The 57,223-nt window shown below is 62.0% G+C and carries 49 protein-coding genes (2 of these 49 cut by a window edge); 18 read left to right on the top strand and 31 right to left on the bottom strand.

Annotated elements, in window-relative coordinates; all coding sequences use genetic code 11:
• The 13 genes from urtA to cbiE form a co-directional block, all read right to left on the bottom strand.
• Positions 1–1,219, bottom strand: the 5' portion of a protein-coding gene (gene urtA, locus MKZ87_RS24455; protein WP_085703434.1) for an urea ABC transporter substrate-binding protein. 47 nt of this gene lie to the left of the window's left edge; 1,219 of the gene's 1,266 nt are visible here — the first part of the coding sequence; the start codon lies at positions 1,217–1,219; its stop codon lies beyond the left edge, outside the window.
• Positions 1,220–1,424: 205 nt separating this feature from the next.
• Positions 1,425–2,435 carry a FecCD family ABC transporter permease gene (locus MKZ87_RS24450; RefSeq protein ID WP_266202081.1) on the bottom strand — a complete coding sequence of 337 codons (1,011 nt, stop codon included), beginning with the start codon at positions 2,433–2,435 and terminating at the stop codon, positions 1,425–1,427.
• Positions 2,432–3,379, bottom strand: a complete 948-nt coding sequence (locus MKZ87_RS24445; protein ID WP_266202080.1) for an ABC transporter substrate-binding protein — start codon at positions 3,377–3,379, stop codon at positions 2,432–2,434. Before MKZ87_RS24445 ends, MKZ87_RS24450 begins: the two co-directional genes overlap by 4 nt.
• Positions 3,376–4,164 (bottom strand): ABC transporter ATP-binding protein, encoded by a 789-nt coding sequence (locus tag MKZ87_RS24440; protein WP_266202079.1) that lies wholly within the window; start codon positions 4,162–4,164, stop codon positions 3,376–3,378. Before MKZ87_RS24440 ends, MKZ87_RS24445 begins: the two co-directional genes overlap by 4 nt.
• 191 nt (positions 4,165–4,355) lie before the next feature.
• Positions 4,356–5,735 carry a PepSY-associated TM helix domain-containing protein gene (locus MKZ87_RS24435; RefSeq protein WP_266202078.1) on the bottom strand — a complete coding sequence of 460 codons (1,380 nt, stop codon included), beginning with the start codon at positions 5,733–5,735 and terminating at the stop codon, positions 4,356–4,358.
• A 147-nt stretch (positions 5,736–5,882) separates the two neighbouring features.
• A complete protein-coding gene (locus MKZ87_RS24430; protein WP_266202077.1) occupies positions 5,883–8,003 on the bottom strand; it encodes a TonB-dependent copper receptor in 2,121 nt (706 codons plus the stop codon).
• Between the two features lie 84 nt (positions 8,004–8,087).
• Entirely contained in the window at positions 8,088–8,534 is a 447-nt protein-coding gene (locus tag MKZ87_RS24425) for a DUF2946 domain-containing protein (RefSeq protein WP_085703439.1), read from the bottom strand.
• 21 nt (positions 8,535–8,555) lie between these two features.
• On the bottom strand, positions 8,556–9,035 hold the full coding sequence (locus tag MKZ87_RS24420) for a copper chaperone PCu(A)C (protein WP_085703440.1): 480 nt from the start codon (positions 9,033–9,035) through the stop codon (positions 8,556–8,558).
• Between the two features lie 48 nt (positions 9,036–9,083).
• Positions 9,084–9,485 (bottom strand): DUF2946 domain-containing protein, encoded by a 402-nt coding sequence (locus tag MKZ87_RS24415; protein ID WP_085701000.1) that lies wholly within the window; start codon positions 9,483–9,485, stop codon positions 9,084–9,086.
• 97 nt (positions 9,486–9,582) lie between these two features.
• The gene (locus MKZ87_RS24410; RefSeq protein WP_085700999.1) at positions 9,583–9,873 is read right to left on the bottom strand and encodes an addiction module antidote protein; all 291 of its coding nucleotides are present in this window, start codon (positions 9,871–9,873) and stop codon (positions 9,583–9,585) included.
• A gap of 257 nt (positions 9,874–10,130) precedes the next feature.
• Positions 10,131–10,859, bottom strand: coding sequence for a cobalt-precorrin-6A reductase (locus MKZ87_RS24405; RefSeq protein ID WP_085703441.1), 729 nt, complete (start codon positions 10,857–10,859; stop codon positions 10,131–10,133).
• Entirely contained in the window at positions 10,856–11,953 is a 1,098-nt protein-coding gene (locus MKZ87_RS24400) for a cobalt-precorrin-5B (C(1))-methyltransferase (protein ID WP_085703442.1), read from the bottom strand. The genes MKZ87_RS24405 and MKZ87_RS24400 overlap by 4 nt, the downstream gene beginning before the upstream one ends.
• Positions 11,946–13,157, bottom strand: coding sequence for a precorrin-6y C5,15-methyltransferase (decarboxylating) subunit CbiE (gene cbiE / locus MKZ87_RS24395; protein WP_085703443.1), 1,212 nt, complete (start codon positions 13,155–13,157; stop codon positions 11,946–11,948). The genes MKZ87_RS24400 and cbiE overlap by 8 nt, the downstream gene beginning before the upstream one ends.
• A gap of 144 nt (positions 13,158–13,301) precedes the next feature.
• Between cbiE and cobG the strand changes: the two genes are divergently transcribed.
• From cobG to cobJ, 4 genes are read left to right on the top strand one after another with little or no spacing between them, the layout of a single operon-like run.
• Positions 13,302–14,600: a precorrin-3B synthase gene (gene cobG, locus MKZ87_RS24390; RefSeq protein WP_085703444.1), complete on the top strand. Its 1,299-nt coding sequence runs from the start codon at positions 13,302–13,304 to the stop codon at positions 14,598–14,600.
• Positions 14,593–15,219, top strand: a complete 627-nt coding sequence (locus MKZ87_RS24385; RefSeq protein ID WP_085703445.1) for a precorrin-8X methylmutase — start codon at positions 14,593–14,595, stop codon at positions 15,217–15,219. The genes cobG and MKZ87_RS24385 overlap by 8 nt, the downstream gene beginning before the upstream one ends.
• Entirely contained in the window at positions 15,216–15,950 is a 735-nt protein-coding gene (locus MKZ87_RS24380; protein ID WP_139834853.1) for a precorrin-2 C(20)-methyltransferase, read from the top strand. The genes MKZ87_RS24385 and MKZ87_RS24380 overlap by 4 nt, the downstream gene beginning before the upstream one ends.
• Positions 15,950–17,653, top strand: coding sequence for a precorrin-3B C(17)-methyltransferase (gene cobJ / locus MKZ87_RS24375; RefSeq protein WP_085703447.1), 1,704 nt, complete (start codon positions 15,950–15,952; stop codon positions 17,651–17,653). The genes MKZ87_RS24380 and cobJ overlap by 1 nt, the downstream gene beginning before the upstream one ends.
• Before the next feature lie 87 nt (positions 17,654–17,740).
• Here the strand turns inward: cobJ and MKZ87_RS24370 are convergent, their stop codons facing one another.
• Complete coding sequence (locus tag MKZ87_RS24370; protein WP_085700992.1) at positions 17,741–18,391, bottom strand: hypothetical protein; 651 nt, start codon at positions 18,389–18,391, stop codon at positions 17,741–17,743.
• Positions 18,392–18,623: 232 nt separating this feature from the next.
• Here MKZ87_RS24370 and MKZ87_RS24365 point away from each other — a divergent pair, with 232 nt between their 5' ends.
• Complete coding sequence (locus MKZ87_RS24365; protein WP_085703448.1) at positions 18,624–19,442, top strand: hypothetical protein; 819 nt, start codon at positions 18,624–18,626, stop codon at positions 19,440–19,442.
• A gap of 57 nt (positions 19,443–19,499) precedes the next feature.
• Entirely contained in the window at positions 19,500–20,162 is a 663-nt protein-coding gene (locus MKZ87_RS24360; protein WP_085703449.1) for a hypothetical protein, read from the top strand.
• 100 nt (positions 20,163–20,262) lie between these two features.
• Here the strand turns inward: MKZ87_RS24360 and MKZ87_RS24355 are convergent, their stop codons facing one another.
• From MKZ87_RS24355 to prmA, 8 genes are all read right to left on the bottom strand, one after another.
• Positions 20,263–20,859 carry a MarC family protein gene (locus tag MKZ87_RS24355; protein WP_085700989.1) on the bottom strand — a complete coding sequence of 199 codons (597 nt, stop codon included), beginning with the start codon at positions 20,857–20,859 and terminating at the stop codon, positions 20,263–20,265.
• Positions 20,860–20,921: 62 nt separating this feature from the next.
• The gene (locus MKZ87_RS24350; protein ID WP_266202076.1) at positions 20,922–23,699 is read right to left on the bottom strand and encodes a hybrid sensor histidine kinase/response regulator; all 2,778 of its coding nucleotides are present in this window, start codon (positions 23,697–23,699) and stop codon (positions 20,922–20,924) included.
• 102 nt (positions 23,700–23,801) lie between these two features.
• Entirely contained in the window at positions 23,802–25,094 is a 1,293-nt protein-coding gene (purD, locus tag MKZ87_RS24345; protein ID WP_085700987.1) for a phosphoribosylamine--glycine ligase, read from the bottom strand.
• Between the two features lie 155 nt (positions 25,095–25,249).
• Entirely contained in the window at positions 25,250–26,857 is a 1,608-nt protein-coding gene (gene purH / locus MKZ87_RS24340; RefSeq protein WP_085703452.1) for a bifunctional phosphoribosylaminoimidazolecarboxamide formyltransferase/IMP cyclohydrolase, read from the bottom strand.
• Between the two features lie 82 nt (positions 26,858–26,939).
• Positions 26,940–27,260, bottom strand: a complete 321-nt coding sequence (gene fis / locus MKZ87_RS24335) for a DNA-binding transcriptional regulator Fis (RefSeq protein WP_002555375.1) — start codon at positions 27,258–27,260, stop codon at positions 26,940–26,942.
• Entirely contained in the window at positions 27,257–28,267 is a 1,011-nt protein-coding gene (dusB, locus tag MKZ87_RS24330) for a tRNA dihydrouridine synthase DusB (protein ID WP_085700985.1), read from the bottom strand. Before dusB ends, fis begins: the two co-directional genes overlap by 4 nt.
• Before the next feature lie 185 nt (positions 28,268–28,452).
• Positions 28,453–29,703, bottom strand: coding sequence for a DUF3426 domain-containing protein (locus MKZ87_RS24325; protein WP_085703453.1), 1,251 nt, complete (start codon positions 29,701–29,703; stop codon positions 28,453–28,455).
• Between the two features lie 30 nt (positions 29,704–29,733).
• Positions 29,734–30,612, bottom strand: a complete 879-nt coding sequence (prmA, locus tag MKZ87_RS24320; RefSeq protein WP_085700983.1) for a 50S ribosomal protein L11 methyltransferase — start codon at positions 30,610–30,612, stop codon at positions 29,734–29,736.
• A gap of 194 nt (positions 30,613–30,806) precedes the next feature.
• Between prmA and MKZ87_RS24315 the strand changes: the two genes are divergently transcribed.
• Positions 30,807–34,757, top strand: coding sequence for a type III effector 1 (locus MKZ87_RS24315; RefSeq protein ID WP_266202075.1), 3,951 nt, complete (start codon positions 30,807–30,809; stop codon positions 34,755–34,757).
• Between the two features lie 65 nt (positions 34,758–34,822).
• On the opposite strand, the gene accC is transcribed toward MKZ87_RS24315, so the two are convergent.
• From accC to gcbA, 6 genes are all read right to left on the bottom strand, one after another.
• A complete protein-coding gene (accC, locus tag MKZ87_RS24310) occupies positions 34,823–36,178 on the bottom strand; it encodes an acetyl-CoA carboxylase biotin carboxylase subunit (protein WP_085700981.1) in 1,356 nt (451 codons plus the stop codon).
• A 17-nt stretch (positions 36,179–36,195) separates the two neighbouring features.
• Entirely contained in the window at positions 36,196–36,666 is a 471-nt protein-coding gene (accB, locus tag MKZ87_RS24305; protein ID WP_085700980.1) for an acetyl-CoA carboxylase biotin carboxyl carrier protein, read from the bottom strand.
• A 24-nt stretch (positions 36,667–36,690) separates the two neighbouring features.
• Positions 36,691–37,146, bottom strand: a complete 456-nt coding sequence (aroQ, locus tag MKZ87_RS24300) for a type II 3-dehydroquinate dehydratase (RefSeq protein WP_007951022.1) — start codon at positions 37,144–37,146, stop codon at positions 36,691–36,693.
• Positions 37,147–37,278: 132 nt separating this feature from the next.
• Entirely contained in the window at positions 37,279–39,036 is a 1,758-nt protein-coding gene (locus MKZ87_RS24295; RefSeq protein ID WP_085703456.1) for a protein-disulfide reductase DsbD, read from the bottom strand.
• 58 nt (positions 39,037–39,094) lie between these two features.
• Complete coding sequence (locus MKZ87_RS29160; protein ID WP_416383556.1) at positions 39,095–40,138, bottom strand: methyl-accepting chemotaxis protein; 1,044 nt, start codon at positions 40,136–40,138, stop codon at positions 39,095–39,097.
• A 953-nt stretch (positions 40,139–41,091) separates the two neighbouring features.
• Positions 41,092–42,762: a diguanylate cyclase GcbA gene (gene gcbA, locus MKZ87_RS24285; protein ID WP_085700977.1), complete on the bottom strand. Its 1,671-nt coding sequence runs from the start codon at positions 42,760–42,762 to the stop codon at positions 41,092–41,094.
• Between the two features lie 495 nt (positions 42,763–43,257).
• Between gcbA and MKZ87_RS24280 the strand changes: the two genes are divergently transcribed.
• The 6 genes from MKZ87_RS24280 (at position 43,258) to MKZ87_RS24255 (ending at position 49,949) form a co-directional block, all read left to right on the top strand.
• Positions 43,258–44,325: a DUF2333 family protein gene (locus tag MKZ87_RS24280; RefSeq protein ID WP_085684934.1), complete on the top strand. Its 1,068-nt coding sequence runs from the start codon at positions 43,258–43,260 to the stop codon at positions 44,323–44,325.
• Positions 44,326–44,328: 3 nt separating this feature from the next.
• On the top strand, positions 44,329–44,886 hold the full coding sequence (locus tag MKZ87_RS24275) for an NUDIX hydrolase (protein ID WP_085700976.1): 558 nt from the start codon (positions 44,329–44,331) through the stop codon (positions 44,884–44,886).
• 186 nt (positions 44,887–45,072) lie between these two features.
• Positions 45,073–45,444: a translation initiation factor Sui1 gene (locus MKZ87_RS24270; RefSeq protein ID WP_064379228.1), complete on the top strand. Its 372-nt coding sequence runs from the start codon at positions 45,073–45,075 to the stop codon at positions 45,442–45,444.
• Between the two features lie 218 nt (positions 45,445–45,662).
• Positions 45,663–47,576, top strand: a complete 1,914-nt coding sequence (gene speA / locus MKZ87_RS24265) for an arginine decarboxylase (RefSeq protein WP_085700975.1) — start codon at positions 45,663–45,665, stop codon at positions 47,574–47,576.
• Between the two features lie 232 nt (positions 47,577–47,808).
• Positions 47,809–49,158 (top strand): type VI secretion system Vgr family protein, encoded by a 1,350-nt coding sequence (locus MKZ87_RS24260; RefSeq protein ID WP_266202073.1) that lies wholly within the window; start codon positions 47,809–47,811, stop codon positions 49,156–49,158.
• The gene (locus MKZ87_RS24255) at positions 49,155–49,949 is read left to right on the top strand and encodes a DUF4123 domain-containing protein (protein ID WP_085700973.1); all 795 of its coding nucleotides are present in this window, start codon (positions 49,155–49,157) and stop codon (positions 49,947–49,949) included. Before MKZ87_RS24260 ends, MKZ87_RS24255 begins: the two co-directional genes overlap by 4 nt.
• Before the next feature lie 9 nt (positions 49,950–49,958).
• Here MKZ87_RS24255 and MKZ87_RS24250 read toward each other — a convergent pair whose 3' ends face one another.
• Positions 49,959–51,308, bottom strand: coding sequence for an MATE family efflux transporter (locus tag MKZ87_RS24250; protein ID WP_266202072.1), 1,350 nt, complete (start codon positions 51,306–51,308; stop codon positions 49,959–49,961).
• 37 nt (positions 51,309–51,345) lie between these two features.
• The gene (locus MKZ87_RS24245) at positions 51,346–51,639 is read right to left on the bottom strand and encodes a hypothetical protein (protein WP_064379237.1); all 294 of its coding nucleotides are present in this window, start codon (positions 51,637–51,639) and stop codon (positions 51,346–51,348) included.
• Between the two features lie 143 nt (positions 51,640–51,782).
• Between MKZ87_RS24245 and MKZ87_RS24240 the strand changes: the two genes are divergently transcribed.
• The 5 genes from MKZ87_RS24240 to MKZ87_RS24220 all read left to right on the top strand — a co-directional run bounded on the left by MKZ87_RS24240 (position 51,783) and on the right by MKZ87_RS24220 (position 56,195).
• Positions 51,783–52,085, top strand: coding sequence for a MazG-like family protein (locus tag MKZ87_RS24240; RefSeq protein ID WP_007951009.1), 303 nt, complete (start codon positions 51,783–51,785; stop codon positions 52,083–52,085).
• Positions 52,085–52,834: a methyltransferase gene (locus MKZ87_RS24235; protein ID WP_266202071.1), complete on the top strand. Its 750-nt coding sequence runs from the start codon at positions 52,085–52,087 to the stop codon at positions 52,832–52,834. Before MKZ87_RS24240 ends, MKZ87_RS24235 begins: the two co-directional genes overlap by 1 nt.
• A 12-nt stretch (positions 52,835–52,846) precedes the next feature.
• Complete coding sequence (locus tag MKZ87_RS24230) at positions 52,847–53,458, top strand: DUF4136 domain-containing protein (protein WP_085700970.1); 612 nt, start codon at positions 52,847–52,849, stop codon at positions 53,456–53,458.
• A 50-nt stretch (positions 53,459–53,508) separates the two neighbouring features.
• The gene (locus tag MKZ87_RS24225; RefSeq protein ID WP_085700969.1) at positions 53,509–54,066 is read left to right on the top strand and encodes a DUF4136 domain-containing protein; all 558 of its coding nucleotides are present in this window, start codon (positions 53,509–53,511) and stop codon (positions 54,064–54,066) included.
• A gap of 149 nt (positions 54,067–54,215) precedes the next feature.
• Complete coding sequence (locus MKZ87_RS24220) at positions 54,216–56,195, top strand: TadG family pilus assembly protein (protein ID WP_266202070.1); 1,980 nt, start codon at positions 54,216–54,218, stop codon at positions 56,193–56,195.
• On the opposite strand, the gene MKZ87_RS24215 is transcribed toward MKZ87_RS24220, so the two are convergent.
• Positions 56,165–57,223, bottom strand: partial view of an ATP-binding protein gene (locus MKZ87_RS24215; protein WP_266202069.1) — the 3' end only. Its footprint extends 1,701 nt past the window's final position; only the last 1,059 of its 2,760 coding nucleotides appear in the window; its start codon lies beyond the right edge, outside the window — the gene reads right to left on this strand; it ends in the stop codon at positions 56,165–56,167. The genes MKZ87_RS24220 and MKZ87_RS24215 overlap by 31 nt on opposite strands.

Raw genomic sequence — 57,223 nt, 5'->3', positions numbered from 1 at the left:
TGAACGGGCTCCACGGCTGCGCACGAATCGGCCCTTCGGTCTGCCACACGACGTTGAACTGACCGTCGCTCTGGATCTCGCCGATCATCACCGGTTTGTGCAAATGGTGATTGGTCTTGTCCATGGTCAGGGTGTAGCCGGACGGTGCGGCGAAGGTCTGGCCGCCGAGGGCTTCGCGGACCTTGTCGACGTCAGTGGATTTGGCTTTCTCGGCCGCCTGCGCCCACATGTGGATGCCGACGTAAGTGGCTTCCATCGGGTCGTTGGTCACCGCTTTGTCGGCGCCCGGCAGGTTGTGTTTCTTCGCGTAGGCTTTCCAGTCATCGACGAACTTCTTGTTCACCGGGTTCTCCACCGACTCGAAGTAGTTCCACGCCGCGAGGTTGCCCACCAGCGGCTTGGTGTCGATGCCGCGCAGTTCTTCTTCGCCCACCGAGAACGCCACCACCGGTACGTCGGTGGCTTTCAGGCCCTGGTTGGCCAGCTCTTTGTAGAACGGCACGTTGGAGTCGCCGTTGACGGTGGAGATCACAGCGGTCTTGCCGCCGGCCGAGAATTTTTTGATGTTGGCGACGATGGTTTGATAGTCGCTGTGGCCGAACGGGGTGTAGACCTCTTCGATGTCCTTATCAGCGACGCCTTTGGAGTGCAGGAACGAACGCAGGATCTTGTTGGTGGTGCGCGGGTACACATAGTCGGTGCCGAGCAGGAAGAAACGCTTGGCGCTGCCGCCTTCTTCGCTCATCAGGTATTCAACCGCCGGGATCGCTTGCTGGTTTGGCGCGGCGCCGGTGTAGAACACGTTCGGCGACATCTCTTCACCTTCGTATTGCACCGGATAGAACAGCAGGCCGTTGAGTTCTTCGAACACCGGCAGCACCGATTTGCGCGACACCGAAGTCCAGCAACCGAACACCACCGCGACCTTGTCCTGGGTCAGTAACTGCCGACCCTTTTCCGCGAACAGCGGCCAGTTCGACGCCGGGTCGACCACCACCGGCTCCAGCATCTTGCCGTTCACCCCGCCCTTGGCGTTGATCTCGTCGATGGTCATCAACGCCATGTCCTTGAGCGACGTTTCGGAGATCGCCATGGTGCCGGACAACGAATGCAGAATTCCGACCTTGATGGTCTCGGCGGCCTGTACGGTCCAGGTCATGCCCATCGCGGCAATGGATGCCGTGAGTGTGAAAGCCTTGATCAAACTGCGACGCTTCATTGTGCGATCTCCATGAACGTTAAAGTTTTTTATGGTTGGCAGATGCGAACGACTGAAGGGGGTTTTGCAAGGGCTGTGCCCGGTCGGGTTTGGGCAGGGAAATGTCGGTTTAGAGCGGTCGCGCGCGAAGGCGGCGCACCATGAGGGGACGTGTTGCATGCAAAGGTGCAACGAGGTGCGCCAGATTGGGGCGCACCCGGAGGATTCAGCGGCGGCGCATCAGGCCGATGAAAAACAGGCCGCCGAGGGCTGCGGTGGCAACGCCGATGGGCAGGTCTTCCGGGGCAATCAGTGTGCGTGCGGCGACGTCCACCCAGACGAGGAAAACGCTGCCGAGCAACACGCACACCGGCAGCAGACGCCGATGCTCGGCACCGATCAGGCGCCGGGCAATGTGCGGCACCATCAGCCCGACAAAACCGATGGAGCCGCTGATCGATACCAGCACCCCGGTCATCAGCGAAGCGATCACGAACACCCTCAGACGCACCGCCCGGGCATTCAGGCCGAGGGTGACGGCGGTCTGTTCGCCGGCCATCAAGGCGTTCAGCGGACGGGCCATGCCGATCAGCAGAATCAGGCCGAGCAACACGCTCAGCGCCGGCACGGCCAACAATTCCCAGCGTGCCAGACCGAGGCCGCCGAGCATCCAGAACATCACTGCCGAACTGGCCCGGTGATCGCCCATGAACAGCAACAGATTGGCGATCGCCATCATCACGAACGACACCGCCACGCCGCACAGCAGCAGACGATCACTGTCCAGCCGACCCTGCCGGCTGGCGATGCCCAGCACCAGAAACATGCTCAACAATGCGCCAATGAACGCGGCGATCGGCAAAGTCAGCAGGCCGACGATTTCACCGACGTGCAGCACCACGATCACTGCACCGAGCGTGGCACCGGAAGTGACGCCGAGCAGATGAGGATCGGCCAGCGGATTGCGCGTCACCGCTTGCAGCACCGCGCCGATCAACGCCAGTCCGGCGCCGACCAATGCGCCGAGCAACATGCGTGGCACGCGGATCAGCCAGACGATGTGTTCCTGGCCAGCGCTCCAGTCCGGCGCGCCGAGGCCGAACAGCTTGTGCAGCAGAATCCGCCACACCACCTCCACCGGCACCCGCGCCGGGCCGAAGCCCAGCGACACCACGCACGACACCAGCAGCACCGCGCCGAGGGCAATCAGCAGCCAGCCGTAACCACGATTGATCATTCGCCGTGGAACCCTTTGGCCAGGGTTTCAACCGCCAGCACGTTGTCGATCCCCGGCGTGGCCTGCACGTAAGGGATGACGATGAAGCGCTGGTTCTTGATCGCGTCCACCGATTGCAGCGCCTTGTTCTTGAGCAGGAATTCAATCTTCTGCTCGGCGGTGATTTCGCTGTAGTCGACGATCACGATCACCTGCGGATTGCGCTCGACCACGGTTTCCCAGTTGACCCGGGTCCAGCTCGCTTCGACGTCATCGAGAACGTTGCGCCCGCCAGCGGCGTCGATCAGTGCTTGCGGCATGCCGAGGCGGCCGGAGGTCATGGCGCGGTCTTCGCCGCTGTCGTACAGGAACACCCGCGGTTTCTCGGCGGGCAGGTCTTTGCGGATGTCCGCAACCTGACTTTGCATGTCAGCGATCAGCGCGTTGGCGCGATCCTGCACGTCGAAGATTTTGCCGAGGTTGCGCAGGTCGTTGTAGGTGTCGTCCAGCGTGGCGGCCGGTCGCTTCATCACGAAGGCGCAGGATTCGGTCAGCTCATAGACGTTGATGCCCAGCGGTTGCAAGGTCTGCGGCGTGAGATCGCCACCCACGCGCATGCCGTAATCCCAGCCGGCGAAGAAAAAATCGACGTTGGCGTTGAGCAGGGTTTCCACCGACGGGTACTTGGCTGCCAGTTCCGGCAGACCGTCGAGCAGCGACTGCATTTGCGGTGTCACCGACTTCCAGCCACTCACGCCGCTGTAGCCGGCCATTTTCGACTTGAGGCCGAGGGCGAGCATCATCTGGGTCATGTTGATGTCGTGGCTGACCGCGTGTCTGGGCGCTTCCTTGAAGGTCACTTCGCGGTTGCAGCTGTGGATCGTCAACGGGTACCGGGTGGCCTCGGCGAAGGCGTGGGTGGTGCCCAGCAACAGAGCGAGGCAAAGCAGGGAGCGCACAGTCATGGTCGGGTTATCCAGGTGATTCGCGGGTAGCCGTGGAGGGGGTGAGGATCGATCAATGCTTCAACGCCGAACACGTCGCGCAGCAGGTCGACGGTCAGGACTTGTTGCGGGGTGCCGCTGGCGACGATTTGTCCGTGGTTGATCACATACAACCGGTCGCAGAATGCGGCGGCCAGGTTCAGGTCGTGAATGCTCGCCAACGTGCCGATCTGCAAACGCTTGACCAGTTGCAGAAGCTCCAGCTGATAGCGCGGGTCGAGGTGGTTGGTCGGCTCGTCGAGGATCAGCAGTTGCGGTTGCTGGGTCAGGGCGCGGGCCAGGATCACCCGTTGTTTTTCGCCGCCGGACAGCGTGGCGAAGGCGTGATCTTCGAAGCCATCGAGGCCCACCGATTTGAGGGCCTGGGTGGCGACCTGGCGGTCTTCCAGCGTGTCGCTGTCGAACAGGCCTTTGTGCGGCGTGCGACCCATGGCAACCACTTCTTCGACGGTCAGGCCGAAGGCATCCGGGAATTCCTGCAGAACCACGGCGATGCGCTGCGCACACCAGCGTGAAGGTTGCTTCCAGATGTTGTGGTGATCGAGTCTGACCTCACCGCGTTCCGGCTGACTGAAGCGATAGGCGCAGCGCAACAGGCTGGTCTTGCCGCTGCCATTGGGCCCGATCAGCCCGACAAACTCACCGGCGGCCACGTGCAACGAGGCGTCATGCAGCTGGAACTGGTGATGGCAGTGATCGTGGCCCAAGGGTGACCAGGCGAGATCGGTGAGGGACAGTGAGGTCATGTGTTGTTCAGCTTGAAGTCCATGAAGTGAATCCGGCCGTTCCATCGCCCGCAGTCGGTCAGCGCAAAAGAAAGCCCGCAGCGTGGACGGCGGGCAATGAGCTGAAATTTGGTTATACAGTAACACTTAAATCGGCCGAATATCAGGTCCGGCAGTTTAAGGACTTGTCTGAAACCTGCATCTCGCCAGTCTCATGATGAAGTTGAGGCAGATTCAGCTTGTCGGCCCAGACGCGACAGCAGCAGTCGATCCAGCACCCACACCACCACCAGCGAAGCGCCCACCAGCGGAAACACCACCGCCAGCACCAGCATGATCGCCACCCCGGTTTTCCACTTCGGCAGATCGTGGCGCAGCGGCGGCACGCCGAACTTGCCCTGTGGCCGGCGCTTCCACCAGATCACCACGCCGCTGACGGCACTGAGCAGGATCATCAGGCAGATCAGCAGCACGATGAGCTGGTTGAAGGTGCCAAACATCTTGCCTTCATGGAGCATCACGCCGATCTCGGTAGCGCGGGCAACAGCGCCGTATTGCTCGAAACGCACGTCGGCGAGGACCTTGCCGGTGTACTGATCGATGTGCAGGGTCGCGTCGTTGCGTGGGTCGTCGGCGAACACTGCGATGGTGAATACGCCGGTGGCAGTGGTCGGCAGGGTGATGCTGTAGCCCGGCTCGACCTGGCGCTCAACGGCGATGTTCTGCACGTCCTGCAGGCGGATGGTCGGCGCGGCCGGCCCGTGTTGCATGCCGCCGTGGGCCATGTGTTCGGCGTGGTCGCCCGACATCGGCATCGGAGTGTTTTCCATCGCCCAGGGCACAGTCTGGCGGGCGGCGTTGTTGAGGCTGCCGGCCTCGACGTCGGAGGTCGGCACGTTGTCCCACATCGCCGCCGGGAACACGTTCCACACCTGGGCGTACTGCTTGCCCCAGAAACCGGTCCAGGTCATGCCGCTGAGCAGCATCACCAGCAGCAATGCCGCGCCCCAGAAACCGGTGACCGCGTGCAGGTCACGCCACAGCACGCGGCCGCGACTGCTCAGGCGCGGCCACAGAATCCCCGCGGCCTGACCGCGCGGCCACCACAGGAAAACCCCGGATACCACCAGCACCACGCCCCAGCCAGCGGCCATTTCGATCAGTCGGTCACCGACGGTGCCGATCATCAGTTCGCCATGGATCGCCCGTGCGATGGCTTGCAGGTTCTGCCTGGCATCCTGCTCGCCGAGGATGTCGCCGTGGTACGGATCGACGAACACGTTCAGCTCATGGCCGGCATTCTTCACCACGAATTGCGCGCTGCGTTCGGCGTTCGCGGGTGGCAGGTACTGGGTGACCTGGCCTTGTGGATAAGCGCTTTTGACCTTTTGCAGCAAGTCATCGGCCGGCACGGTGTGATGACCGGCCGGGACGTTCAGCAGGCTGCTGTACATCAGCGAATCGAGCTGCGGCTTGAACAGGTAAATGATGCCGGTCAGGGCCAGCATCACCATGAATGGCGCGACGAACAATCCGGCATAAAAATGCCAACGCCAGGCCAGGTTGTAGAAATTCGGTTTGGGCTGTTTCATCACGAGTGCTCCGCTTGGCTTGGATCTTCTAGTTGTTCTGCAACCCTTGTGGGAGCGAGCTTGCTCGCGAAGGGGGCGGCACATCCAACATAAATGCCGCCTGTTACACCGCCTTCGCGAGCAAGCTCGCTCCCACAGGGGGAAGGGTTAGAAACTCATGTCCACCTTGGTCCAGAGCGTGCGCCCCGGTTCATTGATGGCTTGCGGGTCGTTGGCCGGGTAGCCGAACCCGGCGTTGCCCGCCAGGTTCAGGTGTTCGGCGTAAGCCTTGCCGAACAGGTTGTCGACGCCGGTACTGACCTTCCAGTTCTTGTTGATCCGGTAGGCACCGTTGAGCGAGAACACGCCGAAGCCCGAACTCTTGTCGTAATCCTTGCCGACCACGTTGCCCTTGTTCCGGTCGATCCGGTTTTGCGCGGCAACCACCCTCCACAGTGCGCCGGCGCTCCAGTTATCTTCGCTGTAGGTCAGGCCGAAACGGGCATCCAGCGGCGGCATCTGCGGCAGGGCCTTGCCGTCGCTGCTGTTCTTGCCCCAGGCGTAGGCCAGGGTCGCATCGGCTTTCCAGTTGTCGGTGAGCTTGTAAGCGGCACCGAGTTCACCGCCCATGATCCGCGCGTCGATGTTCTCGGCGCGGGAAGTGCTCATGCCCATCATCCCCGGGGTGTAGTCGAACAGGATGTAGTCGCGCACCTGGCCGATGTAGCCCGAGGCCCAGGCTTCGAGTTCGGCACTCTTGTAGTTCACGCCGAAGTCGAGCTGAGTGGTCTTTTCCGGCTTGATCGAATCGAACGCATTGACCGAACCCGCCGGGCCGGACTTGGGCGAAAACAGCTCCCAGTAATCCGGAAACCGTTGCGCGTGGCCGAGACCGGCGTAGAGCGTGGTCGGGCTGTCGGCGAGGTCATGCTCGTAACGGATGAAGCCGCTCGGCAAGGTGTCGGCACGGGTATCGCCGGCGGTCGGGTTCGGCCGGGACATCATTCCTGAGCCGGTGGTCTGCCGGAAATCCCTGGCCGAGGCGCGGTCGACCCGGGCGCCGGTGATCAGCCGGTCGCGGTCGGCGGCGTACCAGGTCATTTCGCTGAACACGCCGTAGTTGTGGAAGTCGGCGTCCTTGGTGAACGGCTGATCCTTGTAGGTATCGATACCCATGCCGCTGCGCTGACGGTGTTCGTTAGTCTGCGCGTCGAGGCCGGTAATCAGCTGGATATCGGCCCAGCGCCAGGTGGCCTTGATCCGCGCGCCGAGGGTGCGGCGGTCGACGTTGGACGCCATGGGCCCTGCCATCATCCCGGTGCCGGACGGCGTGCGCAGGGTGTAGTTGTCCATCACGTGGTCGGCGTAGTTGTAATAGACCTGAGCTTCGAGCTTCTCCAGCACGTCGGTGATGTTGGATTTCTCGACGCGCAGACCGAGGCTTTCACGCAGGAATTGCGAGCCGTCCATGCCGCGTCCGGCGTAGCGTGCTTCACCGTCGCCCTTGCCGGCGGTCAGTTCGATCAGGGTGTCGGCGTCCGGGGTCCAGCCCACCGCTACATCGCCGTTCCACTTGTCATAGCGCGAGGCAACGATGTCGTTGTTGCCGTCCCGGTAATCGTCGGAGTGCGCGGTGTTGCCGATCACCCGCACGTAGCCCAGCGAGCCGCCGGCTGCCGCATCGACGACTTTGTCGAAGCGTCCGTGAGAGCCGGCCAGTACGCTGGCGTTCACGCGGGTGCCGAGTTCGCCGAAGCTTTCCGGCTCGCGGTCGAAGAGGATCGTGCCGGCCGAGGCGCCCGGTCCGTAGAGCACGGTTTGCGGGCCTTTGATCACCGTGAGCTTGTCGTAGGTCTCGGGCGAAATGTACGAGGTCGGCGCGTCCATCCGGCCGGGGCAGGCACCGAGCATCATGCTGCCGTTGGTGAGAATGTTCAGGCGCGAACCGAACATGCCGCGCAATACCGGATCACCGTTGGTACCGCCGTTGCGGACCAGGGCGAAGCCGGGAATCGTCTTTAGATAGTCGCCGCCATCGCTGGCGGGCACCGGTTGGCGCGGGTCTTTCGGGTTGGTGACGATGGTCAGCGGCGAGCTCGGGGCGATGGCGGTGATCACCGTCGGGCTCAATTCGTCAGCGTGGCCGGCGTGTTCGTCGGCATGGACCAGCGGGGACAGCAGGACGCTGCAAAGGACGGCGCCAGCGTGCCTGAAACGAACACGGGACTCGTTCAGGGCAAAGGACGCCGGGGCAGAACCCAAGCGTGGGACAGCAGAAAACCTGGACATGACAATTTCCATCAAACAGTCGTAAACGACACGGCCGGCAGCCTGAAGCTGTCTTCTCAACCGTGTGCAATCAGAGTCAGGTGTTTACGCTGCGACGGGCGGGGCGCGGGTGCGGGCGCCGGGGAAGAAGGTCTGCCGGGCATGGCCCAGACGCGGGGAGGGTGGGGTGAAGGTGTTGACGAGAGGAATGCTGAAAGTGGCGAAGCTGCCGCCGCCAGTCAGCGCCGGGCAATTGAACAGCAGGCTGCAATAGCCGCATTTTTCCCACAGCACGTGGTGCGAGGATTGTGGCGGACAGTGTTCGGCGGTGGGCTGTGCACCGTGCCCGGAATGATCCATCCCCGGCATGTCCATCGACATGTCCATGCTCATCGGCATGGAGGTCGAGGCGTGCTGATCCATCGGCATCGACTGGGAAATCAGCGGGCCGATGAAGATCATCAACATGGCGAACAGGGCGATCCAGCTGCCGCGTGTCAGGTGTTCAGTCTGACGGCGTTGCCGGGAGGGCCTGGCGCTCAGGGGGCGCATGGGCGGAGTCTGCCGGAACGGTTACTGGGCGTGCGCGTGGGCTTGTGTGGCTTCCGGCGGCTTCTTCTGCACGGCAACTTCGACGGTCACGTCACCGGCCTTCTCGAAGTGCATCGTCAGCGGGAAGCGCTTGCCGTCAGTCAGCAGGCTGCGGTCGGTCGGATTCATCAGCATCACGTGATAGGCCATCGGCGCGAAGGTCACGTTTCCGCCGGCCGGGATGGCCACGTTCGGCACCTGTTGCATCTTCATCAGATCGCCCTGCATCACGTGCTCGTGCAGTTCGGCCGTCGGGGCGATCGGCGAGTCGACGCTGAGCAGGCGGTCAGCCGTCTTGCCGGCGTTGTGAATGATGAAATACGCGGCAACGGTCGGCGCGTTCGGCGGCAGTTCCTGCGACCACGGGTGGGCGATTTCCAGCTCGCCGGCCTTGTATTCGTGGGCATGGGCGAAGCACGCCGGCAGCAACAGCGCAGCGATGACGATGAATTTGTTCAACATGACAGTTCTCCAGAACGATTTGAAACGCAGGTCAAATGCGGGAACAAATCAAACCAGAGGGGACGCGCGGGGATTGAGGCTCGGCCATTGCTGGCGCGGTGTCGGAGTTTGCAGCAAGGCGGGCGCCACGCTGCGATTGCTTTCGTATTGGGCGAAATACAGTTGCGGCGAATGCCCCGGCAACGCCACCACCGGCGCCGATCCGGAACAGCACCAGCAATGCTGCATGGTCGAATGACTGTCACCGCTCTGCGGCGCTTTCTGATCAAGGCTACCGATGTCGATCGCCACCATCTTCGTCCCGCTGCCGGTGCAGAAACTGCTCCACAGCAACTGCTCGGCCGGCGTCTGCGCCGCCTGTGCCATCGCTCCCGTCAACGGCATGGCAAGCATGTTGAACAGCACTGCGAAGCAGGCGATCCAGGCAAATGCGAGCCGGTGTCGGTTCATGGGACAGATCCGTAGGGTGGGCGATCAGGCGCGGCTATTTAGCCTGATCAGGGCCGATAAGTAAAAAAGCGTCGTGCGGTTTGGTGTCGCAGAGGATTCAGCCTGCTACGGCATGCAACCGCAAACCCAGTGCCTTCATGACTTTCATGATAGTCGCGAATTCCGGATTTCCAGTGCTGCTCAGCGCTTTATAAAGGCTTTCGCGACCCAAGCCTGCATCTCGTGCAACCTGGGTCATGCCTTGGGCACGGGCAATGTCATTAAGCGCTGCACGGATAAGAACGCCATCGCCAGCATCTTCGTCAAAACAGGCGTCCAGGTAAGCCGCCATTTCCTCCGGCGTTTTAAGAAACTCTGCAGCGTCGAAGCGAGTGAATTTTTCGAACATTGGAATCGCGTCCCGAGGCAGGTTGATATTGCAAAACGTATGCTCGGGAGACTGCTGCAGGTAGTCAGTCGGGCTTTAAGTTGTTGTGCGTAGCGTCCGATTGACTGGTAGGACTCAAGTTTTTCGCTGTGAGAGCCGGCGCCATCGCGGGCAAGCCCGCTCCTACAGGATTAGCGTTGGACATCAGTTTTGTGATCGGCGTTAACCACTGTGGGAGCGGGCTTGCCCGCGAAGGCGTACTCAAGAGCGCAAAAGGCTCAGGGCTGTAAGTTGATGGTGAGTGCGCTGATGGCTTCATCCACCGTCGCAAATTCCCGATCAACCCCCGCCAACTCCGGCCGCTTCAACACCATCACCGGCACCCCGAGCTCCCGCGCCACGTCCAGTTTCGGCTCGGTCGCGGTGCTGCCGCTGTTCTTGCTGATCAGCACGTCGATCTGCCGGCGTTCGAACAGCGCCCGTTCATCCTCCAGCAGAAACGGTCCACGGGCGCCGATGACTTCGCAGCGTTCGTTGCCGGGGTAGACGTCGAGGGCGCGAAGAGTCCAGAACTGGTGCGCAGGGATTTCGTCGAGGTGTTGCAGCGGTTCGCGGCCAAGGGTGAACAGCGGGCGATGGAACGGCGCGAGAGCGGTGATCAGTTGCGCCCAGTCGGCAACTTCGCGCCAGTCATCGCCCGGCTGTGGTTGCCACGCCGGGCGGCGCAGGGCCCAGCAGGGAATGCCGGTGAGTTGCGCAGCGGTGGCGGCGTTGTGGCTGATTTGCGCGGCGTACGGATGGGTGGCGTCGAGCAAAAGCGTGATGCCTTCGTCGCGAATGAACTGCGCCAGACCTTCCGCTGCGCCGTAGCCGCCGACGCGCACCTGACACGTCAGATCGGTCGGCACCCGGCCCACCCCGGCCAGGCTGTAAATGTGTTCCGGCCCCAAAGTGCGCGCGATGGCCAACGCTTCAGTCACGCCGCCCAGCAACAGAATCCGTTTCATACAAAAGCCCCCGCATGGCCGACGATGCCGCCCTGACGATCGATCGCAAACACTTCGACCTGAACCTGCGCCGGCACCACGCTGCGGGCAAATTCAAGAGCATGGCGGCAGACCTCATCACCCAGCGCAACACCCGCCGCACTGGCCATGGCCAACGCCTGCTGGCTGGTGTTCGCCCCGCGAATGGCTTGCTGCAACGCATCGTCAGCGCCAATCGCCGCCGCCCACTCGGCCAGTTGCGGCAGGTCGATGCTCGAATGACGCGAGTGCAGGTCCATATGCCCGGCCGCCAGTTTGCTGATCTTGCCGAAACCGCCGCACAGGCTGAGTTTATCCACAGGCACTTTGCGCAGATGCTTGAGCACGGCGCCGACGAAGTCGCCCATTTCGATCAGGGCGATTTCCGGCAGGTCGTAAACCCGGCGCATGGTGTCTTCGCTGGCGTTGCCGGTGCAGGCGGCGATGTGCAGGTAGCCGTTGGTTTTCGCGACGTCGATGCCTTGATGAATCGAGGCGATGTAGGCCGCGCAGGAAAACGGCCGGACGATGCCGCTGGTGCCGAGGATCGACAGGCCACCGAGAATGCCCAGGCGCGGGTTCATGGTTTTCAGCGCCAGGGCTTCGCCGCCCTCGACGTTGACCGTTACCTCGAAGCCGCCGCGATAGCCGGTTTCTTCGGCGAGCAGGGTCAGGTGATCGCTGATCATCTTGCGCGGTACCGGGTTGATCGCCGGTTCGCCGACGGCCAGCACCAGCCCCGGGCGAGTCACGGTGCCGACGCCTTTACCGGCAATGAAGCGGATTCCCGGCTCGGCTGTCAGTTGCACGCGGGAGTAAAGCAGGGCGCCGTGCGTCACGTCCGGGTCGTCACCGGCATCCTTGAGGGTTCCGGCCTCAGCGCCGTTCTCGGTCAGCCGGCAGAACTCAAGGCGCATCTGCACCTGCTTGCCTTTGGGCAACACGATCTGCACGGCGTCGGCCGATGGGCCGCCGAGCAGCAGGCGAGCCGCGGCGAGGCTGGTAGCCGTGGCGCAGCTGCCGGTGGTCAGGCCGCTGCGCAGGGGCGCGGGTTGTTCGGCGGTTTCGTCACGCATCGAAGGGCTTGACCAGATCGAGCAGGGTGATCGGCAACGCCTGGCGCCAGGTGTCGAACTCGCCCAGCGGCTGCGCCTGGGCAATGTGGATGCGGGTCAACTCACCGCCATGGCGTTCGCGCCAGTTCATCAAAGTCATTTCGCTTTGCAGGGTCACGGCGTTGGCGACCAGTCGGCCACCGGGCTTCAATTGTTCCCAGCAGGTGTCGAGCACGCCGTCGCGGGTGACGCCGCCGCCAATGAAAATCGCGTCCGGACGCTCCAGTCCTGCGAGGGCTTGCGGCGCGCTGCCCCGTATCAGTTGCAGGCCGGGAACCCCCAGCGCATCGCGGTTGTGTTCGATCAGCTGCTGGCGACCGTCATCGGCCTCGATGGCCAGCGCACGGCAACTCGGGTGAGCGCGCATCCACTCGATACCGATCGAGCCGCTACCGGCGCCGACGTCCCACAGCAAATCGCCCGGTGTCGGGGCGAGGCGAGCGAGGGTGATTGCGCGCACGTCGCGTTTGGTCAGTTGGCCGTCATGCTGGAAGGCCGAGTCCGGCAGGCCGGCCAGGCGGGACAGGCGCGGTGTCTGCGGATCGGCCAGGCATTCGATGGCGATCACGTTGAGGTCGGCAACGCGCGGATCGTTCCAGTCGTTGGCGGTGCCGTCGATCCGGCGTTCGGCGTTGCCGCCCAGATGTTCCAGAACACTAAGGCGACTGGCGCCGAATCCACGTTCGCGCAGCAATGCCGCAACGGCCGCCGGGCTCTGGCCGTCATTGCTCAGCAGCAACAGGCGCGCGCCGCTGGACAACTGACTATTGAGGGCCGCCAGCGGGCGAGCCACCAGCGACAGCACGCTGACGTCCTGCAACGGCCAGCCCAGTCGGGCTGCTGCCAGCGAGCAGGACGACGGCGCCGGCAGAACCAGCATCTCGGCCCCCGGCACCTGCCGCGCCAGACTCGCGCCAACGCCGTAGAACATCGGATCTCCGCTGGCCAGCACGCACACCGCTTCGCCACGGCGCTCAAGCACCGGGGCCAGGGAAAACGGGGTCGGCCACAACTGGCGCTCGCCACGGATGCACACCGGCAACAGATCCAGCTGACGCTGACCGCCGATGATCCGCGAAGCGCCCATCAGGGCGCGCCGGGCATTCTTGCCCAGGCCCTTGAAGCCGTCTTCACCGATTCCTACTACTGTCAGCCAGGGTGACATCTGTAGCCCCTCAAAAAAGTGTCCGCAAACGCGCCGTTCCGACGGGCAGACTTTTCATGCCGTCGGACAAAGCAGGCATAATACCGCGCCTTCGTCCGCGAAGCGCCTTTCCCACAGAGCTGCCAGCCCTTGAACGAACGCCCGATGTCCAACGCCATACGCCCCTCGGCTTGTCCGGGGTTGCTGCGTATCGTCCAGGCGCTGGATGGCGGGATCTGCCGGATCAAGCTCGATGGCGGGTCGATCACGGCCGATCAGGCCGATGCGGTGGCCAACACCGCCGAGCGATTTGCCGGCGGGGCTATCGAAGCGACCAACCGGGGCAATCTGCAGATTCGTGGCATCGGCGATCAGTCCGCCGCGCTGATCGACAGCCTGCTGGCCGCCGGTCTCGGGCCACGAACCGCGGCGGGCGACGATGTGCGCAACCTGATGCTCAGCCCGGCGGCCGGCATCGACCGGCAGATGCGCTTCGATACCCGTCCATTGGCCGGGCAGATCCTCGAGACTTTGCAAAGCCATCCGCGCTTCCATGAGCTGAGCGCCAAGTTCGCCTTGCAGCTGGACGGCGGTGAAGCGCTGGCGATGCTCGAACATCCCCATGACTTGTGGCTGTCGGCATTCAAAAGCGGTGAAGACACGCTGTTGGCGTTCGGTCTGGCGGGTTGTCCGACGGACCGGCCGCTGGCTGCCGTGGCGCTGGCGGATGGGCATGCGCTGGTGGTTGCGGTGCTGGAGCTGTTCCTCGATCTGGCCCGGCCGGAGCAGACGCGAATGCGTCATCTGCTGGATGAATGCGCGGCGCCGGTGTTCCTCGAAAAACTCGGTCAACGGATCAAACTGCAAGCCGCCACAGATTGGCAGCGCGAAGCCGGACCCGAAGGTTTGCACCTCGGCATTCATCCTCAACCCTCGGCCGGTCAGGTGTATGTCGGTGCTGCACCGGCACTCGGCCGGCTCGATCCGGACATGCTGCGTGGCGCTGCGCAACTGGCCAGAAACTTCGGCGATGGCAGCTTGCGTTTCACCCCTTGGCAGAGTCTGTTGCTGCCCGATGTGCGGGAAACCGATGCGGCTCAAGTGCTCGACAAATTGGCCAGGCTGAACCTGCTGACCCATGTCGAAGACCCGCTGTCGCACCTGATCGCCTGCACCGGCGCCAACGGCTGCGGCAAAGGCCTGGCCGACACCAAACACGATGCCCGCCTGCTGGCTGCGCTGTTGCCACACGCCGTGGATGTGCACCTGTCCGGCTGCCCGCGCTCCTGCGCTGCTGCACACCGTGCCCCGGTCACGCTGCTGGCGGTCGGCCCCGGTCACTACGATCTCTACTTTCGCGATGCAGCGCTGCCGGGTTTCGGCGCGCTGCACGCTCACAACCTTACTATCGAAGCGGCCGCGACCCTGCTCGCCGCCCGCTCACGGAGCCCCCTTGATGCTTGATTACATCCGCGACGGTCAGGAGATCTATCGCAATTCCTTCGCGATCATTCGCCGCGAGGCCAACCTCGCGCGCATCCCGGCCGACCTGGAAAAACTCGCGGTGCGGGTGATCCACGCCTGCGGCATGGTCGAGGCCATCGACGGGCTGCAATTTTCCGAAGGTGCCGGCAAGGCGGGGCGTGATGCGCTGGCCGCTGGCGCGCCGATCCTGTGCGATGCGCGGATGGTCTCCGAGGGCGTGACCCGTGCGCGCCTGCCGGCCAACAACGAAGTGATCTGCACCCTGCGCGACGACAGCGTGCCGGAGCTGGCGCGTGAGCTGGGCAATACTCGCTCCGCTGCCGCTCTGGAACTGTGGCGTCCGCATCTGGCGGGCAGCGTGGTGGTGATCGGCAACGCGCCGACTGCGCTGTTTTATCTGCTGGAAATGCTCGACGCCGGCGCGCCGAAACCGGCGCTGATCCTCGGCTTCCCGGTCGGCTTCGTCGGCGCTGCCGAATCCAAGGCCGAGCTGGCCGCCAACAGCCGTGGCGTGCCGTTCGTGATCATGCAGGGCCGCCTTGGCGGTAGCGCCATGGCCGCCGCTGCGGTCAATGCCCTCGCCACGGAGGTCGAATGATGCAGGCTCAAGGACGTTTGATTGGTCTGGGCGTCGGCCCCGGTGATCCTGAACTGATTACCGTCAAGGCCCTGCGCCTGCTGCGCGAATCGCCGGTGGTGGCGTACTTCGTGGCCAAGGGCAAGAAGGGCAACGCATTCGGCATTATCGAAGCGCACCTGCAGGACGCGCAGAACCTGCTGCCGCTGGTGTACCCGGTGACCACCGAAGTGCTGCCGGCGCCACTGTCCTACGAGCAGGTGATCAGTGATTTCTACGATGAAGCGGCAGAGGAAGTGGCCGCGCATCTGGATGCCGGTCGCGATGTGGCGGTGATCTGCGAAGGTGATCCGTTCTTCTACGGCTCCTACATGTACCTGCACGATCGTCTTGCCAGCCGTTACGAAGCCGAAGTGGTGCCGGGCGTCTGCTCGATGCTCGGCGGCGCATCGGTGCTGGGCGCGCCGCTGGTGTATCGCAATCAGAGTCTGTCGGTGCTGTCCGGCGTGCTGCCTCATGACGAGCTCAAGCGTCGCCTGGCCGATGCCGACGCGGCGGTGATCATGAAGCTGGGACGCAACTTTCCAAAAGTGCGTGAGGTGTTGGGCGAGTTGGGCCTGGCCGAGCGTGCGCTGTACGTCGAGCGCGCGACCATGGCCAACCAGAAGATCGTGCCGCTGGATGAGGTCGAGCCGATGTCGTCGCCGTACTTCTCGCTGATCATTGTTCCCGGCGAACGGTGGCAAGGCTGATGACCCATTCCACACCGGCCATCGTCATTCTCGGCCAGGGCGCGCTGGCCACGGCCCGTCGCCTGCAGCAGGTCTATCCGGCTGCACAGATTCATGGACTGAAAGGGCGCGTCGAAGGCGCCGACCTGACCTACAGCGAATTCGGTGCGACCCTGCGTGAGCTGTATCAACAGGACACGCCGATCATTGCCTTGTGCGCGGCCGGCATTGTCATCCGCACCCTGGCGCCGCTGTTGCTGGAGAAAGGCGTCGAGCCACCAGTGCTCGCCGTGGCTGAAGACGGCAGCGCCGTGGTGCCGTTGCTCGGCGGCCTCGGCGGGGTGAATGTCATGGCCCGCGAGATTGCAGCAGCGCTTGAAGTCGCTGCGGCGATCACCACCAGCGGCGAGTTGCGTTTCGGCACCTGTCTGCTCAACCCGCCGGGCGGTTACGCGCTTGGCGATCTGGAGCAGGGCAAGCGCTTTGTCTCCGACTTGCTCGCCGGCCACAGCGTGCGCATTGATGGCGAGGCGCCGTGGCTCGAGCAGGCGCAGCTGCCGGAGGATCCACACGCGCAGCGCTCGATTCATGTGGGCAGCGATGCCCGCGCGGCGAGCGCCAGTGAGTTGCTGATTTATCCGCGCAGCGTAGCGGTGGTGGTCGGTTCAGAAGTGACCGATCTGCCGCACGCAATTCGCGAGGCGTTGCAGCAGGCCGGTGTGGCGATTCAATCGCTGGCCTGTCTGGTGGCGGTTGAAGTTCAGATGGCCAGCCCGGTCTTGCGTGAGGCAGCGCTTGAACTGGCGGTGCCGTTGCGCTTTGTCGCGCCGGCCAGTGACATCGGTGAGCTGGCTCGCGACGCCGTCCCCGACGCTCGAATCATCACGACATCCCAAGACCTTGCCATCGCCGTGGCCGGACAGCCGCTGGACGTTTCGCGGATCGGGCGCCCGCGCGGTCGTCTGGCGGTCATCGGCCTCGGTCCGGGTGCGGCAGAGCTGATGGTGCCGGCGGTGAAAGCCGAACTGGCACGCGCCACCGATGTGCTCGGCTACGAAACCTACGTACGCATGGCCGGCCCGTTCCGCGATGATCAGGTGCAGCATTGCACCGATAACCGCGAAGAAATGCAGCGTGCCCGTCATGCCTTCAGGCTGGCCGCCGAGGGCCGTTCGGTGATTGTCGTTTCATCGGGTGATCCGGGCGTGTTCGCCATGGCGGCGGCGGTACTCGAAGCGTTGCACGAGTCGACGGATCCGGCATGGCACAGCGTCGACCTGGAGATCTTGCCGGGTGTTTCCGCGTCACTCGCCACCGCTGCTCAGGCTGGTGCACCGCTGGGTCACGATTTCTGCGTGATGTCGCTGTCGGACAACCTCAAGCCGTGGTCGATCATCGAGAAACGCCTGGATCTGGCGGCCGAAGCGGATCTGGCGCTGGCGTTCTACAACCCGATCTCCCGTGCCCGCCCTTGGCAACTGGGGCGAGCGCTGGAAATCGTCGCGCAACACCGCACGCCGAAAACGCCGGTGGTATTGGGGCGCGATATCGGCCGGCCAGGGCAGACACTGCGGGTGACAACATTGGGAGCGCTGACCCCGGATCAGGTGGACATGCGCACCATGGTGTTGATCGGCTCATCCACCACTTGCACCTTCCCGCGTGCCGACGGCCGGGAGTGGGTGTATACGCCGCGCTGGTACGGGGAAAAGCCGGCAGGCTGATGCCCCTGGCTTCCAGGGAACGCCAGGCAATAACCGACAAGGCCGCGAATTGAATATTCGCGGCCTTGTCGGTTATTGCCTGCAGGTTTATTGCTGCGATTTCCTCAATGCAAAACGGCTCGCGGTAATCTTTGAAAGTGCGGCTTCCATTTGCCTTCTTTGTGCGTTGAGTTCGCTTCGATTGAGTTTAAGAAACGCACTGCGCTGAATGAGCTTTGCAGAATTTTTGCTCCAGGACCAAAACAGGAAACTGTTCTGCTCGACGCTGGCAACCAGCTCAATATTGAAAATGGCCAGGTGCAGGTCGCCGTTTGAGTCATACCGAGTGGGTGCAACTTGAAAGCGCCGGCCTCTATGGCTCTCGTTATCGAGCGAAAGTAATGCGGGTTTGTCGGGTTTCAGGGCATCCAGAGTGTCCATCATCGCGCTGGCCTGACGGACATCATTCATTTTCTCTGCGCTGAGTACCAGAAAGTCGGCGATGCTTCCATCAAGCACTGTCGTTGTTCTGGTCGTGACAGTACCCTGATGAAGCTTCCAGCCCAGATACATTAACGTGCGTAAATATTCTTCCAGCCAGACTTCAGAATCGGAATAGCGGTTGTGGGCCATGTCGGCTGAACGGGTGGCGACGCGGGTACAGTCAGTCAGGTCGTTATAGTCTTGAAGCGACAAGTTGTCGATGCAGGAAATAATGTTGTGTTGAGTGAGTGCGCCAATTGGAGTCTCATTGTTCATCGTGTTCTCGGTTGTCAAATGGCATTTTCAATGTGCGGTGTATCTTGCAAGCTCCGGGCGGTGTTTGAAATGCAGTATTTGTAAGTATTTTGGTTTTTTTAGAGTGGCGCGTGAAAGTTAATATGTTGAATTAAGTTGAGGGTGTTCGTTTGGTTGTTCGTCAGTTAGTTTTGTTTGCGCTTGAACAGTGAGCGCAAAAAAAACACTACTGGTTTATGGAGTTGGAGTTGTGATGGAAAATACAAAAAACAGCGAACAATGTGTGTCGTTGGTAAAGGCACGTATCGCCAAGCGTCTGGAGTTGGGTGCTGAAGTCATGGGCACTGCTCGTGCCAGGGCCTTTTTCACGGTTGATCCGACCAGTCCGACCAAGGAACTTGATGCAGCTGTTCTGGCGAACGCGCTGGTGGGTTATGGCGAGAATATTACCCTTGAGAACATGGCAATTATCGAGAATCTGATCAAGTTCGCCAAACTCGAAGCGAGTTTCGAGGTGCCTGGGAATAATCCGGAACAGTGGTACCACGCATTCTTGCAGTGTATGGATGACCTGGGGTGTTTCGTTGCGGATTCCGGCTACACGGTTTATGAAAAGAACGCTGCGACACTGACGATGGATAACGTCGTAGTGGATATCGTTAAGTCCGGTATTGCGGCTGCGAAAGCTGCAATTCCAGGTGCTACAGCCCTTTCGGCAATCGTTGATACAACACTCGACTCCTTGAAGAAAGAGCCCGAGGCTATCAATCTTTATAATCGCGAAGTGACCAAAGACAAAGGCGTCAGAATGGCGGTCTTGCCGTGCGACCAACTGGCGAACGGTATTATTCTGACTTCCCTGTCGTCGATAGATAGCTCAGGAAGTGAAAGTGAAACTTCGCCGCTGTTTTTCAACTGGAAAACCTCTGGGCGGAGAATCTTTCGCGGCAGTGCCTATCTCACCTTCAATCCTCTGCGTTATTCGGAATTGAAGGCTGACCTGGAGGAGTACCTGGGCGAGCACTTCAAGGCGGCACTGAGCAAGCGTTTTGAACGACGCAAGAAAAAATAACCAATGGTTGCGAAGGCTGGCGAATGTGATCGCCAGCCTTGTTGCGGAGTTAAACAGATGACTTACTCGTTATATGTAAACGCGGGTGTCGTTCTGGCTGTATCGCAGGCGCTGTCCCCCGCCATTAAAAAAGATGTGCTGGATACGGTAGCTTTCGCCACGCTGGCGGCGGACGAGGATTTTCCGGGAGAGCTGAACGACGAACAATGGTTTGGTACCCACTCAGACATGCTGACTTCCTGTGGCTGGAGTCTGTTTGCTCATGAGATGGATCAGGTGCCATTGATCAAAGGGCAATTTCTTTCAGCAAGGGCCGCTATCGGGCATGTGGCTGAATTGCGATTGCCTGGTCACCAGGCTGCGGTGATCTCGGCTGCATTGGAGGCGCTGGCTTCAGTCACCAGAAGTGGTGAATTGCCCGAGCGATTTAGCCAGCATTGCCTGGTGAGTGACGCTCAGACGTCGTGGCTCAGGGCAATGGTCGGGATCGTTGAAGACGATGGGATTCTTAGCATCGTTTCCGTGTCGTTCAACACTTCGGAACAATCCGGAAAAGGGAAGGTGTCGCCGGATTCTGGTCGACGAGCTACTCGTCTTACTTATGCGGCGCGTTTCAATCAGGATCAGTTTGAAGCATTCCGGCAAGACACGATCGAATGGCTGGCCCAGGAGCCGCAACCCGCGTACATCGAAATCGGAGTGTTTTCGGGTCCAGTGTGAAAGCAGGTCAGGTGCGGACACGTAGTCGTGAACGGCAGGTTCACGACTTTTTCGTTTTATCCGAATGGTCTGGTTGTCTGGATTTTGCACGACGCCAGATTCAGGGCACCAGATAGCCCTTGATGCCGGTAAATATGATCTGGGCCGCCAAGGCACAGACAAACAACCCCATCAGTCGGCTGACAATCTGCAAACCCTGGTCTCCGAGGATCCGCTCGATGCGGTTCGACAGGTACAGCACTACGCCCACCGTGAAGCTGGCCAGCGCGATACTGAGGATCGCTGTGAGCTTGTCGTCCCAATGGGGCTGGCTCACGCCCATCACCAGGAGTGCACCGATGGTCCCGGGGCCAACCGTCAGGGGGATGGTCAGCGGGACTATGGTTACGTCCTGCTGCACGTTATCGGCTTGTACCGCAGACTTGCCCTGGGCCATCCCCAGCGCTGAGATGAACAGCACGCTGCCGGCACCGATACGGAATGCGTCCACGGTAATGCCGAATACGTCGAAAATCACTCGGCCGAACAGATAAAGCAGGACGCTGGATACCAGTGTGGCAATCGCCACTTTCCACGCCAGGCGACGTTGTTCCTTGCGCGAATAACCGCGGGTCAGGCTGATAAAGCAGGACAACACGAAGAACGGGCTGTAGAGCACCAGCATCTTCAGGTAAACGCTGAATAACACGTGGAGCATGGCGCGGGCTCGCTGGCGGGAAAGTCGTGGGCAGTCTATCAGGCGCTATCGGGTCTGTCGGCTTACGACGGTTGAGTTGTTGCGCGGTTCTGTTGATCACGCTGGGCCACCCAGTGCTCGATCAGCTCGCGCAGTTGCGACAGCTCCACCGGTTTGGCCATGTGCCCGTCCATCCCGGCCTGACGCGCACGTTCCTTGTGTTCGGCGAGGATGTGCGCGGTCAGCGCGACGATCGGCGTACGGGTGCGCTGATTGCCGACTTCCCAGGCCCGCAGTTGCTGGGTGGCGGAGAATCCGTCGAGGATCGGCATTTCGCAGTCCATCAATACCAGGTCGTAGCGCTGGGCTTTCATCGCCTGCAAGGCCTCTTCGCCATTGCTGGCGGTGTCGGGCTGCAGGTTGAGTTTGCCGAGCATGCCGCGGATGACCTTGGTCGAAATCGTGTTGTCTTCGGCCACCAGAATGCGGAAATCGCTTGGCACCTTGACCGGCGCTGCGGGACTGGCCGGCTGCGGCTGAAACACAACCTGGCCACGGTTGCGCTGGTTCAGTTCGTCGGCCAGCGTGGTCTTGAGGGTGTAGCCGGCCACCGGTTTGGCCAGGATGCGCTTGATCCCCGAGTTGCGTGCGATGATCTTGCTCGGCGCATTGCTGATGCCGGTGAGCATGATCAGCAGGATGTCGTGGTTCAGGCTCGGGTCTTCCTTGATCTTGGCCGCCAGTTGCATACCGGTCATGCCGGGCATGTTCTGGTCCAGCAGGACCACGTCGAAGTAATCACGAAGGTGCGCCTTGGTGCGCAGCAAGGCCAATGCTTCCTTGCCCGACGGCACGGCGCTGACGTTCAGGCCCCAGGCGCTGCATTGCTGCACCAGCACCTTGCGGCAGGTGTCGTTGTCGTCGACCACCAGCACGCGCGCGCCTTGCAGCGGGCTGTCGAGGTCCGAGGTCGGGTGCTCCAGGCGATCAGGGTCCAGCGGCAGGGTCAGCCACAGCGTACTGCCCTGGTTGGCGCCGCTCTTGATGCCGAATTCGCCCTGCATCAAACGGATCAATTGGCGGGCGATCACCAGCCCAAGATTGCCGCCCAGGCGGTTGGCCGACAGGAAGTGCTTGCTGTGCAGCTCGGCATGCATCAGTGCGTCGCGCTCTTCCTGATCCATGGGCTGGCCGCTGTCCTGAACGGCAATGCGCAGACGTGGCCCGGTGCTGCGTTCGTCGAGGGCGACCACCACCAGCACTTCGCCTTCTTCGGTTTTCTTCAGGGCGTTTTCCAGCAGGCTCAGCAACGTCTGGCGCAGACGCGTCGGATCGCCGCTGATGACCCGTGGCACTTGCGGCTGGATGAAGCTGATGAGTTCGACGTTCTGTTGCTCGGCCTTGGCGCGGTAGATGCTCAGGCAATCGTCGATCAGCGCGTTGAGGTCGAACTGCACGTCGTCCAGTTCGATCTGCCCGGACTCGAGCCGCGAGATGTCGAGGATCTCGTTGATCAGGGTCAGCAGTTCGTTGCCGGCGCTGTGGATGGTCTGCACGTAGTCGCGTTGTTTGACCGACAGCGGCGTGCCGAGCAGCAGCTCGGTCATGCCCAGTACGCCATTCATCGGCGTGCGGATTTCGTGGCTGATCTTGGCCAGGAATTCGGCCTTGGCATTGATCTCGGCGTTGCTCGCGGCGAGGTCGCGGCTGATGCTGAAGCGGCTTTCGGTGATGCTGCGCTGACGTTCGCCGAGAGCGATGCTCATCAACAGGCCACTGATACAGATAAACCCCGTCAGGACCATGATCAAGCCCTGCGGCGCCACCAGGGTCAGCCCCAGCAAGGCCGGAAGGATGATCAACGTGCCGATGTTGAACACCACCATCGCGGCAACGAACAACCGGGCAGGGCGGTAGCCTTTCTGCCAGTGATAGAAACCCACCAGCAACATGCTCAGCCCGGCCAGGGCCACCAGCGCGTAGGTGATGATGTTCAGCGGCAGGGTGTTGACGAACAACAGCAGCAGGCTGCAGATCACGATGAACAGGATGTCGCCGATCAGCAGCTTGTTCAGCGGATGCGGGCCGAGTGGAGCGAAGAAACGGTAGGCGAACATCAGGCCCGCGGGTGCGGTCAGCAGCAAGGCCAGGTAGGCACCGGGAGTCTGGATCGCGTGCCAGTTCGGCAGCCACGGACCGAGGAGGTTGAGCAACAGCAACAGGCTCAGGCTCAACAGGCCCTCACACACTGCGAGCCACAGGCTGCTGCGCGAGCGGGTGTAGGCGTAGCGGATCAGGTTGTGCAGGATCAGCATCGCCAGACAGCCGAAGAGCAGGCCGTAGATCAGCGTCTGATTGTGATTGGCCGCGGCCATCACCGCCGACTGCAGGGTGATGTACGGGCGCAACTGGTGATCGGAAACCAGTCGCAGGTAAACGTCGAGGGGTTTGTCGCTCTGCGGCAACGGCAGCATGAAGTCGCTGCTCGGCAGCGGTCGCTCCACCTGGGGCTGGGTGGTGCCGGTGTCGCGCTGTTCGATCAGGCGGTCGCCGTCGAGGACATACAGATTGAGGTGCGACAGGTCGGGGGCGAAAATCCGCAGCACTTGTTCGTGCTTGCCGGGCGCCAGTCTGAAGCGCAGCCACAAGGCTCCATCGGGTTCGGCCGCGGTCAGGCGGTCAAGCTCGATAGGACTGAATTGATTGGTGTAGCGGGCGGAGCGGATATCGCTCAGTTGGAGGTTGCCCTGATCGTCAAGCAATACCGACCAGCCACTGCCTTGCGCGGCCTGGGCCGGCAGCATGCAGAGCATGGTCAACAGCGTGACAGTGAAGCCTATGGCAATCCTGAGCCAGCGCACGGCGAAATCCCTTCGTAGGTTGATGCCAGAATATAACGATGCGCAGCGTCGGAACAGTCCGGCAGGGGCGTTGAGCCCCTGCCGGAAACACAGCGTAGCTTATTACCGGGATTCGCCGCGTTCACGGGCAATGGCGCGGTAGCCAATGTCGGTGCGGTAGAAGCAGCCTTCCCAGTCGATGGCCTTGGCCAGTTTGTAGGCCTGCTCCTGGGCGGCACCGACGCTGGCGCCCATGGCGGTGGCGCACAGCACCCGCCCACCGGCCGTCACCACGTTGCCGTCCTTGAGCGCGGTACCGGCGTGGAAGACCTTGCCTTCCAGTGCGGCGGCTGCGTCCAGACCGTTGATCGGTGCGCCCTTGGCGTAGTCGCCCGGGTAACCGCCGGCGGCCAGCACGATGCCGACGCTCGGACGTGGATCCCACTGCGCTTCAACCTTGTCCAGCGCCTGAGCCAGTGCCGCTTCGACCAGCAGCACCAGGCTCGATTGCAGACGCAGCATCACCGGTTGGGTTTCCGGGTCGCCGAAGCGGCAGTTGAACTCGATGACCTTCGGATTGCCGGCCTTGTCGATCATCAGACCGGCGTACAGGAAACCGGTGTAGACGTTGCCTTCGTCGGCCATGCCGCGCACGGTTGGCCAGATCACCTGGTCCATCACGCGCTGATGCACGTCGGCGGTAACCACCGGAGCAGGGGAGTAGGCACCCATGCCGCCGGTGTTCGGGCCGCTGTCGCCGTCGCCGACGCGTTTGTGGTCCTGGCTGGTGGCCATCGGCAGGACGTTCTTGCCGTCGACCATGACGATGAAGCTGGCTTCTTCGCCGTCGAGGAATTCTTCGATGACGACACGCGAGCCGGCATCGCCAAAGGAGTTGCCGGCGAGCATGTCACGCACGGCGTCTTCGGCTTCGGCCAGGGTCATGGCAACGATCACGCCTTTACCGGCGGCCAGGCCGTCGGCCTTGATCACGATCGGTGCGCCTTTTTCACGCAGATAAGCCAGCGCCGGCTCGATCTCGGTGAAGTTCTGGTAGTCGGCGGTCGGGATTTTGTGGCGCGCGAGGAAGTCCTTGGTGAAGGCTTTGGAGCCTTCCAGCTGCGCGGCACCGGCGGTCGGACCGAAGCAGTCCAGGCCACGAGAGCGGAACAGGTCGACGACGCCGGCCACCAGCGGCACTTCCGGACCGACGATGGTCAGGGAAACGTTTTTCTCGGCAAAGTCAGCAAGCTGCTCAAGGGCCAGCACATCGATCGCGACGTTTTCGCACTTGGCTTCAATCGCGGTGCCGGCGTTGCCCGGCGCGACGAAAACTTTCTGCACTCGCGGATCCTGAGCCACTTTCCAGGCCAGTGCGTGTTCGCGGCCACCGCTGCCAATGATCAAAACATTCATTTCAAAAACCTCGGATGACGCTAATTCTGTTGAGCGCCGCTGGGGCGCTTTTCTGTGGGAGCGAGCTTGCTCGCGAAAGCGGATTTTCAGTCACATCTGAATTGAATGTGCCGCCGTCTTCGCGAGCAAGCTCGCTCCCACAGTGGATCGTGTACTTAGTGGCGGAAGTGGCGCATGCCCGTGAACACCATCGCGATGCCGGCTTCATCAGCAGCGGCAATCACTTCAGCATCACGCATCGAACCACCCGGCTGGATCACCGCCGTGATACCGACCTTGGCCGCATTGTCCAGGCCGTCGCGGAACGGGAAGAACGCATCGGATGCCATCACCGAACCGGCCACTTGCAGACCGGCGTGCTCAGCCTTGATCGCAGCGATACGTGCCGAGTTCACGCGGCTCATCTGGCCAGCGCCGACCCCGATGGTCTGACGGTTCTTGGCGTAGACGATGGCGTTGGATTTGACGAACTTGGCCACTTTCCAGGCGAAGATCAGGTCGTTGATTTCCTGCTCGGTCGGGGCGCGCTTGGTCACCACTTTCAGGTCGTCGGCGCCGATCATGCCGATGTCGCGGCTCTGTACCAGCAGGCCGCCGTTGACGCGCTTGTAGTCCCAGGCCGGAACGCGATCGGCCGACCACTGGCCGCAGGCCAGCAGACGCACGTTGGCCTTGGCGGCGACGATGGCGCGGGCTTCTTCGCTGACGCTCGGGGCGATGATCACTTCAACGAACTGACGCTCGACGATTGCCTTGGCGGTCTCGGCATCCAGTTCGCGGTTGAAGGCGATGATGCCGCCGAACGCCGATTCGGTGTCAGTGGCGTAGGCCAGTTCGTAGGCCTGACGGATACCGCCTTCGGCGTCCGGGCTCACGGCCACGCCGCACGGGTTGGCGTGCTTGACGATCACGCAGGCCGGTTTGACGAAGCTCTTCACGCATTCCAGCGCGGCATCGGTGTCGGCCACGTTGTTGTACGACAGTTCTTTGCCTTGCAGTTGGGTGGCGGTGGCAATGCCGACTTCGGCAGGCTTGGCTTCAACATAGAACGCCGCGCTCTGGTGCGGGTTCTCGCCGTAGCGCATTTCCTGGGCCTTGATGAACTGGCTGTTGAAGGTGCGCGGGAATTCGCTGCGGTCTTCGGTGCTCAGGGTGTCGGCAGCCTGGTTCACGGTGCCCATGTAGTTAGCGATCATGCCGTCGTAGGCGGCGGTGTGTTCGAACGCCTTGAGCATCAGGTCAAAACGCTGAGCGTAGGTCAGGCCACCGGCCTTGAGGTTTTCCAGAACGTTGGCGTAGTCGCTGGCATTCACCACGATGGCCACGTCTTTATGGTTTTTCGCCGCCGAACGGACCATGGTCGGGCCGCCAATGTCGATGTTCTCGATGGCGGTCGGCAGGTCGCAGCCTGGCTTGCTGATGGTGGCTTCGAACGGGTACAGGTTGACGGCTACCAGGTCGATCGGCTTGATGCCGTGCTCGTTCATGATCGCGTCGTCGATACCGCGACGACCGAGGATCCCGCCGTGGATTTTCGGGTGCAGGGTTTTCACCCGACCGTCCATCATCTCTGCGAAACCGGTGTAATCCGCGACTTCCACTGCGGCCACGCCGTTGTCCTGCAGCAGTTTGAAGGTCCCGCCGGTGGAAAGGATTTCCACGCCCAGGGCTTCCAGCTCCCTGGCGAATTCGAGGATCCCGGTCTTGTCGGAAACACTGATCAAGGCGCGGCGGATCGGCAGGCGGGTAGTCTGGTCGGTCATCTCAATTTCCATCAAAAGCAAGGGAAGTCAGCAAAAAAGGCGACCGGTTTTACGCGGGCGCCTTTCAGGTTTGATTGAATGCTTACAGCAGATCGTACTGCTTGAGTTTCTTGCGCAGCGTGCCGCGGTTCAGTCCGAGCAGCTCGCTGGCCTTGGTCTGGTTGCCCTTGACGTAGTTCATCACGCTTTCGAGCAGGGGAGCCTCGACTTCGGAGAGCACCAGGTTGTACACATCCGTGACGGACGCGCCCTCAAGGTGGGCGAAATAATTGTGCAGCGCCTTCTCGACACTCCCGCGAAGGGTCTGGCCTTCTTCGCTCGGGGTATTGAGGTGCTGTTTCAAATTCACGTTGTCGCTCACGGGTGTTGTTCCACTCACTAAAGTCTCGGTCATCATCGTCATGCGGCCACCCCTTCTCCGTCCCCTGCCAGGCTCTTGTAACGTTCGGCGAAGAACTCCCGAACGTTGGCGCATTGTGTTTCCGTACCATCCAAACGATTGAAGTGGGCGCGAAATTCCCTGGCGCCCGGCAAGGTTGCGAGATACCAGCCCACATGCTTGCGGGCAATTCGCACACCCATCACGTCCCCATAGAAGGCGTGAAGGGCGGCCAGATGCTCAAGCAGAATGCGTTCCACCTCGATCAGCTCCGGCGCCGGCAGTTTTTCGCCGGTACGCAGGAAGTGTTCGATCTCGCGAAAAATCCATGGCCGCCCCTGGGCAGCCCGGCCGATCAACAGGCCATCGGCACCGGTCGCGTCGAGCACGTAGCGGGCCTTTTCCGGCGATACGATGTCGCCGTTGGCAAAGACCGGAATCGACACCGCCTGCTTGATCGCGGCAATGGTGTCGTACTCGGCTTCACCGGTGTACAGGTCGGCGCGGGTGCGGCCATGCACCGCCAGTGCCGTGATCCCGGCCTGCTCGGCGATCTTCGCCACGGTCAGGCCGTTCTTGTTGTCGCGATCCCATCCGGTGCGGATCTTCAGGGTCACCGGTACATCAACTGCTGCCACAACGGCATGCAGGATTTCGGTAACCAGTGCCTCATCCTTCAACAGCGCGGAGCCGGCGGCCTTGTTGCAGACCTTCTTCGCCGGGCAACCCATGTTGATATCAATAATCTGTGCGCCCAGCTCGACGTTGGCCCGGGCCGCATCCGCCAGCATCTGCGCATCGCCACCGGCGATCTGCACCGAGCGTGGCTCGGGATCACCTTCGTGGATCATGCGCATGCGCGACTTGCGGGTGTTCCACAGGCTCATGTCACTGGTGACCATTTCCGAGACTACAAGCCCTGCGCCCAAACGCTTGCACAGCTGACGAAAGGGCTGGTCGGTGACACCCGCCATCGGGGCGAGGATCAAGCCGTTCTGCAATGTATATGGGCCGATGCGTACCGCCGACATAGGACTTCCCTGAAGTGGGGCCGGATCATGAGAGTTCGAAAAAGGGTTGGCATGATACCCGCTCTCGATGACTGGATAAAGGCTGAATTGAACAAAATCTGAACAGTTATTCTGTTATTACCGCCGGTTTGGTCGTGCGCGGCGCAGTCAGAAAACTGCCGTCAATCCGGGAACGGTGAAGCGTTTCACTCGGGTGAGTGGAAACTCAGGCTGTAGTTCACCGCTTTCGGGCCTGGATCGAGGATGTCCAGAGCGATGTGGATCGGCGTCTGCGGCGGCATTTCCGCCATGCCTTCAAGGTCGCCGTTGAGGTATTCGCCGGGTTTGAAGCGACGACTGGCGATCAGGTGCCCGTTGAGGTCGGCGAAGCGCAACTCCAGCAGCGGAAACGGCTGCGAGAACGGGGCGCGGTTGTAAATGATCGCGTCCACCACCAGCGCACCGCTGAATTCCGGGTGGCTGCGCACCACCAGGTTGCTGCTCTTGATCTTGGCGATGTCCACCTTGGACGGCACCGTGCAGCCAATTTGCGGGCATATTTGCTGGAACCAAGGCCGGTACTGATCCTGGCGGGCCAGTTCATCGAAGTGATAGGCGATGTACTGTCCGCCCAGCCCGGCGGCGGCCAGCACGATCAGCAGCAGCCAGAGCAGGCGACGGCCCCAGGGCGAGCGGCGTTTCTGCCAGTCCAGTTGCAGCGGGTCGTCGGTCAGATCCTGCAAGGCTTCGGCGCGAACACTGGATTCGACGCGTTCGCGTTTTTTGCGCGCAGGTTCGATCAGTGCCAGTTCGTCGTCGATGTCGTCGCTGGCCGACAGGCGCTCGCGGCGGGCATTCGGGTCGATCGGGTCGTGCAGGCGCAGTTGCGGAATCGGCGGTTCGTCATCGAGATCCACCGGCTCCAGCGACAGCGAAGGCTCGGTGCGCTCCGGTCTGACCGGCTCGGCCTCGACGGCTTCGGGTGCCTCTTCGACTTCTGCTGCGCGCTCATCCGCCGGTTCGCTGAACAGGCTGTCCGGCCATGTCGTATCTTCCGGTTCGTGGCTGTCGCGGCGGGCACTCAGGGCGTCTTCACGCGGGCGGCCGAACTCGGTGGTCGGCTGGATTTCCCGCTGTTCAAGGCGAGCCAGTTCTTCGTCCAGATCCAGGCTGTCCAGATCCAGCTCGGCGGCACTCCATTGCTTCTGGCTGATGGCGCGCGGTTCGGGTGTTTCGACGATGGCCGGTGGCTCGACAGGCGCCGGCTCGCTGATTACCGGCGCCACTGGCGTGACCGCTTCCTTGCCTGCATGTTGCTCCAGCAATTGCTTGGCGGCATTGAACACTTGCAGGCAGGAGCCGCAGCGAACCACCCCGCGGGCCACGCTCAACTGAGCATGGCTGACGCGGAAACTGGTTTGGCAATGCGGGCACTGGGTGACGAAGCTGTCGGTCATGCGGCGGTCCGGATTGAGCAGGCGGTCATTCTAGCGCCGACGGCCGGTGATGCGCACCCAGCCATCACGATTGGCGATCGGGTCGAGATCGAAGTCTTGCGCGTAGGCAGCGGCGACTTCGTCACCTTGTTCGGCGAGGATCCCGGACAGTGCCAGGCGCCCGCCGGATTTGACCAGGCCGGACAGTTGCGGTGCCAGGGAAACCAGCGGACCGGCGAGAATGTTGGCCACCAGTACGTCGGCTTTGACCTGCGGCAGGTCTTCCGGCAGGTACAGCGCAAACAGTTCGTCAGCGATGTTGTTGCGCCCGGCGTTGTCGCGGGACGCTTCCAGCGCCTGCACGTCGATGTCGGTGCCCACGGCTTCTTTGGCGCCGAGCAGCAGGGCGGCAATCGCCAGAATCCCCGAGCCGCAGCCGAAATCCAGCACGTTGCAGTCTTTCAGGTCCTGGCCGTCCAGCCATTCCAGGCACAGAGCGGTGGTCGGGTGAGTACCGGTACCGAACGCCAGGCCCGGATCCAGCAGCAGGTTGACCGCGTCCGGCTCCGGTGCGGCGTGCCAGCTCGGCACGATCCACAGGCGCTGACCGAAACGCATTGGCTGAAAACCATCCATCCAGCTGCGTTCCCAGTCCTGGTCTTCGATCACTTCGCTGTGATGCTCGGGCAGCGGGCTGCCGGTCAGCAGTTCCAGATGGGCCAGCACCGGTTCCGGTTCGGTACCGCCTTCGAACAGCGCCAGCAAATGGGTGTGCGACCACAGCGGCGTGGTGTTGAGTTCCGGTTCGAAGATCGGCTGATCTTCGGCGTCCATGAAGGTCACCGACACGGCGCCGACTTCGAGGAATGCGTCCTCGTAGGTTTCGGCTTGTTCCGGGGTGATGGCGAGACGGACTTGCAGCCAAGGCATGGCGGGCACCTTTGAAAATCTGTGGGGCAGCCCGAAGCTGCAAAAGCGCGCAGTTTACGCCAGGTCGCCGGCAAAGTGGACACACCGCTTGGCTGTTACACATTCGCGGCCGCGATATACCTATGTATGGCCTGAGCACTGTTGTCGGCAAATAGAGTCAGGGCTCATCTCTATGCAACAAAAGGCTGGGCGACATGGCGGATCAACAAGGGATTGTAGAAGAACTACCGGTAGCCGCTGCGTCTGCGGGGTCGGTGCAGGAGATCCTGCTGCGTATTACGCGCTGGCAGGTGATGATCGACAAGCGCTTGAACAGCCAGATGACGTTGCTCGAGGCACTGGAGCATTTCGCATTGACTGAACTGCGCAGGCATTACCCGGACGGCCATTTCGCCCCGGGTTTTGTGGTTGCCCTGCTTGACGCCATTCTGCAGAAGCTTATCGACGGCCGGCCAGTCATGTTCCTGGCGCTCCAGGACGCGCCATTTCGCTGGCCGGGGGGCGCCGACCCCGGTTTGCCGTCCAGCCGTCATGAGCATGTTATCCGGACGGTGGATAGCGTTTCGCTGCATTTCCTCGACCAGTACAAAAAATACCTGCGAGAACATTGGGCGACAAAAGGGCAGGAAGCGCTGTTTGATCGTCTGGTCAAACGCAAGCTGCGGCGCTATATCAAGGACATCGAGTTGCTGTTGCACCGTGATCGACTGGCGGGCCTGACACTGGATCGATTGCGCAGCAAAATCGACCGGGTTCAGGCCCGGAGCACGCGTCGGTACCGGTTGACCGCCCTGGCAACCGGTGCAGAGAAAAAGATTCTCGAGGCGCATTCCTTCGCGCAACTGCCGTCATGGATGAAGGCGCTGAAGGAGCCGGAACGCGCCCTGTTGCGCGATTATCAGGAGCAGACTTCACTGGCCCAGGCAGCACTCGATGACCTGCTGCTGGGCTACGGCTCGTTGCGCGACTTTGCCCGCCAGCAGGCCATCGAATACATTCAGCTCAAGCTCGACATGACGGTTGAACCAGACCGGATCGACGTGCGGCTCAAATGGCGCTCGGCGGTCGGTGAGCCGACCCACAATCGCAGCCTCAGTGATCTGCTGGCCTGCGGGCCGATCGGGCAGGACTTCGCAGCGGTACTGGAGATCAGCAGTCCTGCGCCATTGCGCAATCAGTCACTGAAGCCGACATTCGTTGCCGATATGCTGGCGATGCAGGATTACCCGGCAGACTACCTGCGAGTTCTCGCCGTGCAATATGAGCGCACAGAAGTACTAAAGGCGCTCATCGATTGGTTCGCCGCACGGCTTCGGCAGAGCGCATTCGTCGCGCGCTGCGCAGCTCATCTGTCGGATTCCGACCATGAGCGTCTGGAGCAGATGTGGTCTGGACACGCTATCAACAAACCGTTGCAAGTGGCCGCACTGACACTGCCCAACGGCATGCAGTGCGCCGATCTTCTGGTGTTCTACCAGGCAGAAACCGAGCAAGTGGTGAATCATCTGGTGCTGTACGCGCCCAACAAACCGGACGGTCAGGAGTGGGTGCGGTTGCCGTCGATTGCGGCGTTGACCGGCGAAGTGTGGAGCTGGACGCAGAGCGAATCCGGTCGTGAGTATCTGTTGCAGCAACTTTCGCCGACGGCACATCACGCTGCACGGGATTATCTTTTGGCCGCGGCGGCCAGCCCCGCGCTCTGGGGCATGCAGAGTGACCTTCGACGAGCGCCTCTGTCGTTTGCCGAATGCGTCGAAGCCGCTGCAAAAATGGGTCTGGCAAACAACCTGCAGCGGGTCGAGCAGGACAACTCGCTGCGCTGGTACACGACGCTGGGGCTCGAGGCCCGCCGGCACATCAGCAGTCTGAATCAGGAACTGATCGTTCATCAGCAGGTTTTCAACGAGCTGCTCGGCGGTTTCGAGGTTTTTGTTGATTTCGCCAAGCGCACGGTTGCCGCAGCGATCACGCCCTACATGCGCAGCAAGAACGTGCTGGAACCGGTCGATCCGGCCACCGTGTTGATCGATTACAACCCTGGCGTCGCCGACCGCAGGAAGCAGCAGGTGTCAACGCTGCTCGACCTGGCCATTCACGGCTACGATGACAACTCCGGCATCGAACATCCGAAAAAAGGCGTGCGATCGTCGGTTGGCCAGGATCTGAGCCTGGTGCGCAGCGCCGATCTGGCGCTGTTTCTGCGTCGGGCGGGGCTGGGTGAAAAATACGCCAGCGAGATCCGTGGCAAATATCTCGACCCGCGTGATGCAGCCTACGAACCGCGTCGCTTTGCCTATCGCAACGTACTGCTGTCAAAGATGGACCGTGATTTACGCGTGGCCAGAAGTCAGGCGCGATTGAGCGACGCGGTGTATTCGGCACTGGTCCGTCAGGTCTCTCTGTTGAGCCAGGTGCCAGCACCGGGTGCGCATTTTCCCGGCGCGAGCATGGTCGAAAGTGACGGCGTGTTCAGGTTCACCGTGCGCCACCACGTCGTGCTCGGGGTTTATGTTCTGACCTCGTTCGACCCCGAGCCGTCCTGGTGGCTGTACACGCCTGACGCGCCCGACGGCGTTGTGGTGCGTGCATATCAATCACTGTTCGGCGATATCGCAGGCGCTTTGCATGACTACTTGATGGCGCGTACGCCGGTTGCCGCGCGCAGCATCGTGTCGCGCACCCTGTATGCGATTGCGGCAAAAAAACAACGGGTCGATACGCTGTACGAAGCGCAGCGCCTGATTGACGCGCGCAGCGAGTTCAATGCGTACATCGAGCGCGCGGTTACGGATGTGCAGGACATCACCACCAGCCGCGCGCAAATGATCGAACGCCAAGTGGTCAAGGGGCTGATGTTTGCAGCCGCACCGTTTTGCATGGTGTTCCCTCCGTTTGCCTTGCTGCTTGATGTAGTGTTCATTGCCGTCAGCGCCGGTCGGGCGGTCGCTGCGCATCTGGAGGGTGACGTCGATGGCGCTCTCGGCCACTGGCTGGAGGCGTCGTGGGGAGCATTGTTCGCTATGGTCGGCGCTGGCAGTGCGATCAAGTGGCTGGGCAGCGCGGCCAGAAGTCTGAAGAGCACGATGAGGCCGGTCTCGTTGTTGTCAGAGCGTCTGAATACCGTGGCTCCGCTGCGCAGGGAAGCGCTGCCGGCGACCCGGGAAGTACGCTTCCATGCCAGGCAGGCCGTCAGCAAGAAGCCCGAGGGTTTGCAAAGGGTGAGCGAAGAAGGCGTCTTTTTCGGCACCTGGCGCAGCCCGCCCAGCGCTGCACAGCCGCACCCGGCCTATTACATTCGCAACAAAGGCAAGTATTTTCTGGTCAGGGAAAATCCGCATTTCGGTGGGCTGAGCCTGGTCGATGCCCGTCGCCCGAACGCGATCTATCAGCAACCGATACGTCTTGCTGCGGGCGGCAAGTGGGTACGCGCCAAGGTCGGACTCGCAGGTGGCAACGTGCGCGACCTTGGGCGCGTGAACAATTTGAATGATGCTTTTCCTGGAGGTGTCGAGCCGGTGCTGAACCGCGGCGCGCTGCAGGGCGAGGCCGTGGTGGCGGCTTTCCATCCCGGATCGCAAGATAACTACCTGTTTTCCCTGAATGCGCAGAGTTACGTCATCGCCTCGCTGTATAACCCGACGACAAGAGCGGGGGCGGTCATTCATTTTGATCACAATATTCGTCCGTTGATCGAGCGAAGTGTCACGCAGGTGCTGGAGCGTCTGGGGGGAACACCGCAGAACATTCGCGCCACGCTGGTGGGGGGCGACTGGCTGTCGGCGGGCGCTGACATCGGCGGTCCGGTCAGGCGCGTGTTGCGCGAACAGGGCCTGCAGCCGACCTGGGATTACTGGTCATACTCGTCGTGCCTGGGCAACAGCTATGGCGTGGTGCTGAATCTGAACAATGGAGTCTCGAGAGTGTTCAAGCATTCCTCTGGTCAGATTGGCGGGCTGTACAACCCGCTTATCGCCAGATCGACCTATGCCACGGACGGCCTCTCGATACGCGCCCGAAACTTTACGAGGCGGTTCAAGCGCAGACCGTTACATGAAAACGCAGCAGGAGTGGTGGTCGATGATGCTGGCCAGCGGGCGTCTGACACAATGGTCGAGCAGCACGCGTTCTCCACGGTAATGGTCTGATGGCTTTGTTGCAGGTATAAAAAAACCCGATCCACAGGGATCGGGTTTTTCATGCCGCTTCAGCCTTACGACTGTTTGGCCAGCTTGTGCTCGAGGTAGTGAATATTCACGCCCCCTTTGCAGAAGCCTTCGTCACGGGTCAGATCACGGTGCAGAGGGATGTTGGTCTTGATCCCGTCGACCACGATTTCGTCCAGGGCATTGCGCATGCGGGCCATGGCTTCGTCGCGGGTCGCGCCGTAAGTGATCAGTTTGCCGATCAGCGAGTCGTAGTTCGGCGGAACGGCATAACCGCTGTACAGGTGCGAATCGACGCGAACGCCGTTGCCGCCTGGAGCGTGGAAATGCTTGACCGTCCCCGGGCTCGGCATGAAGGTGCGTGGGTCTTCGGCGTTGATCCGGCACTCCAGCGCGTGGCCGCGGATGACCACATCTTCCTGGCGGATCGACAGCTTGTTGCCGGCGGCAATGCTGAGCATTTCCTTGACGATGTCGACACCGGTGACCATTTCCGAAACCGGGTGCTCCACCTGAACACGGGTGTTCATTTCGATGAAGTAGAAACGACCGTTCTCGTACAGGAACTCGAAGGTGCCGGCGCCACGGTAGCCGATGTCGATGCACGCCTGGACGCAGCGGGCGAAGACTTCCTGGCGGGCCTTCTCGTCGATGCCCGGTGCCGGCGCTTCTTCGAGAACCTTCTGGTGACGGCGTTGCAGCGAGCAATCGCGGTCGCCCAGATGGATGGCGTTGCCCTGGCCGTCGGACAGAACCTGCACTTCGACGTGACGCGGGTTGGTCAGGAATTTTTCCAGATAGACCATCGGGTTGCCGAACGCCGCGCCCGCTTCGGAGCGGGTCAGTTTCGCCGAGGCGATCAGGTCTTCTTCCTTGTGCACCACGCGCATGCCGCGACCACCACCGCCGCCGGCGGCCTTGATGATCACCGGATAGCCGACTTCACGACCGATGCGCAGCGCCGTTTCCTCGTCTTCCGGCAGCGGGCCGTCGGAACCTGGAACGGTTGGCACGCCCGCTTCGATCATCGCGTGCTTGGCCGATACCTTGTCGCCCATCAGGCGAATGGTTTCGGCTTTCGGGCCGATGAAGGCGAAGCCGGAGTTCTCGACCTGCTCGGCGAAATCAGCGTTTTCCGCAAGGAAACCGTAGCCTGGGTGAATGGCGGTAGCGCCGGTCACTTCAGCGGCCGCAATGATTGCCGGGATGTGCAGGTAGGATTGCGCGGCAGAAGCCGGGCCGATGCAGACGGATTCGTCTGCCAGACCCAGGTGCATCAGCTCTTTGTCGGCCTTGGAGTAAACGGCGACGGTCTTGATGCCCATCTCTTTGCAGGCACGCAGAATCCGCAGGGCGATCTCACCGCGGTTAGCGATCAGAACTTTTTCCAACTTCGCAGTCATCAAAGGCTCTCCGCAGTTCAAACGATGGTGAACAGCGGTTGGTCGTACTCAACCGGCTGGCCGTCTTCGACGAGGATGGACTCGATCACACCGCTGGTTTCAGCTTCGATGTGGTTCATCATCTTCATGGCTTCGACGATGCACAGGGTGTCGCCTTTCTTCACGGTCTGGCCGACTTCAACGAAGGCTGGCGAGGTTGGCGAAGATTTGCGATAGAAGGTGCCGACCATCGGCGAACGGGCAACGGTGCCGTTCAGCGCTGGAGCAGCAGCGGCAGCTGGAGCAGCGGCTGCAGCAGCAACCGGAGCGGCAGCGGCGGCAGGTGCAGCGGCCGGAGCCTGCATCGGAGCCGGTGCATAGTACTGCTGCGCCGGGGTCTTGCTGTGACGGCTGATGCGTACGGACTCTTCGCCTTCCTTGATCTCGAGCTCGTCGATGCCGGACTCTTCCAGCAATTCGATCAGTTTCTTAACTTTACGGATATCCATGAATCATCAACTCCCAAGGGTCGGTCAGGGGCGTATAGCTTGTTGTTCAAGCTGCTCTAGTGCAGCCTCCAGGGCCAGTCGATAACCGCTGGCGCCAAGGCCGCAGATCACTCCTACTGCTACATCGGAGAAGTAGGAGTGATGGCGGAAAGGTTCGCGTTTGTGCACGTTGGACAAATGCACTTCGATGAATGGGATGCTCACTCCCAGCAGCGCGTCACGTAATGCGACACTTGTGTGTGTAAATGCTGCCGGGTTGATCAGAATGAAGTCCACACCCTCGCCACGTGCGGCATGGATGCGGTCGATCAATTCGTACTCGGCGTTGCTTTGCAGATACAGCAGATGATGGCCGGCTTCACGGGCGCGGCGTTCCAGGTCCTGATTGATCTGCGCCAGGGTGGTCGACCCGTAGGTCCCCGGTTCCCGGGTGCCGAGCAGGTTCAGGTTGGGGCCGTGCAGCACCAGTAGCGTTGCCATCTGCGTGTTCCTTGTTATGGGTGAGCCTTCGTCAGAACCCGGCGACTATGCCGCAAAGCCTTTGTGACTGTCCAGTTCTCTGCAATAGCCAGCACGATGACCGATGTTTGCGCAAAATATGTGACTGAGTGATTAAATCCGGTCATTCGCTTTGGCAACACGTTCGGCGAAGTCGCTGGCGTTGATCTCGCCGATCACCCGCACATCGCGACGTTCCACCCCGTCCTTGCCGAAGAACATCAGCGCCGGTGGGCCGAACAGGCTGTAGCGGTCGAGCAGGGTGCGCTGTTCGGCATTGCTCGCGGTGATGTCGAAGCGAATCAGCCGATAGCCCTTGAGCCGATTCACGACCGTGGCGTCATTGAGTACTTCGTGTTCGATGACTTTGCAGCTGATGCACCAGTCGGCGTACCAGTCGAGCAGCAGCGGGGTGCCGGCGGTTTTCGCTTCGAGCAGCACCCGGTCCAGTTCTGCCGGGGTGCTGACGGTCTGCCACGAACCGCCGTCTTGCGCCGACAATCCGCTGTCGGCAAGGCGCGCCGGGGCTATCGGATTCAACGGGTCGGTCTGCCCGCTGAACGCGCCGTACCAGCAGGCCAGCGCATAAAACAGCAGGAACATGCCCAGCAACTGGCCGAGGCGTTTGCGCGGCGGTTTGTAGACGAATTCCAGAGCGCCGAGGAACAGGCCGACGCCACCGGCCAGCAAGCCGATCAGCAGCAGCGTGATCTGGCCCGGCAATACCCGGCTGAGCAAACCGATGGCCAACCCGAGCAGCAACACGCCGATGCCGTTTTTCACGTACATCATCCACGGCCCGCTTTTCGGCAGCCACGCCGCGCCGCCAGTGGCGACCAGCAATAACGGCGCGCCCATCCCCAGGCCGAGCATGAACAGCTTCAGGCCGCCGCCCAGCGCGTCGCCACTGGCGCTTATATAAAGCAGCGCGCCGGCCAGCGGGGCGGAAACACACGGCGATACCAGCAAACTCGACACCACACCCAGCACCGCCGCGCCCCACAACGAGCCGCCTTCGGTGCGCCCGGCGATCCGGTCGAGGCGGCTGCTGATGAAGTGCGGCAGTTTCAGCTCGAACACGCCGAACATCGCCAGCGCGAACACCGCAAAGAACATCGCGAACGGCACCAGCACCCACGCCGATTGCAGCCGTGCCTGCAAATTCAGTTGCGCGCCGAACAGCCCCATCAAGGCCCCGAGCAGCGCAAAACAGGCGGCCATCGGCAGCACATAAGCGAGGGAAAGATTGAAACCACGCAAACCGCCGACCTGCCCTCGCAGCACCACGCCGGACAGGATCGGCAGCATCGGCAATACACAAGGCGTGAAGGTCAGCCCCAGACCCGCGAGGAAAAACAGCGCCAGGTCACGCCAGTCCCAACCCGTCACCGGAGTGGACGCGCCACTTGCCAATGCGTTGCCTTCGATGCTCAGGCGTTCGGTTTCCGGCGGATAGCATAGACCCTTGTCGGCACAGCCCTGATAGGTGACGGCCAGTGTGAACGCCCGGGCGTCATTGCGCGGCAGTTCCACGTCGAGAATGCCGTGGTAGACCTCGACGTCGCCGAAATACTCGTCGTGTTTCTGTTCGCCCTGGGGTAACTGTGCGGCACCGAGTTTCACCTCGGCAGGTTCGGCTCGAAACTGGAAGCGATGGCGGTAGAGGTAATAGCCTTCGCTGGCAACGAAGCGCAGTTTGACCGATTGCGGGGTGCTCTCGACCAGGCTCAGTTGAAAGGCTTCGCGCACCGGCAGGAAGTCGGCACTGTTGTTGACCGAGCCCAGTGTGGCGCTGGGTTTGCTGTCAAACAGACCGGCGGCACCGGCCGGCAGGGCGAAGACGAAAAACAGCAGGCAGAGCAGACGGCGCATGACAATCTCGCGAATCAAAGGTGCGGGAATGATAGCGGACTTGGCCCTGCGCTGTGTGTCACACGCGGAACGCTTGCACGGCGGTGTGCAACTGGCCGCCCAGCAAAAGCAGGTTCTCGCCTTGCTCGCGGCCCTGGCCGATGCGCAGCAGATTGGCCCCGCCCAACTGGTGAATCCGCTCGCTGTGATCGCGAATCTCGCTGACCGCGCCGCTCTGTTGTGCGGTGATGTCGGCGATGCGGATCGCGGTGTCGGAAATGGTCTGGATTGCGCCGACAATTTTGTCCAGCGCACCGTCCGCCGATTGCGCCTGATTGGCCGTGGCCTCGGCGTGTTCGACCTGCGCGCGCATGCCCTCGACCGATTGCCTTGCGGCGGTTTGCAGGCCGGCGATCAGGGTCTGGATTTCTGCCGTGGCGCCGGCGGTGCGTTGTGCCAGCGAGCGAACTTCCTCGGCCACTACGGCAAATCCGCGACCCATTTCCCCGGCGCGGGCGGCTTCGATTGCCGCGTTGAGCGCCAGCAGGTTGGTCTGGTCGGCAATCGAGCGGATCACCGTCAGTACGCCGCCGATGGTGGCCGACTCTTCGGCCAGGTGTTCGATCATCTGCGCATTGCCCTGCACCTCGCCGACCAGCGCGTGCAGGCCGGTGAGGCTCTGGCCGATCACTTGTTGCCCGTGTTCGACGGCCAGCCCGGCATGGCGACTGGCGTCGGCAGCCTGGCGTGCATCGCCGGCCACTTGCTGGATGGTCGCTTCCAGTTCGCCGAGGGAATCACGGATCAGCGCGGTATCGCCGGCCTGATGTTCGGCACCGCTGTGCAAGTCATTACTCAGCTCGGCGAGGGTGCGACTGCTGCCCGCCACCTGCTCGGCATTGCCGCGAATGGTCCCGACCAGGTCCACCAAGTAGGCACGCAGGCGATTGAGCGAGGCTTCAATGTCGTGCAGTTCGCGGTTGGTCTTGCCCAGATGAATGTCGCGGCTGAAGTCGCCTTCGGCCCAGGTCGACAGCGCCGGGGCGAGGTTGGTCAGGGTGCGGGCCAGGCGTCGTTGCAGGGTGTCGATCAGCAGCGCGATCAGCAGAATCAGGCCAATCATCACGCCTTGCATCAGGCGCACTTCACCCTGAATCTGCCCATGCTGGGCGCGCACCACCGGTTCAAGACCGGCGATGGCTTGCTGCACGGCGGCGATTTTCTGGTGGGTCGCGGTGCTCAGGTCGGTGCGTTTCTGGATCTGATCGCGGGTGCGCGCCAGCTCCGCCGGATAACGGCCGAGCAAACTGTTGAGTTCGCGTTTGAGGCCGACGCCGGCATCTTCGGCAGCGGCTTTTTCCGTGCTTTCGATGCCCATCATCGCGGCGAAGTCGTCGCTGCCGGACTCACTGCTGGCGACCACGCCGAGCAAGGGCAGGGCCTCGATTGTCTGGGCCTGGGTGCGGATGTTGCTGAGTTCGCGTTCGACATCGGCGGCCAGTTCACTGCGTCCGCTGCTGACCAGCTTGTCCCGGGCCAGCGACAGTTTGCCCAGATGTTGAGAGGCAACCAGCAGGGGCGTTAGATAGGTCGCGTTGCCGCCGGCGTAGGTGCTGAGCTGATCGAGGCTGGCGCTCAATTCGCGTTCGGCCTGCAACAGCAGAGCCTGCGGATCGCCGGCCAGTTTGCCGGCGGCCAGCAGGTCGGTCTTGCTGAATTCATCGAGGCCGGTGAGGCTCGGGCGCAAGGTGTCGGCCAGCGCCGGCGGCAGCTCGCCAAGTTCTTTCTGCAACTGTTCGATGGCCTGGCTGGCGCTGCTCAGGCGAAGGGCGTCGCCGCTGGCAAGGTAGTCCTCGACGTTGCGTGCCACGTCATTCTGAAATTGCTGCGACAGTCCCAGATAACGCTCCATCAACAGATATGGGCGCTCCAGGGCTTTCTGCGACCACCACAGCGTGGCGCCGAGGGCCACGCAGACGGCGACCAGCAAAAGAGTATTGAGATTGGTGAGCAACTTCAGGCGCATGACGGCTACCAACGGCAGAACGGTAAGCGCCTGAATTTATTGCGGTTCTATTACAGGGTTATGACCGATTGGGTCGATTCCGATGAAAAAGTGGCACTTTGCTTTGAGTCGCGCGCGATCTGCACCCGATTGCGTCCTTCGCCCTTGGCGCGGTACAGCGCCTCGTCGGCCTGGCTGGCCATCATCAGGCTGTCGGAGTCGTCGTGCATTTCCACCACGCCAGCGCTGAAGGTGCACCACAGATCCTGCGGCTGGGCCGGATAGTGAATTTCGGCAAAGCGCTGACGGATTTCGTCGAGCACTTTGTGCGCCGCTTCTATATCGGTGTCGGGCATGACGATGGCGAATTCTTCGCCGCCGTAACGGCCGATGAAATCGGTCTTGCGCAGCCGCTGCTTGAGGAACAGCGCCAGGCTCTTGATCACCCGGTCGCCCATGGGATGGCCGTGGCTGTCGTTGACCCGTTTGAAGTGGTCGATGTCGAGCATCGCAAAGCTCAGCGGCTTGTTCTCGCGGCGGGCGCGGAACGAGCAGTCTTCGAGCAATTGCAGAATGTGCGTGTGGTTGTACAGGCCGGTGAGGCTGTCGCGGACCATCCGTGCTTTCAGGTTGCGCGCGCGGGCGGCGCGGTTGCGCACGGTGGTGATCAGGTGGCGCGGCTTGATCGGCTTGGTCAGGAAGTCGTCGCCGCCCTCGCTCATGGCGTCGAGCTGTTTGTCCAGATCGTCCTCGGCCGACAGATAAATGATCGGCACGCTGACATAGCGGTCGTTGTGGCGGATGACTTTCGCCAGCTCGGTACCGGTGCAGGCCGGCATGTACATATCGAGGATGATCAGGTCCGGCTGGAAATCCGCCAGCTCGGCCATCGCCTGGATCGGTTCGATCAGGGTGCGAGTGACGATCCCGGCACTGTTGAGCAGGCGTTCGGTGTGCAAGGCCTGGGCGCGGGAGTCGTCGATGATCAGCACTTTATAGGGTTCGTACTGGGCGACGCAGGTCAGGACCTCGATCTTCTCCAGCAGGCTTGAGGCTTCGAGGGTGCCGGTGAGAAATTCCTGGCCGCCGGCGCGAACCGCTGCGAGGCGGGTCGGGGTGTCGGTTTCGTGCAGGCTGAAAAACAGCAGCGGCAGCGGTTCTTCCAGACCTTGCTGAGCTTCGGCGGCGAGTTTCAGGCCGACGCCGGCGCCGCTGAAGTCCACGTCCATAACAATCGCGGCGGGCAGGCGCTCGACCATCGACGAGCGAAACGCCGCCACACTGTCCAGCGCCTGAGCGCTCAGACCGAAAAACTCCAGCTGCTTGGCCAGACGTTCGGCGCGGTCATGATCCTGCAGCATCACGTAGATCGGTTTGCGCAGGGGCGGCAGGAAAGTCTGGTCAAGCTGATCGCCATGGCGCAGACCGGTGCGCGACAAGCGCTGCATCAAGCGGTTGAGATCGGTGATCAGGCCGCTGCTCAGGCGGCCGCGATTGGCGTCCACCGCTTCCAGCGACTGGCTGATGTGGCGGGCCAGTTGCGTGTGTTCGGGCTGTTCGAAACGCTCGGCAAAACGTAGCAGGCGCAGATTGGCCTCGCTCAGTTCGGCGAGATCGGCAGTGGACCACTCACTGCGTTGCAGGCGCTGCCATATCTCAAGAATCTGACGTGCCTGATGAATTACCCGCTGGGCAAAGTGGTGCTTGAGGCGCTCACGGCTGGGGTCTTCTGGCTCGGTCATATCCTGACTACTAGTTAGGCTGCATGCTGAGATCGACTGGTGGCTCTATGCTAGCACCTCTTTTCCCTTACATGAGTGTCGTACGTCAATAATCTGCGGTGCGGCATCATTCAGTTTCTGACTGGTTGGTTTTGTCCGCGACTTGCTCGTCGATCAAGGGCCCGTAATCCGGGCCTTGAAGGATATTTCCCAGGGCTTTTGAGGACGCTTCCCCTGCGCTGGATGGTCATCGTTTGTCAGGGCTTTCTGATTTTTCCAAGGTCAGCTTCACAAGGGTTTTGCGCTGGCAGGGTCAGGGAAACCCCTACGAGACATTTGCCTGAGCATGACCCTGTGTCACCGGAACGCCGCGCATTTGTGCCTGCGACTATCCTTTCGTTCACTGACGAACACCGCCTGTTTTTTTCCGCGACCCTGATCGCGGGTGCCGGGGCGAGGCACGTTGTTGTATGGTTGTGGTCGAACCGTTGAACCCAAGATTGAAAGGATATCGCCATGCTGGACTGGAAGAACCGCGCGGGCAGCGCGCCTGAACGTGCCGCCGAGCCCAAGTCGGCCGCCCGCAGCTATGTCGGCGGGCTGTTGTTCAGCCGGGCGCTGGCTACGCTGGTTGCCATTTATCTGTTGGTGACCATTGGCCTGGGCTGGTACTGGAGCCAGGAACCGGCGCTGTTTCCCGTGGCGCAGAACGCCCAGGTTGCCGCCGAGAAGGAAGGCAAGCAGATGGTGGTCGGTTACACCACCGTAGAAACCCTGAAAACCGTTGCCGGCACTTTGCTCGACAAGCCGGGTGGCTATATTTCCAACGACCGTTTCCCGCCGGGCCTGTGGATGGACAACATGCCGAGCTGGGAATACGGCGTGCTGGTGCAGGTCCGCGACCTGACCCGCGCCCTGCGCAAGGACTTCGCCCGCTCGCAATCGCAATCGGCTGAAGACGCCGATCTGGCCAAGGCCGAGCCGCGCTTCAACTTCGACAACAAGAGCTGGATCCTGCCGTCCAGCGAGTCGGAATATCAGGAAGGCATCAATTCCCTGAGCCGTTATCAGGCGCGCCTGTCCGACCCGACCCAGAAAAACGCGCTGTTCTATGCCCGCGCCGACAACCTGAACAACTGGCTGGGCGATGTCGGCACCCGTCTCGGTTCGCTGTCGCAACGCCTGTCGGCCAGTGTTGGCCGGGTCAAGCTCAACACCGCGCTGAAAACCGAAGTTCCGGCGGTGGGGGAAGTGCCGCAGGTCGACGAGGAAGTCGTCGAGACTCCGTGGATGCAGATCGACAACGTGTTCTACGAAGCCCGTGGTCAGGCCTGGGCACTGTCGCACTTGCTGCGCGCGATCGAGGTCGATTTCGCCGACGTGCTGGCGAAGAAGAATGCGACTGTCAGCGTGCGTCAGATCATTCGCGAGCTGGAGGCGTCTCAGGAGCCGGTCTGGAGCCCGATGATCCTCAACGGCAGCGGTTTCGGTGTGCTGGCCAACCACTCGCTGGTCATGGCCAACTATATTTCCCGGGCCAACGCCGCCGTGATCGATTTGCGTCAACTGCTCAATCAGGGCTGAGTCATGGATGAGCACGCCAGAGAGGCGGCCCACCGCGCCGCCTCGGATGCCGAACAGATCGCCTGGGTCGACGAGCAGGACAACCTGCTCGGCGCCCTGGTGCGTTCCGACCTGCGCGAGCGCGGGCTGATCGGTCGTGGCACCTACATCATGTTGTTCAACTCCGCCGGTGAACTCTGCGTGCATCGGCGCACGTTGAGCAAAGCCATCTATCCCGGTTACTGGGATGTGGCGGCAGGCGGCATGGTGCAGGCGGACGAGACCTACGCCGAGTCGGCAGCCCGTGAGCTGGAAGAAGAATTGGGCGTGAGTGGCGTCGAGCTGACGGCCCACGACCATTTCTACTTCGAAGACACCGGTAATCGTCTGTGGTGTTCGGCGTTTTCGGCGGTGTGGGACGGGCCGTTGATCCTGCAGCCCGAAGAAGTGCTCGAAGCGCGCTTCATTCCGGTCGAACAGGTCATGCTGGAAATCCAGCAAAAGCCTTATTGCCCGGACTCTCTGGCCGCATTGAAACGCTATCTGAAGGCGCAACAGAGCGACGTCGCAAAGAACACATAAATTGGCGCCGATTGGCACTTAGCAATCGGCGTTTTTGCCGTTACACTGCGCGACCTTTTCAAGCTGTGCCGACCCGCTTTCAGGAGCTCATGGCACAGTAGCGCTGCCCCTGCCTGAGTGGGGCTTCGCGGTCGATAGCCTTGCCCAAGGCTGCGATCAGTCTTTGTCCTCCCGAGAGGATTGCCGGTGGCCAAAAAAGCCGCATCCTTCGCCGCCCTGGGCGGCCTGGTATTTTCCACCGACGCAGGTCGTCATTGCCCGGAATGCAGCAAGCCGGTGGACGCCTGTATCTGCAAGCAAACCGTGATCCCGGCCGGCGACGGCATTGCCCGCGTGCGCCGCGAGAGCAAGGGCCGTGGCGGCAAGACGGTGACCACCATCACCGGCGTGCCTCTGGCCGAAGACGCACTCAAAGAGTTGGCGACAACGTTGAAGAAACGTTGCGGCACCGGCGGTGCGTTGAAAGACGGGGTCATCGAGATTCAGGGCGACCATGTCGAGCTGCTTCTGGCCGAGTTGGTCAAGCACGGTTTCAAGGCGAAGAAGTCCGGCGGCTAGCAGCCTCTGTGAAACCCACCGGCGGCTTGATTCAGCTCCAGAGCGCCTGGGCCTGACGTCGTTTCCATGGTTTTCACAGAGCCTGTTCATGACCGGTTTCTAAACTCAACGCTGTCAGCGCGGTCTACCGCCCCGCTGACGAACCGTCATTTTCATTCTTTAGACTGCGCCGGCCTGAGATCAGGCGACGCACTATGACTTCTTTATAGGGGACTTCGATGTCCGTACGACGCACACGCAAAGACGATGGCAGCCAATGGACAGTTGCGGACAGCCGCAGTGTTTACGGGATTCGCCATTGGGGGGCCGGGTATTTCGCGATCAATGACGCCGGTCGCGTCGAGGTTCGTCCGAACGGCCCGAACAGCTCGCCTATCGATCTGTTCGAACAAGTCGACCAGTTGCGCAAGAGTGGCTTGTCCCTGCCGCTGCTGGTGCGTTTCCCCGACATCCTGCAAGACCGCGTCCGTCAGCTGACCGGTGCGTTCGATGCGAACATCGAGCGTCTGGAATACCAGAGCAAATACACCGCGCTGTACCCGATCAAGGTCAACCAGCAGGAAGCGGTGATCGAAAACATCATCGCCACCCAGAACGTCTCCATCGGTCTGGAAGCCGGTTCCAAGCCCGAGCTGCTGGCGGTGCTGGCACTGGCGCCGAAGGGCGGCACCATCGTCTGCAACGGTTACAAGGACCGCGAGTTCATCCGTCTGGCGCTGATGGGCCAGAAGCTTGGCCACAACGTGTTCATCGTGATCGAGAAAGAATCCGAAGTCGGTCTGGTGATCGAAGAAGCCGCCTCGCTCAAGGTCAAGCCGCAGGTCGGCCTGCGCGTGCGTCTGTCGTCGCTGGCGTCGTCGAAGTGGGCGGACACCGGTGGCGAGAAATCCAAGTTCGGCCTGTCGGCGGCGCAACTGCTGTCGGTGGTCGAGCGTTTCCGCGCGGCCGGGCTGGATCAGGGCATCCGTCTGCTGCACTTCCACATGGGTTCGCAGATTGCCAACCTGGCCGACTACCAGCACGGCTTCAAGGAAGCGATCCGTTACTACGGCGAGCTGCGCAACCTCGGTCTGCCGGTCGATCACATCGATGTCGGCGGTGGCCTGGGTGTCGACTACGACGGTACACACTCGCGCAACGCCAGCTCGATCAACTACGACATGGATGACTACGCCGGTGTCGTGGTCGGCATGCTCAAGGAATTCTGCGATGCGCAGAGCCTGCCGCATCCGCACATCTTCTCCGAAAGCGGTCGTTCGCTGACCGCGCACCACGCCATGCTGGTGGTGCAGGTGACCGACGTCGAGAAACACAACGACGACGTGCCGCAGATCGAGAACAAGGAAGCGCTGCCGGAAACCGTGCAGTGGCTGGTGGACCTGCTCGGCCCGACCGACATCGAAATGGTCACCGAAACCTACTGGCGCGCCACCCACTACATGAGCGACGTGGCTGCCCAATACGCCGACGGCAAGCTGACCCTGGCTGAAAAGGCCTTGGCCGAGCAGTGCTACTTCGCCGTGTGCCGGCGTCTGCACAACTCGCTGAAGGCGCGTCAGCGTTCGCACCGCCAGGTGCTGGACGAACTCAACGACAAGCTGGCCGACAAGTACATCTGCAACTTCTCGGTGTTCCAGAGCCTGCCGGATACCTGGGCGATCGATCAGGTCCTGCCGATCATCCCGCTGCACCGTCTCGACGAAGAGCCGCTGCGTCGTGCCGTTCTGCAAGACCTCACCTGCGACTCCGACGGCAAGATCAACCAGTACGTCGACGAGCAGAGCATCGAGACCAGCCTGCCGGTGCACGCGCTGAACGAAGGTGAAGACTACCTGTTGGGCGTGTTCCTGGTCGGCGCCTATCAGGAGATCCTCGGCGACATGCACAACCTGTTCGGTGACACCGACTCGGTGAACATCTACCAGAACGCCGACGGCAGCGTGTACCACGCCGGCATTGAAACCCACGACACTATCGAAGACATGCTGCGCTACGTGCACCTGTCGCCGGAAGAGCTGATGACCCACTACCGCGACAAGTGCGCCAGTGCCCGCATCAGCGCCAACGAGCGCACTCAGTTCCTCGATGCATTGCGCCTGGGTCTGACCCGCTCCTCTTACCTGTCTTCCTAAGGTCAGGTTCCGCTTTCATCTGGTTGTCTGAAATTTTTCCGCTCAGTGCGGACGTTTCAGACAACCGGGTGAGACGCTTCTTTTTCTCTTTGCGAAACGGCTTGCTTCCAGGCTGGCAAAGTGACGTCGTCTGCTTTTCGCGTAGGTCATTTCCGAATTTGTAGTTCGGCCCTCTACTCGGCCATGGGTCTCGGCGAGAATCCCCGCCCGCCCCCCTGTAGAGAATCCCCCCATGTTCGATCCAGCCGACGAGCCGTCGTTTCGTCTCGATGTAGCGGGCCTGTCCGACTCACTTGAAGTCCTCGCATTCACGGGTTGCGAAGCCATCAGCGAGCCTTTTTCATTCGAAATCGATGTGCTGGTCGATGACCCTCACCTTGACCTTGCAGGCCTGATGTATCGTTCCGCGCGCTTGTGCTTCGGGCCTTGCGGCAATGGTATTCACGGCCAGTTGCACAGCCTTGTCCAGCATGAACAGCGGCGCGGTGCGCGGTTGTTTCAGGCGCGGCTCGGGCCGCGGCTTAGCTGCCTGGGCCTGCGTAACAGCCAGCGCATCTTCACTGATCTCTCGATACCGCAGATTCTTGATCAGGTGCTCAGGGAGCACGGAATCAGTGGCGCCCGACGCCGATTCGATCTGCAAGGCGCGTATCCGCCCCTGACATTCTGCACCCAGTACGGCGAGTCGGATCTGCAACTGTTGCAGCGGTTGTGCGGCCAGGCACGCATTCACTACCACTTCGAACACGGGAGCCGGGGACATTGCCTGGTGTTCGGCGACGATCCGGCCCGGCTGCCCCGCGCCGGGAGCCTGCAATTCGAGGGCGAGGAAGGGGAGCCGATTCCGACATTGAGCTGCTGGCAAGTGAGCGAGCACGCGCGCCTGCACACAGAAGGCTCGCGGCAGGCACGTTCGGCGCAGGGGCATTCCGCTTCGCCGACCCTGCGCAGTGGGCACTGGCTGACGATTTCCGGCCAGCCCCTGGATGACTCGAATACGCACTGGCTGGTAAGCCGAATCGAACATCGGGCCGATCAGTCCCTCGAGCCGCCCTACAGCAACCGGATTTTTGCCACTGACCAGTTATCGCTGCCCCGGTCATCTATTGCAGCCCGGGGCGCGCGCATGTGTAGCCCGCAACGTGCATGGGTGGTGTCGGTCGAGGAGGCGCAACCGGATCCCGTGCGGCCGGTGGCCGTTCAGTTCGACTGGCTCTATCAGGGGGAAGGGGCCCGCCCCAGCCACTGCTGGCTGCCGGTGGCGCCGGCGTTGGCCGAAATGCAGATGGCGTCATTGAAGGACGGGGTAGAGGTGGTGGTGAGTTTTCTGGAAGGTGACCCTGAGCAGCCCGTGATCAGCGGCGTCCTGCAGGTCCCGGCACTGACCGAAGTCATCGAGGATGATGCACCGTCACCGCTGCCCTCGCGTATGGCGAGCGTGGGCCTGCCTCAATGGTTGAAAGCGGCCGAGCCATTATTGCTGTTGTGCCTGATACCCGGAGGCGGCAGTTATCACCATTGCGCGGCGTCACTGTGCAGCTGTCGATTGGTCGCCGGGCTCAAATCGAGCAACGGAAGATGAGCCTCGCGACTCCCGGACGGCACGCTCAGTGGTTATTGCTGGACATCGCACAGGCGCCGCAGGCCGTGCAGACGTTACGCCATGGATTTGCCGGTGTGCACAGCCTGAAGCTGTTTGACGGTACGGAGTTTCAGCCTGTCAGTGAACAGGGCCCGTGGTTGATCGATTTGCGCGACAGCCCGGCGCTGTCGGCGCTCTGCCACACCGATCCGTTGACCTGGCAAGGTCTGCTGCTGGGCAGCGAGGCCTCGGAGCCGTCATTGCGCGAACACTTGCAGCGGATGCTGACCGTGTCTGTCGGCCTGAACCATCGGGCATTGCTCAATTTCTACAATCGGCAGACCGCCAGCTACTTTTTCGATGCCTGCGACGCCCGACAATTGAGCTGCTGGCTCGGACCGATCGGATGGCTGCGCTGGTTCGGCGGGACCTGGGCCGATCTGGCCGGCGGCAGCCAGGGCTGGCAGCAACTGCGCAATCCGGGACTGGCCGTGGAGCCGCTGCGGATCGAACAAAGCCTGACCCGCCGACAGCGCGAACGTCTGCACCGTTGTCTGCTGGATCAGCAGGTCTGGCGCTGGAGTCAGGCGATGGGAAACGACTATCGGCTGATCTCATCCTTTCAGGAGCAAGGCCTGGAACTGGGGTTCAGCGAGCAGGCGTTGCTGGACGACTGGTTGTGGCTGCGTTTGCAGCATCCGCATGCCGAGCTGACACCGCTGCCACATGGATTGACCCCACGGGAACGGCTTGAGCTGTTGCGTCGGCGCTGGCTCGACGACCCGTCATGAGGCGCCGCTTCAGTGAGCGGCACCGTTGAACCAGCCATCGGTGCGCCGCAGCCACCACGCCAGGCCCCCGAGCGTCAGGCTGCGCAGCACCATGAACAACAGGAATGAAATCCACAGGCCGTGATTGCCCAGACCTTGCAGCGCCCAGGCGACAGGCAGCAACAGGATCACGGTCGCCAGCATGCCGTTGCGCATTTCCCGGGCGCGGGTGGCACCGATGAACAGGCCGTCGAGCAAGTAGCTCCAGACCGCGATCAACGGCAGGACGGCGAGGTAGGGCAGGTAGATGAACGCGGTCTCGCGCACGCTCTGGATGTCGGTCTGCATTTCGATGAACAAGTGGCCGGCCAACAGAAACAGTGCCGCGAAGCCCAGGCTCGCCAGCAACGACCAGCCACCTGCAACCACCAGCGACCGGCGCAGGGCCAGACGATCGCGGGCGCCGATGGCGTGGCCGCACAGGGCTTCGACGGCGTGAGCCAGACCGTCCAGCGCGTGGGCGGTCAGCAGCAGGCCGTTGAGCAGCAGCGCGTTGGCCGCGACCGTGGCATCGCCCAGTCGCGCGCCCTGTACGGTGATCAGGAAAAACACCGATTGCAGCGCCAGGCTGCGGATGAAAATGTCGCGGTTGACCGCCAGCAGCGGGCGCCAGCTCTGCCAGATTTTCAGGGCGGCCCAGGCGATGTGTCTGGGATAGGCGCGCAGTGCCTTGCGAGTCATCCACAGGCCGAGCAGGGCGCCGCTCCATTCGGCGATCACCGAGGCTCGGGCCGAACCGACCACGCCCCAGTCCAGACCCATCACGAACCACAGGTTGAGCACGATGTTGATCAGGTTGGTGCTTAGCAGAATCGCCAGCGGTGCCTGGGCGTTCTGCGTGCCGAGGAACCAGCCGACCAGCGCATAACTGGCCAGCGCCGCCGGCAACCCGAACAGCCGGGTGTGGAAGAAGTCGCGGGTCAGTTGATCCAGTTCCGCCGACGGTTGCATGAAGTGCAGCGCGACTCCGCTCAGCGGTACGCCCAGGGTTCCGAGCAACAGCGCCAACCCCATCGCCAGCAACAGGCCCTGAAGCAGAATCTGCCGCAAGGCCGCGCCGTCGCTGCGCCCGGCGGCCTGCGCGGCGAAACCGGTGGTGCCCATGCGCAGAAAACCCATGGCCCAGGCCAGAAAGGTGTACAGGCTGGCGCCGACGGCCACTGCGCCCAATTGATGGGCATGAGGCAGATGCCCGATGACGGTGCTGTCGACCAGCGCCACCAGCGGCACGGAAATGTTGGAGAGGATCATGGGGGCGGCGAGGGCCCAGACCCGGTGATGGGTCGGGCGGTCGCGCCAGTCGGTGATCAGGTTGGACATGCGGGCTCCTTGGGGAGCGGCATTGTAGCGGCAGGTGTCAGTGAATGATCCAGCTCAACAGCCATAATCCCAGCAGCAACCAGATGATCCCGGCAATGATCGAGGCATTCATGAACGCGCGGATCGCCGACCACAAAAGCATCAGGCCAACGATCAGCGCGATGATGCTGATGATCGACGTGTCCATGCCCAACGCCCTCGACAGCCCGTCGACGAAGTTGCCGCCGGCGTTGCCCAGCAGATTGAACAGGCCGCTGAGGCCATCGACGATGAAGCGGATGATCGAGCCGAGCGCCTGGCCCAGCCATTCGAAAAAGCTTTCTACCTGCATGTCTGTTTCCTGATGAAAGAGCTGAGCCTTGGGCCGCAGCGGAGGCGGTCGAGTTCCCTGCAAGCATAGAGGGTTTTAACGGGCGACTGGCGCTTGCCTTCGATACGCATCCCCCCGAAGCTATACGCCTTCAGGAGAGCCCGATGAACCTTGTTGAACTGACCGAACGCCTGCACGCCATTCGCGACCGCAATGACTGGCGGCAATTTCACAGCCCGAAAAACCTGGCCATGGCCGCCAGCGTGGAAATGTCCGAACTGGTGGAAATCTTCCAGTGGCTGACCGAAGACCAGTCCCGCCAATTGCCGGCGGACAAACTCGCCCACGCCGGGCAGGAAGTCGGCGACATCGTTCTGTATCTGTTGCTGCTGTGCAGCGAACTGGGGCTGGACATGAATGAAGTGGTGCGCAGCAAACTCGCCGACAGCGAACGGCGGTTCAGCTGATGAGCGACCGTCATTTCGATCAGCTGGCGACCCGCTTCGCCGAAAAAATCTACGGTGGCGCCAAAGGCGCGATCCGCCTCGCGGTGCTGCAGGCCGACCTCGTCGAAGCCCTGCCGGATCGTCCGTTGCGGGTGCTGGACATTGGCGGCGGCCTGGGCCACATGTCGCTATGGCTGGCCGAGCGCGGGCACCAGGTGACCTTCACCGAGCCAGCCGAACCGATGCTTGAAGGCGCACGCCAGCGCTTTGCCGACGCCGGGCAAACCGCGACGTTCATTCAGGCGCCCTGGCAGGAACTGCTCGGCCAGCTCACCGAACCCTACGATCTGGTGCTGTGCCATGCGGTGCTGGAATGGCTGGTCGAACCCCACGCGATCCTGCCGGTGCTGCATCAGTTGACCAAGCCCGGCGGCTGGCTGTCGCTGGCGTTCTACAACCGCGATGCGCTGATTTACCGGAACCTGCTCAAAGGCCATTTCAAGAAAATGCGCAAGAACGACATGGCCGGTGAAAAGCAGAGCCTGACCCCGCAACAGCCACTCGATCCACGGGAACTGGCGACGCAACTCGCCGGGTTGTGGCAGGTCGAAACCCAGAGCGGGGTGCGGGTTTTTCACGATTACATGCCGGTGGAATTCCAGGCCCGCGCCGAATTGATTGATTTGCTCGAGATGGAGCTCGCCCACCGTCGTCACCCAAGCTTCGCCGGGCTTGGGCGCTACTTGCACTGGATCTGCCGGCCGATCTGATCGGAGCGAGATATGAAAGGTCATTCAGGGTTATTGCTGATCTGTCTGGGGCTGGCCGCCTGCCAGGGCAGCAACCCTTACGTGGCGCAGTCGCGGCCGTTGCCACCGGCGCCACCGCAAGCGGCGACCACCTTCGACCGCAGCGCCTATCCCGCGCCGCCTCGGGATTACGGGCGCTATCGCAGCTGGGCGTGGCTCAACGGTCAGCTGCCGCCGGGCACGGCCTGGGCGGATTCGGCGCAAGTGGCCGAAGCCGTGAGCAGTGCACTGGACCAGCGTGGTTTGCGTCCGCTGCATGACAATCGCCCGGCCGACCTGCTGGTCAGTGCCCGCCTGAGCCTGGAAACCCGCCTGCGTCAGGTGCAGGACGATTACGGTTACTACGGCGGCTATGGCGGTTATGACCGTTACGGCCGGGGTTACGGGATGTACAACACGGTGCCGATCGTGCGGACCTATCAGGAACAGGTCGTGGTGGTGCGAGTCGATCTGTTCGACGCCGGCAGTGGTCAGCCGGTCTGGAGCGCCAGCGCCGAAACCGGTACCCAGGGCAAGCAAGGTGATCGCACCGACGCGATTCGGGAGGCTGTCGAAAAGGCCATGTCGGCGTATCCTCCCGGTTAGCTTCCCGCCAATGAGAAGCTCAGGTTCATGTCTTCCACCGGAGAAAAACCATGTTCCGCCGTCTCGCTTTACTGGCCGTGGCCGCACTGCTCAGTGCCTGTGCCGCCAACCAGGTCAATCATGACTTCGACGCCAGCCGCGACTTTGCCGCTTATCGCAGCTGGAGCTGGAAAGACCCCGCCCTGCAATACCGCCCCGACGATCCACGGATCAAGAGCGACCTGACCGAACAACGCATCCGGCAGGCCGTCGCCGATCAACTGGATCAGCGTGGCCTTCGCCCTGCCGCTTCGGGCGCCCGAGGTGATCTGAATGTACAGACCTACCTGATCGTCGAGGACCGTCAGCAACAGGTGACCACCAACTACGGTGGCGGTTGGGGTGGCCCATGGAACGGGTATTGGGGCGCCCCGATGTACAACGAAACCCGCAACATCACCTACAAGGTGGCGACCATCCAGATCGATCTGCTCGACGGCAAGGACGGCAAACTGGTGTGGCGCGGCAGCGACGAGCAAATGCTCAGCAGCACGCCGAACCCGGCAGATCGCAGTAACGCCATCCGCGAAACCGTGACGCGGATCCTGTCCAACTATCCACCGCGCTGAATTTGCTGAAAAACGACGGGAGCCCATGGCTCCCGTTTTTTATGGGCAAGTGAAACTGGCGCGTTGCCAGCAGTGTCGATGCAGCGCGTCTACACTCAAACCCACCAATGGAGGTTGCGCCCGGCCGTGCGCCGGCAAAGGAGTGCGCCATGTCGCGTCATCCGCCGTTCATCGATCCTGCCCGGCAGCGGGGGGCCATCGGCCTGATGGCGGCCGCCACGCTCAGCCTGGCGCTGGTGTTGATGCTGCTGGTGGTGGACAGCGGCCGCTTGTACCTTGAGCGTCGTCACCTGCAACAGATAGCCGATGTCGCTGCCCTGGAAGCCGCGACCCGTGGCGGCAATTGCGGCACCGGGGCCACGGCCAACGCCTATGCGCAGGCCAGCGTCGTTCGTAACAATTTCCCGATTCCCAGTGCAGGTCGCGCCTTGGCGGTCGCCTGCGGCACCCTGAACCTGGACGCCAGCAATCTGCGGGTGTTTGCCGCCAACGCCGCCAGCACGGATGCAATCCGCGTTGTCGTCAGTCACACCGTGCCTCAGAGTTTTGCCGGTGCCATCGGCGGGATGTTCGGCGGCGCGGGGCGCAATGCAACCATCAACCTCAGCGCCACGGCGGTTGCAGCATTGCCGCCACCATTGGCTTCACTGACCATCCGCAGCACCACATTGAGTGTCGATACAGGCCGGTCGGCCGTGCTCAATGCGCTGTTCGGCGGATTGCTGGGTGGCAACCTCACGCTCAGCGCCGCGAGCTGGAATGGTCTGGTCAACACCAACATCAACCTGCTCGGCTATCTGGACCGGTTGAAAGTCGATATAGGCCTCAGTGCCGGTGGTTACGAGCAGGTACTCGGCAACACCATCGCGGTCAGTCAGCTCGTCCAGACCGCGATCAACGTCCTTGACCCCAACGGCACCCTGAGTGCCACGGCGACTATCCTCGGGTTGCAGGCAATCAAGGCGGCGGCCGGCGCGACACAAGTAGTACTGGGCAATCTGCTGAACGTTCAGGCCGGTACTCAGGCCACGGCGCTGGCGGTGGACTTGCGGGCATTCGATCTGATTCAGGGCTTCGTGCAACTGGCCAACAAGCAGAACGGCCTGGTGGCCAGCCAGACGATCAACCTCGGTGTGGCACAAGTCACCGCCCGGGTGCAGGTGCTGGAGCCGTCGCAGTTGTCGGCCATCGGCAACCCTCGGTTGGCGGCCGCCAACCCCCTGGGACCGAACCGGATTTATGTGAAGACCGCGCAGGTGCGAACGCTGTTGTCGGTCAATCTGCCGTTGCTGGATACGATCCTGTCGCTGGTCAACGGCGTGGCCGATCTCGCCGGCCCGTTGACCAATACGTTGAATGCCTTGCTCAACCTGAACCTGGTGGGCGTGATCGATTCGCTGACGTGCGCACTCGGTGCGGCCTGCCAGACACCGTCGATCGAAGTGCTGCCCGGGCCGATTCGTCTCGATGTTGCGCTGGATGTGGCGGCGGCCAATAGCTACGTCACCGCGTTCAGCTGCCTGACGCCGACCAACAAGACCCTGACCACCAACACCACCACTTCGGTCGCTAACCTGAAAATCGGCCACATGGATCCGGCATCGGTGTTCGGCAATAACATCACGCCGCCGACCGTGGTGGTGCAGCCGTTGAAGGTGATCGATATCGGCGTGAAGACCTGCCGACGCTTCCTGGTGTTGCCGGTCAGTTGCGATCCACGCATCCCGTCTGTCGGTGGCGGGCTCGACATCTCGGCCGATACCACCGTCGGCCAGAACGCCAATATCCCCCACGTTTATTCCGCGCCGCCGGCCGCCAGCCTGCCGGAGATCAACCAGCCGCCGTTCTATTACAGCTACGCTACCAGCAACATGGTCAGCAGCCTGAGCGACACCTTGACCAACATCAATCTCAATATGTACGGCCCGACGGGCAGTCTGGTCAGCGGGCTGGGGGCAATTCTGAGTTCAGTGAAGACCTTGCTGGTCACCACCATCAACACCGTACTCAGCCCGCTGCTCGACACCCTGATCAATACCCTGTTGATGGCCCTGGGGATCAACCTCAACCAGGTCGATGTCGGCGCCAATCTGAGTTGTCAGTCGGGGCGGGCGACGCTGGTGATCTGATCGCCCAAGTCAATCGGCAATTCGATGCAGAATCGTGCGCCGTCGTCGCCGTTGCGCACGCTCAGGCGCCCGCCCATGTTCTCGACGATGCCGTAGCTCACTGACAAGCCCAGCCCGGTGCCGACGCCTACCGGTTTGGTGGTGAAGAACGGCTCGAAAATCCGCTCCAGCAAACGCGGGTCGATGCCGCCGCCATTGTCCTCGACCCACAGCCGCACCATCTGTTCGTCAAGTTCGGCACGCACACCGATCCATGGCTGGAAGTCGCGATTGGATTCGCGCTTGCTCAGCAGAGCATCCCGGGCATTTACCATCAGGTTGATCAGCACTTGTTCCAGTTGATCGACGTACCCGCGCACCTGCACCTGAAAATTCGCTTCGCCGATCCGCAGCTCGACCCCCTTGCCGCGCAGGCCTTCGGACAGCAGCGAAAGGGTGCCTTCGATGGCGTCGAGCGGATTGAACGGGTGCTGTTCGATTTCCGAGCGCCGGCCGAACACCCGCATGTGATCGACCACCCGCGCCGCCCGCTGGACCTGTGCGTCGATACGGTTGAGTTTGTCGGTCAGGTAATCGATCTGTACATCGCCGTTGCCCAGGCGTTTGAGCACGTTGACGATGGCCATGCGCATCACGTTCAGCGGCTGATTGATCTCATGTGCAAGCCCCGTGGCCATCTCGCCGAGGGTGGCCATTTTCGCACTTTGGGTCAGTTGTTGCTGCGAACGCCGGACCTCGGTGTTGTCGCGGCCCACCGCTTGCACCTCAAGCAGAAGGCCCTGTTCATCGAATACTGCGCGATCCGACCAGATCCACCACGCATGCTCGCGGCCCGGCAGGCGCAGGTTGATTTCGGCGCTGCTCACTGGCGCATCGGGGGTCAGTTGCGCCAGGCGCTGGACGAACGCCTCGCGTTGTTCGTCGGACATCCAGCTGCCCAGATTCACCCCCGGCAGTTGCTCCGGGGCACATTCCAGGTACATCGCCAGTGGCCGGTTGCCGAAGGTCAGGGTCAGGTCCGGGCGATA

This window comes from Pseudomonas sp. MCal1, from assembly GCF_026341415.1.
Lineage (GTDB): Bacteria > Pseudomonadota > Gammaproteobacteria > Pseudomonadales > Pseudomonadaceae > Aquipseudomonas.
This window is presented reverse-complemented; position numbering and strand designations above follow the sequence as displayed.

What these genes read in the sequence shown, in the direction of transcription:
- MKZ87_RS24450 (WP_266202081.1), bottom strand. Translation starts at nt 2,435, where the DNA reads ATGATCAATCGTGGTTACGGCTGGCTGCTGATTGCCCTCGGCGCGGTG.
- MKZ87_RS24445 (WP_266202080.1), bottom strand. Translation starts at nt 3,379, where the DNA reads ATGACTGTGCGCTCCCTGCTTTGCCTCGCTCTGTTGCTGGGCACCACC.
- MKZ87_RS24440 (WP_266202079.1), bottom strand. Translation starts at nt 4,164, where the DNA reads ATGACCTCACTGTCCCTCACCGATCTCGCCTGGTCACCCTTGGGCCAC.
- MKZ87_RS24435 (WP_266202078.1), bottom strand. Translation starts at nt 5,735, where the DNA reads ATGAAACAGCCCAAACCGAATTTCTACAACCTGGCCTGGCGTTGGCAT.
- MKZ87_RS24430 (WP_266202077.1), bottom strand. Translation starts at nt 8,003, where the DNA reads ATGTCCAGGTTTTCTGCTGTCCCACGCTTGGGTTCTGCCCCGGCGTCC.
- MKZ87_RS24425 (WP_085703439.1), bottom strand. Translation starts at nt 8,534, where the DNA reads ATGCGCCCCCTGAGCGCCAGGCCCTCCCGGCAACGCCGTCAGACTGAA.
- MKZ87_RS24420 (WP_085703440.1), bottom strand. Translation starts at nt 9,035, where the DNA reads ATGTTGAACAAATTCATCGTCATCGCTGCGCTGTTGCTGCCGGCGTGC.
- MKZ87_RS24415 (WP_085701000.1), bottom strand. Translation starts at nt 9,485, where the DNA reads ATGAACCGACACCGGCTCGCATTTGCCTGGATCGCCTGCTTCGCAGTG.
- MKZ87_RS24410 (WP_085700999.1), bottom strand. Translation starts at nt 9,873, where the DNA reads ATGTTCGAAAAATTCACTCGCTTCGACGCTGCAGAGTTTCTTAAAACG.
- MKZ87_RS24405 (WP_085703441.1), bottom strand. Translation starts at nt 10,859, where the DNA reads ATGAAACGGATTCTGTTGCTGGGCGGCGTGACTGAAGCGTTGGCCATC.
- MKZ87_RS24400 (WP_085703442.1), bottom strand. Translation starts at nt 11,953, where the DNA reads ATGCGTGACGAAACCGCCGAACAACCCGCGCCCCTGCGCAGCGGCCTG.
- cbiE (WP_085703443.1), bottom strand. Translation starts at nt 13,157, where the DNA reads ATGTCACCCTGGCTGACAGTAGTAGGAATCGGTGAAGACGGCTTCAAG.
- cobG (WP_085703444.1), top strand. Translation starts at nt 13,302, where the DNA reads ATGTCCAACGCCATACGCCCCTCGGCTTGTCCGGGGTTGCTGCGTATC.
- MKZ87_RS24385 (WP_085703445.1), top strand. Translation starts at nt 14,593, where the DNA reads ATGCTTGATTACATCCGCGACGGTCAGGAGATCTATCGCAATTCCTTC.
- MKZ87_RS24380 (WP_139834853.1), top strand. Translation starts at nt 15,216, where the DNA reads ATGATGCAGGCTCAAGGACGTTTGATTGGTCTGGGCGTCGGCCCCGGT.
- cobJ (WP_085703447.1), top strand. Translation starts at nt 15,950, where the DNA reads ATGACCCATTCCACACCGGCCATCGTCATTCTCGGCCAGGGCGCGCTG.
- MKZ87_RS24370 (WP_085700992.1), bottom strand. Translation starts at nt 18,391, where the DNA reads ATGAACAATGAGACTCCAATTGGCGCACTCACTCAACACAACATTATT.
- MKZ87_RS24365 (WP_085703448.1), top strand. Translation starts at nt 18,624, where the DNA reads ATGGAAAATACAAAAAACAGCGAACAATGTGTGTCGTTGGTAAAGGCA.
- MKZ87_RS24360 (WP_085703449.1), top strand. Translation starts at nt 19,500, where the DNA reads ATGACTTACTCGTTATATGTAAACGCGGGTGTCGTTCTGGCTGTATCG.
- MKZ87_RS24355 (WP_085700989.1), bottom strand. Translation starts at nt 20,859, where the DNA reads ATGCTCCACGTGTTATTCAGCGTTTACCTGAAGATGCTGGTGCTCTAC.
- purD (WP_085700987.1), bottom strand. Translation starts at nt 25,094, where the DNA reads ATGAATGTTTTGATCATTGGCAGCGGTGGCCGCGAACACGCACTGGCC.
- purH (WP_085703452.1), bottom strand. Translation starts at nt 26,857, where the DNA reads ATGACCGACCAGACTACCCGCCTGCCGATCCGCCGCGCCTTGATCAGT.
- fis (WP_002555375.1), bottom strand. Translation starts at nt 27,260, where the DNA reads ATGACGATGATGACCGAGACTTTAGTGAGTGGAACAACACCCGTGAGC.
- dusB (WP_085700985.1), bottom strand. Translation starts at nt 28,267, where the DNA reads ATGTCGGCGGTACGCATCGGCCCATATACATTGCAGAACGGCTTGATC.
- MKZ87_RS24325 (WP_085703453.1), bottom strand. Translation starts at nt 29,703, where the DNA reads ATGACCGACAGCTTCGTCACCCAGTGCCCGCATTGCCAAACCAGTTTC.
- prmA (WP_085700983.1), bottom strand. Translation starts at nt 30,612, where the DNA reads ATGCCTTGGCTGCAAGTCCGTCTCGCCATCACCCCGGAACAAGCCGAA.
- MKZ87_RS24315 (WP_266202075.1), top strand. Translation starts at nt 30,807, where the DNA reads ATGGCGGATCAACAAGGGATTGTAGAAGAACTACCGGTAGCCGCTGCG.
- accC (WP_085700981.1), bottom strand. Translation starts at nt 36,178, where the DNA reads ATGACTGCGAAGTTGGAAAAAGTTCTGATCGCTAACCGCGGTGAGATC.
- accB (WP_085700980.1), bottom strand. Translation starts at nt 36,666, where the DNA reads ATGGATATCCGTAAAGTTAAGAAACTGATCGAATTGCTGGAAGAGTCC.
- aroQ (WP_007951022.1), bottom strand. Translation starts at nt 37,146, where the DNA reads ATGGCAACGCTACTGGTGCTGCACGGCCCCAACCTGAACCTGCTCGGC.
- MKZ87_RS24295 (WP_085703456.1), bottom strand. Translation starts at nt 39,036, where the DNA reads ATGCGCCGTCTGCTCTGCCTGCTGTTTTTCGTCTTCGCCCTGCCGGCC.
- MKZ87_RS29160 (WP_416383556.1), bottom strand. Translation starts at nt 40,138, where the DNA reads ATGATTGGCCTGATTCTGCTGATCGCGCTGCTGATCGACACCCTGCAA.
- gcbA (WP_085700977.1), bottom strand. Translation starts at nt 42,762, where the DNA reads ATGACCGAGCCAGAAGACCCCAGCCGTGAGCGCCTCAAGCACCACTTT.
- MKZ87_RS24280 (WP_085684934.1), top strand. Translation starts at nt 43,258, where the DNA reads ATGCTGGACTGGAAGAACCGCGCGGGCAGCGCGCCTGAACGTGCCGCC.
- MKZ87_RS24275 (WP_085700976.1), top strand. Translation starts at nt 44,329, where the DNA reads ATGGATGAGCACGCCAGAGAGGCGGCCCACCGCGCCGCCTCGGATGCC.
- speA (WP_085700975.1), top strand. Translation starts at nt 45,663, where the DNA reads ATGTCCGTACGACGCACACGCAAAGACGATGGCAGCCAATGGACAGTT.
- MKZ87_RS24260 (WP_266202073.1), top strand. Translation starts at nt 47,809, where the DNA reads ATGTTCGATCCAGCCGACGAGCCGTCGTTTCGTCTCGATGTAGCGGGC.
- MKZ87_RS24255 (WP_085700973.1), top strand. Translation starts at nt 49,155, where the DNA reads ATGAGCCTCGCGACTCCCGGACGGCACGCTCAGTGGTTATTGCTGGAC.
- MKZ87_RS24250 (WP_266202072.1), bottom strand. Translation starts at nt 51,308, where the DNA reads ATGTCCAACCTGATCACCGACTGGCGCGACCGCCCGACCCATCACCGG.
- MKZ87_RS24245 (WP_064379237.1), bottom strand. Translation starts at nt 51,639, where the DNA reads ATGCAGGTAGAAAGCTTTTTCGAATGGCTGGGCCAGGCGCTCGGCTCG.
- MKZ87_RS24240 (WP_007951009.1), top strand. Translation starts at nt 51,783, where the DNA reads ATGAACCTTGTTGAACTGACCGAACGCCTGCACGCCATTCGCGACCGC.
- MKZ87_RS24235 (WP_266202071.1), top strand. Translation starts at nt 52,085, where the DNA reads ATGAGCGACCGTCATTTCGATCAGCTGGCGACCCGCTTCGCCGAAAAA.
- MKZ87_RS24230 (WP_085700970.1), top strand. Translation starts at nt 52,847, where the DNA reads ATGAAAGGTCATTCAGGGTTATTGCTGATCTGTCTGGGGCTGGCCGCC.
- MKZ87_RS24225 (WP_085700969.1), top strand. Translation starts at nt 53,509, where the DNA reads ATGTTCCGCCGTCTCGCTTTACTGGCCGTGGCCGCACTGCTCAGTGCC.
- MKZ87_RS24220 (WP_266202070.1), top strand. Translation starts at nt 54,216, where the DNA reads ATGTCGCGTCATCCGCCGTTCATCGATCCTGCCCGGCAGCGGGGGGCC.